The organism is Ligilactobacillus sp. WC1T17 (genome assembly GCA_900110005.1).
Taxonomy (GTDB): domain Bacteria; phylum Bacillota; class Bacilli; order Lactobacillales; family Lactobacillaceae; genus Ligilactobacillus; species Ligilactobacillus ruminis_A.
In genome coordinates this window covers 114,455-172,125 of sequence record FOCC01000002.1, presented here as the reverse complement: position 1 = coordinate 172,125, position 57,671 = coordinate 114,455, and the positions used below count along the sequence as shown (strand labels likewise).

The window sequence follows — 57,671 nt, the reverse complement described above, 5'->3', positions numbered from 1 at the left end:
TACGGGCGTTGCTGGGCCAGATAGTTTAGAAGGAAATCCGGCTGGAACCGTGTGGATTGGCTTAGCACAAAAAGACGGTTCGGTAAGTACTAAATTATGCCATTTTTATGGTGATAGAGCTGAAATTCGCACCAAAACGGTTTTAGAGGGGCTGAATTTATTAAACCAGGCCTTAAATAAAGGCAAACTTTAGTTCGCAAAATACTTGCTTTTTAGTTTGAAAGCAAGTATCATATATCTATGGAAAACAAATGTTCAGGTTATAAGGAGGACATCAAGTGAGCGACGATAGAAAAGCAGCGCTTGACAATGCGCTTAAAAAGATTGAAAAAAGTTTTGGCAAAGGCTCAATCATGCGAATGGGCGACAAGGCTGATACACGTATTTCTACAGTTCCAACAGGCTCTTTGGCTTTAGATGAAGCTTTAGGGGTTGGTGGTTATCCCCGTGGAAGAATTGTTGAAATTTACGGTCCTGAAAGTTCAGGTAAGACAACCGTTGCTTTACACGCTGTAGCTGAAGTGCAAAAGCGTGGTGGTACAGCTGCTTATATCGATGCTGAAAATGCGTTGGATCCAGCTTATGCACAAGCCTTAGGGGTTAATATTGATGAATTGCTGTTATCTCAACCGGATACAGGGGAACAAGGCTTGGAAATTTGTGATGCTTTAGTATCTTCAGGCGCAATTGATATTGTTGTTGTCGATTCAGTGGCTGCTTTGGTTCCGCGGGCAGAAATTGAAGGCGAAATGGGCGATACCCACGTTGGTTTGCAAGCACGTTTGATGTCACAAGCCTTGCGCAAATTATCGGGGACAATCAATAAAACGAAGACGATTGCTTTATTCATCAACCAAATTCGTGAAAAAGTTGGCGTTATGTTTGGCAACCCTGAAACAACTCCTGGTGGCCGGGCTCTTAAATTCTATTCTACGATTCGCTTAGAAGTTAGAAGAGCTGAACAGATTAAGGACGGGTCTAATATTATTGGTAACCGTGTCCGTATTAAAGTGGTTAAAAACAAGGTTGCGCCGCCATTTAAGACAGCCGAAGTTGATATCATGTACGGTGAAGGTGTTTCTAAGACCGGCGAATTAATTGATATGGCTGTTGATAAAGAAATTATCAATAAGAGCGGTTCTTGGTTCTCATATGGTGAAGAACGGATTGGCCAAGGCCGGGAAAATGCCAAGAAGTACATGAAAGAGCATCCTGATGTCATGGCTGCAGTGACGCAAAAAGTTCGCAAAGCTTACGGTATTGCTGATACTGAAGATGAACAGCTGGAATTGTTGGATGATAAGAAAAACAAGCAGCCAGCTAAAGAAAATGATAAAGCTGTTAAGAATGCAGCTAAATAATAAAAAGGCAGTAGCGCTACTGCCTTTTTATTATAAAGGCTAACTGTTTTACAATTCTTTATATAGAACTTTTTTAACTAGGCTAAGCTTATAATCATTGACATCTGATATCAAAAAACCTTAAAATATTAAGTGTGTGAAAAAACAATTAACATCTTAAAACACAATTTTATAAACGATATGGAGGATGCGAAATGAGTACAACATTTATAATTAGCGTTCTCGTAATCGCCATTGTAACATTAGTGCTTGGATTTTTCGTTGGTATTTTATACCGCAAAAATAGCTATGAAAAGACCTTAGATGCTGCTTCGCGGACAGCTGAAGGTATTTTGGCTACTGCTAAAAAAGAAGCAGCTGCCCAAAAGAAGGAGGCTATTCTTGAGGCTAAAGATGAAAGTCAACGATATCGTAGTGAAGTTGAAGATGAGTTGAAGGAACGACGCTCTGAAGTGCAAAAACAAGAAAATCGTTTGTTAGCGCGTGAAGAGAACATCGATCGTAAAGATACAGCTCTCGAAAAACGGGAACATACGATTGAACGTCGCGAAAAACAACTTGACTTTAATCAACAACAATTAGAAACTAAGCGCGCCAATATTTCTTCACTTGAAAAAAAGCAAGAAGAAAAGCTAGAAGAGATTGCTGCTTTGACACGGGAGCAGGCTAAAGCTTTAATTTTGAAAGAAACTAAAACAAGCTTAGATCGTGAATTGGCTGTAATGATTAAAAATAGCGAAGAGGAAGCTAAAGCCCAAGCGGACCGTACAGCTAAGGATTTGATTGCTCAGGCAATTCAGCGCAGTGCAGCTGATATGGTTTCCGAAACGACGGTTTCAGTTGTTAGCTTGCCTAATGATGAGATGAAAGGTCGAATTATCGGGCGAGAAGGTCGCAATATTCGGACGCTTGAAACGTTAACAGGGATTGATTTAATCATTGATGATACGCCTGAAGCAGTCGTTTTGAGTGGCTTTGATCCGGTACGGCGGGAGATTGCCAAGATGGCACTTGAAAAATTAATTCAAGATGGTCGGATTCATCCTGCCAGAATTGAAGAAATGGTCGAAAAGGCTACACGGGAGATGGATACCAAAATTAGAGAAAAAGGTGAAGAAACCATCTTTGATTTGGGCATTCATTCAATGCAGCCAGACATGATTAAGACCGTTGGACGACTTAATTATCGGACTAGCTATGGCCAAAATGTGCTGGAACATTCGATTGAAGTCGCTAAGATTGCAGGTGTACTTGCTGCTGAATTAGGTGAAGATGTTACATTAGCGAAACGCGCAGGACTATTGCATGATATTGGCAAGGCAGTGGATCATGAAGTTGATGGATCCCATGTTGAAATTGGGGTTGAATTGGCCAAAAAGTATCATGAAAATGAATTGGTTGTCAATACTATTGCATCACATCACGGCGATGTGGAAGCTAAGTCAGTAATTGCTGTCTTAGTAGCAGCTGCTGACGCTGTTTCAGCAGCTCGTCCAGGGGCTCGGAGCGAATCCTTGGAAAATTATATCCATCGTTTGGAAAAATTAGAAAATATTTCTAATGAATTCGAAGGTGTCAAGAAGAGCTATGCTATTCAGGCTGGTCGAGAAGTCAGAGTTATTGTACAACCCGAAAAAATTGATGACAATGGCGCTGCCGTTTTGGCACGGGATATTAAAAATAAAATTGAAACAGAACTGGAATATCCAGGACATATTAAAGTTACGGTTATTCGTGAAACACGGGCGATTGAATATGCCAAATAAGACAGTTAGCAGCCAAAAGGCTGCTAACTGTTTTTTTATGCCCTGGGAAATATAAAAAACGAAAAATGTTCAAATTAGGCTGGAAGGATTGGAAAGTATTTCTGCTTCAACTCAGGAAAATGCCGCTGGGACCCAGGAAGTTTCTGCTAACTCTGAAGAAGTTTTGGCAACGATGGATGAATTTGGTCAACATGTTGGCGATTTGCATGATATTGCTAATAATTTGAAGCATAATACTGACCGTTTTGAAGTCGAAGAATAATATCTGCTAGTTTAAAATAAAAGCTTGAGTTAAGCTATGCTGAAAAATAAGACCCCGTTATGTTGGCGGGGTCTTATTTTTTATATTTAATTTATATGCGTATGATATTTATTAAGGTATGATACGGTCTAGCACAGCAGCGCTATTTTGAGTATCCTTTAAAGAGCTTTGGCATCGCCGGTGGCTGCTTTGGCTTGTACAAAGGGTGAGGAGCAATGGTTGTTTTAAAGGCACCAAAATATCAAAGCGATGATAGCGGGTGTCCCTTGTAAGAAGAGGACGGAGATGTTTTTAGTGGATAGCCAGCCGTAAATAGCAGCGATGGTCACAAAGACTAAAAACATCGCAGTAGCCATAAATTGAGCAGAAGCAGGCAAGATGTATAAAGACATCATAAGTCCAGCCCCTAAAAAACCATTGTATAAACCTTGGTTGGCCATCGCCACGCGTGCTTGGGTTTGCTTAACATAGTTTATATCCATTTTAAAGGTTTGGGCCAGCTTTTCATTTGAACCAAACATTTCTAAACCCATGATGTAAAAGGCTTCTAGTGCTACAATAAATGCGAAAATTAAACCAATCTTATGCATGAAAATCGCCTCCTAAATATATCTTAGCAAGCTTAAAAAAATAAGTAAACAACAACGCACTGTTGTTGTTTACTTATTTGGAGCGTCTTACGATTGTATTTAATAGCAAAATCTAACTTGGTATGACCCAAGAAGAATTGGCAGAAGTCTTAGAAGTCTCACACCAAACCATTATTTCACTTGCAAAAGGCCAATTTATTGTGGTTGGAGCAGCGCCTACCGTCTTAAAGGTTGAAAAAAATGTGAGAGCTGCGGGCGTATCCCGTAAAAATATTCATGATGAACGGTTGACGATATAAGTTTTTATAAAATAAGCGCCCCTCTAAAAGAGGGGCGCTTTGACAAAAATAGACTATATAAATATTATACTTTAGCTTGTTACGGTTCGTTCATTGTCTTGACCAAGTTTCGATAGTATAGAGCATTGGTAGTTTGGATATAGGGATAAACCCAAATTAAGGCAATACCACAAGTCATGATAACTAATAAATACCAGCCAATAAAACTTAATTGTAAGCAAAAATATTCCCATTATGTCCATGCATTAGTCTTTGACTTTGAGTAATAACGTCTATAATTGAGATGGCTTGTCTTTTTTATTAAATCTTTCACGATAAATAGCGTTTGAGAATAAGTTAAACCCTTTATAATAGCAGAAACTAAGAACAACAAGGCACACAGTGTAAGGAGAATCCCCTTAACGATAGCAAGCAGCATAATTTTTACGATATATTTTAGCATAAGAATAGCATTTTTTTTGATAACTGGTAAAGATACCAAGTCCTTTGCTTGTTTGGATGGTTTCTTGTAAATTTTTGTGATATGTCAAATCTAGACAATTAAAAGTGACGATTTTAAGTGCCAAAGATAAGATAATGCCTGTAAGAATATTTACAATCAATAGCGAGCTTAAGAACATAAAAAATTGCAACTCTATCTTTGCGTCAATTAAAAATATCCAAGAATTATAATAGTCCCAAATATGAAAACAAAAAAGATAAAGAGCAACTGGAAAATATAAATTCACTGCTTTTGCTTTAAATGTGCTTTGATTAAGGATTTGGCTTGCTTTTCTTTTTAATTTTGAATTGGTCATATCACGGCCCTTTTTGTTAAATATATCAGCATAAACGAAATAAAGGTGATTAATATAATCTTTTAGCAATTGCTTGATAACAAGATAATTAAGTCATATTGCTGCAAATATTTACCAATATGATATACTTTTTTACTTGCTAGATAATCTATCTGCAAAGAAATTAGCCCAGTATGGTTCTTCTTTTTTGAAAATGGCAATTTGGTCTGGGGTAAATTTGTCCGGAAAATCTTGCCACAAGTTGAGAATGGTTTTCTGATCAAAACTAATCTCAAGCGGGCCTTTTTCCAGCAGAAGCAGGTCACCATCTGCGACTTATCCGCGTGTGACCCACCAAATTTTACTGTTGTTATACTTTTTTTCGAAAAATATTTTACTTGGCATATCCACTTTCTCCTCTATATTATTCTTTAATTTTTGATATTAATAACCCCATAAGCTAGCTATGTTCCAACTTATGGGGTTGCTTTTATTTAATCCAATTGACTAAAGGCTTGAGTGGGGTAAATTTTTGGGCAATAAAATAGCAACTTTCCGCCAAGAAAATACCAGCTAAAACGTCGATAATAACGTGTTGCTTGGTGGTTAGAGTTGAAAGGCAGATTAAGATAGCAATCATAAGCGAAACTATTTTCCACCAGCGCGGGATATGGTCTAATTTGCGAACACCAATAAAGCATAGCCAGCTGATCAGGCAATGGATTGAAGGCAGCAAGTTGTCCGCAGCATCGGTTTGATACAGCCAAAGCATAAGGTGCGAAAAAAAGTCGGTTCCTGTGATTTCAGGCCGGATATTAGTAGTTGGCAGGCATAAATAAAAAATGAGACAGACCGTTTTACCCAGAATGTCAGCGCTGGTAAATTGAGCAACTTTTGCTTTCGTAGTTTGACAACTTAAAATATAATTGACAATCCAAAAAAGATAACAGCCTAAATAAATAACTACCGTCCAAGGTACAAGCGGAATCATGTCATCAAAGCGACTCGTCAAATTATAATGGTAGAGCCCTGTCGAAAAGAAGCGACTGCCGAAGTAAACGGCCATATTCCAAACAACAACTGTAATTAAAGGTAAAATGGCATATTTAGGTAGCAATTTTTTAAGCGTTAAGGGCATCGGCAATCCAATCTCCTTGTCTTACTTTAACTTCGGTTTTAAAAGCGGGCTGATATTTAGCAGTTAATTTAACTTGATCTTTTTCCAGCAAAAGGACAATAGTTGAACCGTGTAACTCGAAGCGGCCCATTTCTTCTCCCTTGATAAAATGCCCTGTCTGATGGTTGTTTTTGATGCCACCAACGAGTAAAGCACCAATCTCGGTTTGAACAATCAGGCCAAAGTGTTTGGTTTCCAACAAGGTCCATAAGCGCCGGTTCTTGATGAAGACGGGTGCTTGTTCTAAGGCTAGAGGCTGCACACTATGCAAGACACCTTCTAAAAAATGGTCTTGGTGTTTAAAACAATCATCAACATAGCAGTAACGGTGGTAATCCGATGCTTCTAAGCGAAAAACGAGGCACAGACCATTTTTAAACTTTTGAGCTAAGGTGGTATCGTCTAAAAAGTCGCTGACACGGTAGCTTGAATTTTTGATTTTAAAGACAGACTGCTGATCGAGCTGATAAGCTGAAAGAAAACTGTCGCAAGGAGCAATAAAATGCTTGGGATTAGTATCAAAAGTTTGATATTGTGCTAACCTTTGGCGACTGAAAAATTCAGCATAAGAATGGTAATTAACATGGCCGTATTCTGTCATGTCAAGCTGGTTTTGCTTAATAAAAGCTGGGATGATTTTCTTAGAAGCTGGTGATTTAACGTAAAGTTCAGCAGCTTTTAAAGCTTTGGAGTGTAAAAGACCCTTTAAAAAGAGACGACCTGAAACAGTCGTATAAAGCCAGGAAACAAAATGATTTTGCGAATTAGGCATGTTTTTCATCCTTTTCTTTTTGGCGATGCAGCGAAAAGTTCAGCTTAGGCACTTTAATTGGTGCTACAAAAGCAATAGCCAAGATAGCTAAAAGAAGAGTTGCAATAATAATAGCTTGATACAAAGAAGTTATTAAACAGATAACGGGATAGACAAATGCACTGACTGTTACAGGCAAACCAGTATAATATTTGCGGTCAGTACTGGTTTGATCTTGGCGGACTTCTTCGTCAACATTAAACCAGCTTAAGCGAATAATAGCTGCTAAAACATATAAAGCACACACAGCTAAGGTAAGGTGGTTGTGTGGACCGCCTAAACGGTAAGTAATGGTTGCGGGTAAGACACCAAAGCAAACGACGTCAGATAAGGAGTCAAGTTGAATGCCAAAGCGTTTTTCATGGTGAGTACGTTTTTTAGTGCGTGCAATTTTGCCGTCAAAAGTATCACAGATGCCAGAAATTAATAAACATATGCAAGCTGCAAAAATATTGCCGTCAACAGCATAGCTAATGCCACCAAATGAAATTAGCATGCTTAAGTAAGTTAACATAACGGCGTAATTGTAATATCCGATAAACATAGTAACCCCCATAATAAAATAGTTTTAACTCCTTAATTTTACACCATTATGCGTATTTTTAAAGTAGATTTTTCTGAAATATCCTTAAAAAAGGCGGGACTTAGTGGTGTTAATCTTTTGAATAAGTTATTTTAACGCGGTATACTCAGGATGATTACGTAACCTAGGGAGTGATGATATGGGTGTGCAATTAAAGGAAATTTTAAAGTTGCCTTCTTTAAACGGTGCTGAAGTTGTTGCAGGGAAACGCGCACTAGAACGGGAAGTTTTGGCGCTGTCTTTTTTGGAAGCTGATAGCGTAAACGAAATAAAGCATAAATTATTTAGAGCGGATGAATATTTGTTTGGTGAGTTGGATATTACTTCTTTTTATAGTGTTAAAGATGATTTAGGCCGTCAAATTGAAATTATCAATAATATGCATGATTTAGGGGCAGTGGGGCTGATTGTCTATTATGTCGGGGTTTTTTTACCATATTTGGATGATCGGGTGTTGCAAGTTGCTGATGAAAAAGATTTTGCCATTATTCAAATGCCGCAAAAAAATACGCAAATACGCTTTAGCGAGGCAATATATGAAATTTCACAACTTTTGCTGGAACATCCCGATGCCAATTTTGCTACCGAAATTAAGCGAAAATTATCAGAAGTGCCACGTTGGTCGCAAACCATGGAAACAACGTTAAAGATGTTGGCGGATGTTACAAAAGCCAATGTTGCCATTGTCAGCGATGAAGGAGAAGTAGAATATGCTACGCGTTGGCCGCGTAATTCCAAGCTTGATTTTGCACAAATAACTAAGGGAAATGTGCAAGATGATCAAATTAATTATTTGAAAATTAAATTAGACAGTCAAGGTGAAGCAAGCAATTATTGGTTATGGCTCATTAAAGAGCGGGGTGTATTATCTAAAAGCCAACTTTTACAAGCTAAAAATGTGGTTGAAAGTTCTTTATTTGTCTGGGGTAAGAGCACTTTATATGCAACGAAATACTCTTTAATTTCGGGAATTTTAAATAATGAAGCTGATCGAATGTGGCGGTTAGCGCAGAACTTGGATGTTGATTTGGATAAATTATCAGTGATGTGGATTGTTTCAACCTATACTTTAGATCAGATTCAAGATATTATTACTCATCTAAATAATTATTTACATAAATTTTATCAAGAAGTGTTAGTTGATTATCTTGATAATTACATTGTTGTTCTGTGTGGAGATTGTCAGAGTAAAAAAACAGAGATGGACATTTGTCGCGATTTTTTGGAAAGCAGCTATAGCAAGCAAAATATTGATGCGATTATTTACAGTCCTAATACCAAATCAATCGATAATTTTGGCCGGAATTATCGTTTGGTGATGACGCATAAACTTGCCTTACGTAAAGTTTTTCCGACCACACGTTTCTTTTCAATGATTAAGTGCGAATATATTAATAATATTGAGATTGGTTGGGAGCGTAATAGTTCAGAAATTACTACATTAGAGAGTTCCATTAGTAAGTTGCGTGAAAATCAAGAATTAATGCATACTTTATGTGTTTATCTGCTTGATTCGCAAAGAGATATTCAAAAGGCCAGTGAATTATTGTTTGTTCACCGAAATACGGTTAAATATCGGCTTAAACAAATTAGCAAGTTGTTGGAATGTGATTTATCTGTTTACGACGAAAGTTTGGTTTATTATTTGGCCTGCATTATCTATCGTTTGAAGCAGTAAAACAAATGTTCACATATTATTCAATGATGGACTAAGGTAAATTAAACAATAGTTTTGTATAATAGAGGTAAATAAGGTAAAGAAGGGGTCGCCATGGAACAAATGGATGTTAAACAAGCCGTTGAATTGATTACAACGTTGATGAATTCAAATCAAAATGAGAAAGCATTAAATGAGGCCCTGAAAGTTTTTAAAGATTCAAAGCGCTTGAATAGTCAATTATTGATGTTGCTTTATCGTTTATATTTACAGCAGAATAATCCTAAAGAAGCAGCCTTTTATCTTTTATATTTGGCCTTTGAAAGTAGTAAACTTATTGACAGAATGCTGACCAAAGATGAAAATAGATTTTTTCAAAGAGCTGATGATTTTGCGGCTTCTTTGGGTTATGCAATGATTTTAAATGAAATGCGGCACGGTGAAAAATGGTTTGAAAGTATGACCGATGATACGCAACTGGATTATATCAAATTTGTCAATTTAAATACGGCTATCACGAAGAAAAGTTTAATGTCGCGTAAGATTTGTGCACCTGTTTTAGCAAAATTTGAAGGGCAGGCTTTTAGATCAAATGCTATTAGTCAAGGCAGTTCGTGGGTTTTTGAATTGTTTGGCTATATTAATAGTGGTCATGAAAACAAATATAAGTTGCGCTTTATGAATGATGTTTATAAGAAGAGCAGTATAGATGATTTTCATGCCAATATTACCCGGTTGAGCAAAATTTGTGAACGATATGATCTTTATCTGACAACATCTGATATCCACGCTGATGCCGATCGGTTTATTACATCATTTGATCGCAGTGTTTTTGATAGTCCATCAACAACGATTTATGCCTTGACGAAAAAAGTCGAAAATGCTTTGGATCGAGGAGTAGCTTACAGCCGCTATCAAGATGCCGTTAAATACAGTAATAAGATTTTAAAGCACAATGTTTTACCCCCAGTATATGCAATGCGGGCACAAGCCTATGAGGCGCGGGATGAATATCGCCTAGCGTTTAATGATTATTGTGCGGAAGTCTTTTTAAGAGCTTATAGATATGAACATCTTAAAACCGGCGATGATCGCAACCTCATCAAGGCTTACCAAAAAGCGGTATTGAATATGGCTTTAGCTTATGTGTTATTTTCAAATCATTATAAGTGGTCTAAGGAAAAGTTAGCGGTTTTTGCTTTTGCGGTTAAATTTTCTAAGGCTTCACTGGCTAGTCGAACATTACTGATGCAGGAATATTTAACGCAATTTCAATCACCAATGGCAGATGAATATGGCAAATTGCTTCAAGATGAATCCTTTAAGCGAGATATTTATCAATTAGGCCTAGGGATTATCGATGATTATTTGATACCATTATTATCACGGTCAAATTATGGTTGGTTGCCGGACAATTTTAAGAATGAAATTTTAGTTAACATGGTTGATAAAGAATACTTTTCAGCTTTGGATGCTTTAAAAAAGATGCCTGCATTTGATTTGAATGAAGTAAAAGGCTAGTTAATAAGGACTGGATTAACCAGTCCTTTTTGATAGGTGGTAGTAGATGAATAGTAAAGAATTGACATCTTTTAGGATTATTATTTTAGGATATTTTAGTTTGATTTTAATGGGGGGCTTTTTGCTCCACTTGCCCATCGCGCAAGTAAAAGGACAGGCTACGCCGTTTTTAGATGCTTTATTTACCGCGACGTCGGCTGGTTGTGTGACCGGTTTGATCGTGCATAATACGGCTACTTATTGGAGTATATTTGGCAAAGTTGTTATTTTAATTTTAATTCAAATTGGCGGGCTGGGTATTATCACGGTGACTTTAGCTTTTTCGCTCATGACGGGCAAAAAAATCGGCCTTTTGCAACGATCAATCATGCAAGAATCTATCTCAGCCTTTTATATGGGCGGAATTGTCCGGTTTACATCATTTATCTTAAAAACGGTTTTGGGTGTGGAGCTTTTAGGTGCAGTTTGCCTATTTCCAACTTTTTATCAGCAATTTGGCCTTGCTAAAGGTGCTTTATATGCTATTTTTCATTCAATTTCGGCCTTTTGCAATGCAGGCTTTGACTTGCTTGGAATTCAAAAACCATATGTTTCGCTGACAGCTTATCAGGATAACGTTCCTGTGAATTTAACTATTATGCTGTTGATTTTAATCGGGGGAATTGGTTTTCGGACTTGGCAGGATGTGCGAGATTATAAATGGCATTTCAATAAATATTGCTTGCAATCAAAACTTGTCTTGGCTGTTAGTGTGATTTTGCTGGTTTTGCCTTTTACTTATTTTTATATATGCGAATTTCAGACTTTACCGTTAAAAGAACGGATTTTAGCAGCTTTATTTACCACAATCAGTCCGCGAACGGCAGGCTTTAATACCGTTTCATTGAATCAGTTAAGTGATGATGGAATTATCGTTAATATTATTTTGATGCTGATTGGGGGCTCGACGGGTTCGACTGCAGGCGGCATCAAAATGAATACGGTGGCAGTTATCTTACTAGCAACCCATGCCGTTTTACATCATAAACAAGATATTACCGTTTTTGGCCGGCGAATTGCTTCAAAAGTCGTTGATAATGCCACTGCCATTTGCACTTTATATTTAGGCTTAGATGTAATTGGCGCTTTAATCATTTCGCATATTGAAAATATAAACTTTTTGACCAGTCTTTTTGAAACGACATCGGCGATTGCTACAGTAGGTTTAACATTGGGGATTACACCGCATTTAGGGGACATTTCGAAATGCATTTTAATTATTTTGATGTTTATTGGCCGGGTAGGCGGGATGAATCTGGCTTTTGCCACGGTGGTTAAAAAGAATAACTTATTTGAGCCTCGGTATCCAACTGAAGATATTAGTGTAGGTTAGAAAGGAAGAATTATGAAATCAGTTTTAATTGTAGGTGTAGGCCGTTTTGGTCGGCACATGGCTGAAAAATTAAATGAACTAGGACACCAGGTGATGGTGGTTGATAGTGATGAGCAAAGAGTTAAGCAGGCTTTGCCTTATGCTTCTAGAGGTTTAATTGGTGATACGACCAGCCCTGATTTTATGGGGAGTTTAGGGATTAATGATTATGATTTATGCGTGGTAGCAATTGGGGATGATTTTCAAAGTTCACTTGAAACCACCTTGCTGTTAAAAGAATTAGGTGCTAAAAAAGTTGTTGCCAGAGCAGCACGAGGTGTTCACGCTAAATTTTTACTGCGCAATGGTGCAGATGAAGTGGTTTATCCCGAAAAAGAATTGGCACAATGGTCAGCTATCAGATATAGTTCAGACCACATTTTTGATTACATTAAAATTGATGATGATAATTCTGTTTTTGAAATTGATATTCCACAAAAATGGTTGGGAAAGAGTTTGACCCAGCTTGATATTCGGCACAAGTATCAAATGAATGTAATTGGAATTCGCACTCAGGGGCATTTAACGTTGGACGTTGATCCCAATGTTAAATTACACGCTGATTTGCGGCTGTTAGTTACAGGAACTACGCAAACGCTAAAAAAAATATTTCACGAAAAATAAAAGCATCCATTTAGGATGCTTTTATTTTTAATTGCGGATTGAAGTGATAGTATTTTAACAGGTACAAAACTAAAGCACTTGCCAGCGTTAATAATAAGATAATGCCAAAATAGCCTATGTCGTACAGACTAGTTGGAGTTTTGGTGATTTTAAGATATTGCATGTGTTGTGTTTTTTTATCTTTGTAAGTTAAGTAGACAGTATAGCTATTAATTTTGGATACTGCTATTGATTGCTTTTGTTTTAACTGATACTTTTGAGTGTTTGATAAATTAAAAGGCTTGTTTGAAAAAATATATGTTATTACATGGTTTTTTTCGATAATTTCGCCATTTTTTTGACTATGGTAAGGAGTATTCATACGGGCAATTAAAGTATTACCGAGGTTATTTAACAACGTCAGCTGATGCTGGTAAAGAGCATTAATTGCAACAAGGCTCAATAGGGACTCAGATAATAAAATAAAACTGAGTACTAGGGCAAAGCATTTTTTTGACATAGATAATCCTTTCTGATGTGGTTGTATCTGTAAAAAACATTCTATATTTTTATAAAAAATAAGTCAAATTTAAATAAATGCATAAAAAAACAGCAAAAAAGTGATTTTTTTGCTGTTTTTTGTGAATTAATGGCGTTTTTGTTTGAGCAGGCGAACATCAGCAGCGGTTAAATTTCCCAATGTTTGCAATTTGTCTTCAATCAGGTCCAAAACTAAATTACGATCATTGATATTTTCAACAAAATCTAATTTATCGCCGTCAATAATCAGCATTTCAGATAAGTCATAATTTTTTTCAAATTCATCATAATAACGTAAAAGTCGCTGGTAATAGTCTACTAAAGAAGGATCACTTGAGATTTGTTCATATTCGCGGCCTCTTTTTTGAATCCGTTTAAGCATGGTGTCATATGAGACATGAATCATTACCATCAAGTCATTATTTTGTTGAGGCTGAGCATTGGTTAATTCAGATAGCATGTTTTGCAGCAATTCTTGATAAGTAGCATATTCTAATTGGGTGGCATTGCCCATTTCAGTATTCATCCGCATAAACATGGCATCTTCATAAATTGAACGGTCTAAAATATTATTTGGGGCCTGCATGGCTTTTTTCATCATCATGAAGCGTCGATTTAAAAAGAAAGTTTGTAAAAGATAAGCATAAGGATTAGTAGCATCTTTTAAGCCGGCTTTTCTTTTAGCTGCAGCCAATTCATTGCCTTTGTAAAACAAAGGTAAGACGGGGTTGTCATCGACGGGTTCATAAAAAGGCTGGCTTTTAAGCTCGTTAGATAAAATTTCGGTTAAGCTGGATTTTCCAGAACCAATGATACCAGCTAAAGTAATCATAAAAATCGCTCCCTTAAATTACGTACTTAACCATCTTACATGCTTTCAAAAAGCGGTGCAAGCAAAAAAATAAATTACGCCTTTTGACGGGGTAAAAGCTTTTAAAATTGCATAAATCCATTTTAATCACGAACATTTCTGGCGTTTTTAGGATAAAGGTACAGTTAATGTTCGATTTTTTTTGACATTAATCCTGCTTTTTGTTATGCTAAAAGCAAATGGAGGGTTAATGTATGAGTAACGAAATTAGTCTCGTAATGGGCAGTTCTTCTGATTGGGCAACTATGAAAGAAGCTGCATTAATTTTAGATGGATTTGACGTTAAGTATGATAAGGCAGTTATCTCAGCACACCGGATGCCGGAAGAGATGTATTCTTTTGCTAAAAAGGCTGTAAGCCGCGGCACTAAAGTAATTATTGCCGGTGCGGGTGGGGCAGCCCATTTGCCGGGCATGATTGCAGCTAATACTGTTTTACCAGTGATTGGGGTACCGGTTAAAACTCATACCTTAAACGGAGTGGATTCTTTGTTATCAATCGTCCAAATGCCGGCCGGAGTACCGGTGGCTACTACAGCCATTGGGGTTGCCGGTGCTAAAAACGCAGCTTTATTGGCTTTGGAAATTTTAGGCACAACTAAGCCTGAAATTCAGCAAAAGTTGACAGCTTATCGTCAAAAGATGCATGATCAAGCGGAAAAGAGTAGTGATCAACTTGTCTAAAATGATTGAACAGGGAAAAACGATAGGAATTATTGGCGGCGGTCAGTTAGGTCAGATGCTAGCTTTATCGGCTAAGCAGGCTGGTATGTACGTCAATATTTTGGATCCTAATCCGCATTGTTCTGCTGGACAAGTGGCTGATGAACTTATCGTGGCAGCTTATGATGATCAACAGGCCTTGGCAGTTTTAGCTAAAAAGAGCGATGTTTTGACTTATGAATTTGAAAATGTTGATTTGGATGCTTTAGAAGCGGTAGCGCAATTTACTTATCTACCGCAAGGAACGGAATTGTTGAAGATTACCAAAGACCGCATTTTAGAAAAAAGCTTTTTACAAAAGCATGGGTTAAAGACGGCTCCTTTTAGAGCGGTCAATAATAGCGATGATTTAACTAAAGGTTTAGAAGAGTTGGGATATCCCAGCATTTTAAAAACTTGTCAAGGCGGTTATGACGGCAAGGCACAATATAGCCTTAAAACAGTGACTGATATCAAGGAAGCCAAGGCCTTGTTAGAAGCTGGCCCTTGTATTTTGGAAGGCTTTGTGGCTTTTTCAATGGAATGTTCGGTCATGGTCGGACGTAATGCTGACGGAGAGGTGGCTGTTTTCCCAGTCAGTGAAAATATTCACCGCAACCATATTTTACATGAAAGCATTGTGCCGGCCCGCATCAGTTCAACCTTGCAAAAAAAAGCACAGGAAGTGGCAGAAAATGTGGCTCGGGCTCTTAATTTGTGCGGCATTTTAGGGGTGGAAATGTTCATTGGCAAAGACCAGGAAATTTACATTAACGAATTGGCCCCACGTCCGCATAATTCAGGCCATTATTCGATTGAAGCCTGCAATTTTTCACAATTTGCGGTGCATAATCGTGCCATTTTAAATTGGCCTTTGCCACAGATTGAATTGCTTAGCCCTGTGGTGATGGTTAATGTATTAGGCCAGCATGTTGATGGGGTTAAGCAATTGATTAAGCAAAAACCGCAGTGGCATTTTCATGATTATTGCAAAGACTTGGCCAAAGTTGATCGTAAAATGGGGCATGTGACCATTTTGACCCGTGATGTAGAAAAAACTTTAGCAGAAATTAAAACAACCAAAGTTTGGGATTAAAGGAGATTTTTTTAATGATTTCACGTTATACAAGACCAGAAATGGCAGCTATTTGGAACGATGAAAAAAAGTATGAATGCTGGTTGGCTGTTGAATTGGCAGCCGATGAAGCATGGTCCAAATTAGGACATATTCCTAGTGAAGACGTGGCTAAACTTAAGCAAAATGCTAAATTTGATGTGAACCGTATTCAAGAAATTGAAGCAGTAACCCACCACGATGTGATTGCTTTTACGCGCTGCTTATCTGAATCTTTAGGACCTGAAAAAAAGTGGGTACATTATGGCTTAACCAGTACTGATGTGGTTGATACAGCCTATGGTTACCAATTAAAACAAGTTAATGATATTTTGCGGCAAGATTTAAAAGATTTTACCCAAATTGTGGCTGATCAAGCTAAAAAGTACAAATACACAGTTATGATGGGCCGTACGCATGGTGTGCATGCTGAACCAACAACTTTCGGGCTTAAATTGGCTCGCTGGTATTCAGAAATGAAACGCAATATGGAACGTTTTGAACATGCAGCTAAGGGCGTTGAAGCTGGTAAAATTAGCGGTGCTGTGGGTACTTTTGCCAATATTGATCCTTTTGTGGAACAATATGTTTGTGACAAGTTGGGTATTCGTGCTCAAGAAATTTCCAGCCAAGTCTTGCCGCGTGATTTGCATGCTGAATATTTAGCATGTTTAGCTTTGATTGCTACCAGTCTTGAAGAATTTGCCACGGAAATTCGTGGTTTGCAAAAATCAGAATGCCGCGAAGTAGAAGAACATTTTGCTAAAGGCCAAAAAGGTTCTTCCGCGATGCCGCATAAGCGCAATCCTATCGGTTCAGAAAATATTTGCGGTTTAGCGCGGGTTTGCCGGGGACACATGGTTACCGCTTTTGAAGATGTAGCTTTGTGGCATGAACGGGATATTTCTCATTCCAGTGCCGAAAGAATTATTCTGCCGGATACAACAATTTTAATTGACTACATGCTGCACCGCTTTGGCAATATTTTAAAGAATTTGACTGTTTTCCCAGAAAATATGAAGAAGAATATGACGAGAACGTTCGGCTTGATTTATAGCGGCCGGGTTTTGCTTAAGTTGATTGATACCGGTATGAGTCGTGAAGAAGCTTATGATTTGGTGCAACCATACACCGCCAAGTCTTGGGATGAACAAGTTCAATTCAGACCGTTATTGGAAAATGATCCAATTATTTCCAAGCGCTTAAGCAAGGAAGATTTGGACGATGCTTTTGACTATCATTGGCATTTGCGGCATGTAGATGATATTTTCAAACGTGTTGGCTTAGATGAATAGCTCAAAAATAAGAGTCGGCTTGAGGCCGACTTTTATTTTAATAGTGATCTAGTATTTTGATTGCTTTTAAAGTAAAAAAAAGGTATGCTAGTCTTGTAATAATAAGCGGTTACATTTGTAAAAGGTGGGGGTAAGAAGATGGCATATTTATGTGTTGATATTGGTGGTGTTTCTTTAAAATACGGCATTTTGGACAGTAGCGGCAAAATTTTGCTGCTCAAGGTACTGCCGACGCCGAAGACGTTAGGAACATTTAAAGATGCTTTACGTAAGATTATTAATGATAACCGGCAGCGAATTAACGGTATTTCAATTAGTGCGCCGGCTATGGTTGATTATGAAAATTTGGCCTTTTATAACTGTGAAGGGTTGCCCTTTATTAACGGGATTTCTATGGAAGATATCTTGGGGCCTGAGAATAGCAAAATTATTGTTAAAGTTGAAAGTGAAGGGCGGGCAGCCACGACAGCCGAGGTTTGGGATGGCGCCTTAAAGGACGTTGACAGCGGTATTTTATTAACCTTGGGTAATAGTGTGACCGGTGGGTTAGCGATTGACGGCAACTATATTGCTGGTGCACACCAAAAAGCGGGACTCTTCTCCTTGATTAGAGATGAATTGAATGTTCCAGGCAGTCAAGGCTTGGTCAGATCAAATTGTTCAGCTATTAATATGATTAGAGCTATTAATGTAGTCGATAAACACGATGATGTTTATGATGGACCACATGCATTTGGTTTGATTGAAGCGGGTGATAAAGCTGCTCTTTCCATTTTTAATAATTTTTGCAAAAATATCGCTCAATTGATGTTTAATATGCAGCTGCTGGTTGATGTGCAGCGCTTTGCTATTGGAGGCGGTATTTCCTCTAATGAATTAGTAATTAAAACCATCAAAAATGCTTATACGGATATTGTGGCCGAATTTCCGCAAGCCCAACAGGTTTTGGTTTATCCCGAAATTGTTACAGCTAAGCACAGTCGGGAAACGATGATTAAGGGTGTTTTGTATTGTTACATGGAACAAGTAAATAACGAGAGATAAGAGAGATAAAAGACTGGGTGTCTTTTATCTCTTTTTTATTAATGTTCGTTTTTTAAACGTTTTAAATATTTATTTTAGCTATTTTTGCTTAGAAAATATAAAAAACGAAGATAATTTTTTCTTTTTCTAGTGAATGTTCGTGAAAAACACTTGACCTAAGAAACATTTATTGTTAACCTTAAGATGTTAATTACGAATGTTGGAAGCATTATTTGAAATTTAATTCGCTTTTTTATCAAAGGAGACTTTCGATTATCATGGAAAAATTGATTTATGAAGGCAAAGCTAAACAAATGTGGAGTACAGATGATCCTGAAGTGTTGCGGGTTGTATATATGGATCAGGCGACAGCTTTAAACGGCAAAAAGAAAGATCAAATCCGCGGCAAGGGTGAAGTTAATAATGAAATTTCATCTTTGATTTTTGAGTATTTGACTGCTAAAGGTCTTAAAACACATTTCATAAAAAAACTTTCAGCTACAGAAGAGTTAGTAAAAAAAGTTGAAATTGTGCCACTTGAAATGGTAACGCGAAACGTTTCCGCCGGCCACTTTGCTAGTCGTTTTGGCATCGAAGAAGGGCGCAAATTTACATCTCCGGTAGAAGAAACTTACTACAAGAGTGATGAATTGGATGATCCTTTCATCAACGAATCACAAAGTTTAGCTTTAAAGCTTGTTACTAAAGACGAATTAGATGTTATGTGGAAGCTTTCCCGGCAGGTAAATCAATTATTGACAGCTTTATTTAAAAAAATGGGCTTAGCCTTAATTGATTTCAAGTTGGAATTTGGCCGCTTGGCAGATGGACAAATTGTTTTAGCAGATGAATTTTCACCGGACAATTGCCGCTTGTGGGATTTGAAGACTAAGGCCCACATGGATAAAGATGTTTATCGACGCGATTTGGGCGAATTGACCCCTGTGTATGAAGAAGTACTGCGGCGTTTAAAGGAAGCATTGAAGGAGGAAGCATAATGGTTGATGTGCGTATTTTTGTAACTTATAAGGAATCAGTTTTTGATCCTCAAGGCGAGACAATTAAAAATGCCATTCATTCTTTAGGTCATGATGAAGTTGAAAACGTTAAAGTTGGTAAATTTTTTGAAGTTACCATTGATTCTGAAAAGAAGGATTTAGAAACAGCTGTCAAAGAAATTTCGGAAGAATTACTCGTGAACTTTAACCTGGAAACTTATCGCTTTGAAATTTTAGGGGGGGAGGCTTAATGAAAATTGCCGTTGTTGTCTTTCCTGGATCTAATTGTGATATTGACCTTTACGAAGCGTTGGCAACAGTTTGTCATGCCGATGTTGAATATGTTTCCCATAAACGCGACAATTTAGATGGTTTTGATGCTGTCATGTTGCCAGGCGGCTTTTCCTATGGCGATTATTTAAGGTGTGGTGCGATTGCACGTTTTACCAATATTATGCCGGCTATCGTTAAAATGGCCAACGAAGGCAAATTTGTCTTTGGCACTTGCAACGGTTTTCAAATTTTAACCGAAGCGGGGCTTTTGCCGGGTGCTTTAAAGCAAAATGATAGTTTGAAATTTGTCTGCAAAACAGTCGAATTAGAAGTGGTTAATAACAAAACACCGTTCACCAGTCAATATGGTTTGCATGAACATATTAAATTGCCAATTGCTCATGCTGACGGCAGCTATTATGCTGATGAAGCAACCCTCGAACAGTTGGAAGCTAATAACCAAGTGGTTTTCCGTTATGCTAAGGAAAATCCTAATGGTTCTTTGCATGATATTGCAGGTATTTGCAATGAACGCGGCAATGTTTTAGGCATGATGCCTCACCCTGAAAGAGCCGTTGAAGCCATTTTAGGCAATACCGATGGCTTACGTTTATTTAAATCATTACTGGAAAATGGAATTAAAACGGAGGTGACTAAGTAATGGCAGAAATGACACCTGAAGAAATTAAAGCACAAAAGCCATATCTTGATTGGAGTTTGACGGAACACGAATATGATTATATTTGTGACCATTTATTGCATCGCTTGCCAAATTATACAGAAACAGGACTTTTTTCAGTTATGTGGAGTGAACACTGCTCTTACAAGAAGTCAAAGCCTGTTTTAAAACTTTTCCCTAATAAAAATGACCGTGTCTTACAAGGACCTGGCGAAGGAGCGGGAATTATTGACATTGGTGATGGGCAAGCTGTTGTCTTCAAAGCTGAAAGTCATAATCACCCTTCAGCGGTTGAACCCTATGAAGGGGCAGCAACAGGTGTCGGGGGAATTTTGCGCGACATTTTTTCAATGGGAGCTCGCCCCATTGCATCTTTAGACTCTTTGCATTTTGGCGAAATTGACCGCCCACGGACTAAATATTTAATTAATGAGGTTGTTGCCGGCATTGGCGGTTACGGCAACTGTATGGGGATTCCAACAATTGCAGGAGAAATGACTTTTGATAACTGCTATACAGGTAATTGCTTGGTTAATGCGATGAGTGTTGGCTTGATGGAACAAAAGGACATGCAAAAAGGCCGTGCTTCTGGTGTTGGCAATGCAGTCATTTATGTTGGCGCTAAGACCGGCCGTGATGGCATTCATGGGGCAACATTTGCTTCGGCTGATTTTGCTGATGATAAGGCGACTCAAAGGTCTGCAGTCCAAGTCGGCAATCCTTTCATGGAAAAACTTTTGATGGAAGCCTGCTTGGAATTAACGCATGATCATCATGATTGGCTGGTGGGGATTCAAGACATGGGAGCTGCCGGTATTGTTTCTTCTTCATGTGAAATGGCTTCAAAAGCCGACTCAGGCATGGAACTTAACTTAGACATGGTACCGCAAAGGGAACCCGGCATGTCTGCTTATGAAATTATGTTGTCTGAATCACAAGAACGGATGCTTTTATGTGTCAAAAAAGGTCATGAAGATGATGTGATTAAGCTTTTTAAAGAATATGAACTTGAAGCAGTAGTGATTGGGCGTGTAACCGCAGGACATCAATATGTTTTATATCATCATGGTGAAAAAGTAACAGATATTCCTGTTTCCAGTTTGACAGATGATGTTTTAGAAGAACCAAGTGCCGAACAGATGCCGGCAAGAATTAAGACAGCTAAAGACGCTAATGTGCCTGAAATTAGCGATGTCAACCAGGCATTAAAGCAAATTTTGGCACAGCCGACAATTGCTTCTAAACAGATGTTTACCCAAACATATGACTCCCAAGTTAGGACCTCAACGGTAGTAGGCCCAGGCTCTGATGCGGGTGTTTTACGGGTCAGGGGCACTAAAAAAGGCTTAGCTATGACCACCGACGGTAATGGGCGTTTTGTTTATCTGGATCCTAAAATCGGCGGGAAGAGAGCTGTGGCTGAAGCATGCGCTAATATGATTTCATCAGGCGCTTTGCCATTAGGCATGACCGACTGTTTGAATTATGGCGATCCTAATGATCCTGAGATTTATTGGGAATTACACCAATCAGTTTCAGGGATGGCCCAAGCATGTGAGATTTTTGATACACCGGTTATTTCAGGTAATGTCAGCTTGTACAACGAAAATAACGGTGAAGCAATCTATGGTACACCGATGGTCGGCATGGTAGGGTTAATCAAGGATTTGAAGCATGTTATCCCTTCCTTTGTACAAAAGGCCGGATCTTTAGTCTATTTAGTCGGTTTGCCAACAGAAGATGATTATGCTGGCAGTGAAATTCAAAAGATGCTGACCAAGACAATCAGCGGCCGTTTACATGACTTTGATTTAGTTAAAACTAATCAAATGATGAAGACGTTGCTTAATGCTATGGAACAAGGCTTAGTTGAAAGTTCACATGATTTAAGCGAAGGCGGCTTGGGCGTAGCATTGGCCGAAACGTGCTTTAATACTAACCTTGGCTTAAAATTGGATCTTGACTTAACTAAAGCACAATTATTTAGTGAAACGCCGGGACGTTTTGTGGTTACCGTACCGAAGAATAAGCAGGCACAATTTGAAAAAATGCTGGCTCAAGATGCTGTGTTGATTGGTGAAGTGACTGCTGATGGCTGTTTGGAAGCAGATTTAACTGATGGACATTTACAAGTAGATGTTTTGGAAGCCCAAAAAATTTGGGAGGAGGCTATTCCATGTCTTATGAAATCAAAGGATTAAATGAGGAATGCGGTGTTTTTGGAATTTTTGGCGCTGAAGATGCCAGCAAAATTACTTATTTTGGTTTGTATGCCTTGCAGCATCGTGGGCAGGAAGGCGCTGGGATTGTTTCATCGGATGGACAAAAATTACACCAATATCGCAATCGAGGTTTATTAGCTGAGGTTTTCTCTAATCCAGCTGATTTGGACCGCTTAGTTGGCGATTCCGCCATTGGACATGTACGTTACGGAACCAGTGGCAATAATTCGCTTGCAAATGTTCAGCCTTTCTTATTTCGCTTTTTTGATGGAGATGTGGGTTTGGCTCATAATGGCAATTTGACCAATGCCGTTACTTTAAGGCGGCAATTAGAAGCTCAGGGTGCAGTTTTTCAATCAACTTCGGATACGGAAATGCTGATTCATTTAATCCGGCAAAAGCGCGGAATGGGCTTTGTGGATGCTTTAAAAGTTAGCCTAAATGAGACCAAGGGTGGCTTTGCCTTTTTACTTTTAAGAAAAGATGCACTGTATGCCGCTTTAGATCCAAATGGGTTTCGGCCTTTAGTGGTAGGGCAGATGGATTCAGGTGCTTATGTAGTTTGCTCTGAAACCTGTGCTTTAGATGCTGTAGGAGCTAAATTTGTCCGTGATGTGCAGCCGGGTGAACTCATCATTATCGATAAGGATGGGATGAAAATTGACCATTATACCACAGATACGCAGTTGGCTATCTGCTCAATGGAATACATTTATTTTGCCCGTCCTGATTCCATTATTCATGGGGTAACGGTTCACAGTGCTCGAAAGAAAATGGGTGCTTTACTGGCAAAAGAGCAGCCGGCACCTAAAAATGCCGATATGGTTATCGGGGTGCCTAATTCATCCCTTTCGGCAGCTTCAGGTTATGCTGAAGCCGCCGGCCTGCCTTACGAAATGGGTCTGGTTAAGAATCAATATATCGCAAGAACCTTTATTCAGCCTACCCAAAAACTGCGCGAACAAGGTGTTAAAATGAAACTTTCTGCTGTACGCGGGGTGGTTGAAGGCAAAAGCGTGGTTATTGTCGATGATTCGATTGTGCGGGGAACTACCTCGGTTCAATTAGTCAAAATGCTGAAAGAAGCAGGTGCCAAAGAAGTGCACATGCGGATTTCTTCACCGCCATTTCGCTACCCACACTTCTATGGTATTGATATTTCAGACCGGTCTCAATTGATGGCGGCCCGCCATACGGTTAAAGAAATGGCTGAAATTATCGGCGTTGACAGTTTAGGCTTTTTGAGTGTACCAGGCTTGATTAAAGCAATTGATGTACCAGATGCTGGAGATGCACCTAATGGCGGATTAACCGTAGCTTATTTTACCGGTGAATATCCGACACCATTATATGATTATGAAGAAAGCTATAAGGAATCTTTCAAGCAATTTCCTGATAGAAAGGACGAAGATTAATGGGCCGTTATCAAGATGCCGGCGTTGATGTTACTGCCGGTTACGAATTAGTACGAAAAATTAAAGATGATGTAGCTTCTACCGAGCGCTTGGGCGTTTTGGGCGGAATTGGCAGTTTTGGCGGCATGTTTGATTTGACTGCTTTACAAGTAAAAAATCCCGTGTTAGTTTCCGGTACCGATGGTGTTGGCACGAAGCTTTTGATAGCTCAAAAGGCTAAAAAAGCCGATACGGTCGGTATTGATTGTGTGGCTATGTGTGTTAATGATATCTTGGCTCAGGGGGCTGAACCGCTTTTCTTCTTAGACTATATAGCTACCGGTCATAATGATCCTGAAGAAATGGCAGCCATTGTCAGCGGGGTTGCAGAAGGCTGCCGGCAAGCCGGAGCGGCTTTGATTGGTGGCGAAACAGCTGAAATGCCTGATATGTATGCAACGGATGAATATGACTTGGCTGGTTTTGCCACGGGAATAGTTGATAAAGCAAAGATGCTTACCCAAGCATCTCCTAAGGAAGGCGATATTTTGTTAGCTCTGCCGTCTAGTGGTCTTCATTCCAATGGTTTTTCTTTAGTGAGACAGATTTTATTTAAAGATCATCAGGTAGCTTTGACAGATAAACCCGCTGTTTTAGCCGGACAGACGGTGCAAGAAGCTATCCTAGAACCGACGAGGATTTATGTGAAGCCGGTTTTACCTTTAATTAAAGCCGGCTTGGTTAGAGGTGTCAGCCATATTACAGGTGGTGGATTGATTGAAAATCTGCCCCGGATGTTTAGCGATGACCTTCAAGCAGAAGTTAAATTAGGCAGCTGGGATATCTTACCTATTTTTAAGTATTTAGAGAAGTTAGGTTCTTTAAGTCAAGCTGATATGCTGGGAACTTTCAACCTTGGGGTAGGTTTGGTCTTGGCCGTTAAGCCAGATGATGTAGCTGAAGTTAAAAGTAGGTTAACTAAGCAGGGCGAAAAAGTTTTTGAAATTGGGACTTTAAAGAAACGCCCTGCAGCAGGTGAAAAAATTATTTTTAAGTAGGTGAATCAAATGAAAGTGGCCATTTTAGCATCGGGGAACGGCACTAATTTTCAAGTGCTGGCTGAGAAATTTCAAGCAGGTGAAATTCCAGGCGAATTAAGTCTGCTTTTTTGTGATCATCCAGAAGCTTATGTCGTTAAACGAGCTGAAAAATTAGGTGTTGAGCATACAAGCTTTACGGTTAAAGAATGCGGCGGCAAACAGGCTTATGAACAACGGTTACTTGAGCTTTTAAAAGCCAAACAGATTGATTTTTTGATTTTAGCAGGATATATGCGGATTATCGGTCCTGAAATTGTACGGGCTTTTCCAAATGCGATTGTCAACTTGCATCCGGCTTATTTGCCGGAATACCAAGGCTTGCATGCCATTGAAAGGGCCTTTGAAGACCATCTTAAAAATGGCCGGACAGAAACTGGGGTTACTGTGCATTATGTTGATTTTGGGCTTGATTCCGGCCCGATTATCGCACAGCGGCATGTACCTATCTTTGATGAAGATACCGCTGCCAGTTTAGAAGAACGGATTCATCGCTGCGAACACCTTTTATTTCCCCAGACACTTAAAAGGGTGTTAGAAAGTAAAGTCGCAAATGAGAAAGGAAGTTTTTAAACCATGAAACGTGCACTTGTAAGTGTTTCTGATAAAACGGATTTAGTACCTTTTGTTCAAGGATTAGTTGCTAATGATTTTGAAATTGTTTCAACAGGCGGAACCAAAAAAGTTTTGGAGCAAGCTGGGATTAAGACTATTTCAGTTGAAGATGTGACGGGTTTTCCTGAAATTTTAGATGGCCGGGTAAAAACGTTAAATCCATATATTCATGGCGGCTTATTAGCACGGCGCGACTTAAAGAGTCATATGGAGACGTTAAAAGAGCAACATATTACACCAATTGATTTAGTATGTGTCAACCTCTATCCTTTTAAAGAAACAATTCAAAAGCCAGATTGTACTTTAGCACAAGCAATTGAAAATATTGATATTGGCGGCCCAAGCATGATACGGTCAGCTGCTAAAAATTATCATGATGTAACGATTGTGGTTGATAAAGACGACTATGCAACTGTTTTGACTGAATTAAAAGAACATAAGACGACCACTTTAGCTACTAGAGCACAATTGGCGGCTAAAGCCTTCCGGCATACTGCAGCATATGATGCTTTAATTGCCCAATACTTATCTAATCAAGTCGATGTTGTAGCACCAAAGCAATTAACTTTAACTTATGAATTAGAAGACGAAATGCGCTATGGTGAAAATTCACACCAAAAGGCTTGGTTCTATCAAGATGCTTTGCCTAAGACTTATGCTATTACGAGTGCTAAACAGTTACATGGTAAAAAACTTTCTTACAATAACATTAAGGATGCTGATGCAGCCATTCGCATTGCTCGCGAATTTGAAGAACCGGCAGTGGTCGCATTGAAGCACATGAATCCTTGCGGTATTGGTCGTGGTAAAGATTTATTTACAGCGTGGACAAGGGCTTATGAAGCTGATTCGATTTCTATTTTTGGCGGTATTATCGTTTTGAACCGTAAAGTTGATTTGAAGACAGCAGAAAAAATGCATGAATTATTCTTGGAAATTATTATTGCACCAGCCTTTGACGATGATGCCTACGATATTTTGGCAAAGAAGAAAAATATTCGCTTGTTGACCCTTGATTTCGCCAAAAAGGATGAACCAACCCGTTTTGAAACAGTTTCAGTCATGGGTGGCTTGCTGATGCAAGAACAAGATACTTTAAAAGAAGATGCTAAGGATTGGACTGTGGTGACAGAAGCTAAACCAACGGCAGCTCAGTTAGAAGCTTTGATGTTTGCCTGGAAGGCAGTTAAACATACCAAATCAAATGCCATTGTGGTAGCCAATGCCACGGAAACCTTAGGGATTGGGGCTGGCCAGCCTAACCGGATTGATTCAACGAAGATTGCTATTAAGCATGCTAAAGACAAGATTGATGATAGCACGGTTTTAGCTTCAGATGCTTTCTTCCCAATGGATGATTGCGTTGAATATGCGGCTCAACATGGTATTAAGGCGATTGTACAGCCGGGCGGATCTATCCGTGATCAAGATTCAATTGACATGGCAAATAAATATGGTATTACCATGGTTACAACTGGTATTCGTCATTTTAGACACTAAAAAGGTGAGATTATGCAAGATCAATTAAAACTGCTCGTTATCGGTTCTGGCGGCCGTGAACATGCGATTGCCAAACAATTGGCGCAAAGCCCGCATGTGAGCCATGTTTTTGTAGCGCCAGGCAACCCTTTAATGAATAATTCACGTGATATTTCAACGGTTGAAATCAGTGAAAACGATTTTGACGCTTTAAAGGGTTTTGTGTTTGATCAAGGTATTGCTTGGACTTTTGTAGGCCCAGAAGATGCTTTGTGTGCCGGTATTGTCGATTCATTTTTAGCTGATGGCTTAAAAATTTTTGGCCCTGATAAAAAAGCAGCTCAGCTTGAAGGTTCCAAAGATTTTGCCATGCAATTTATGGATCGCTACCACATTCCAACCGCTAAATATAAGACTTATCAAAGTGCTGCCGAGGCGATTTTAGGCTTAAAAGATTTCGCTGAACCTGTGGTTATTAAGGCTGACGGCTTAGCCGGTGGCAAGGGGGTTGTAATTGCTCCTGATAAGAAAACGGCTGAAAATGAAATTCAATTAATGTTTCGCAAGGGGCAAAAGCAGGTTGTGCTGGAAGAATTTTTAGCTGGAGATGAATATTCGATGTTTGTGGTGCTGGGGCAAAATGAATACCGCATTTTGCCGATGGCCCAAGACCATAAGCGGGCTTTTGATGGTGATCAAGGGCTCAATACCGGTGGCATGGGGGCTTACAGCCCAGTACCGCAATTATCCCAAGCTGATTATGAGCGGATGGTTAAGGAAGTTGTTGAACCGACCGTTAAGGGAATTTGGCAAGCACAATTCAATTATTGTGGTTTGATTTATATTGGCATGATTTTAACGGAACAGGGTCCTAAAGTTATCGAATATAACGTTCGGTTAGGCGATCCTGAAACACAGGTGGTTTTGCCGAGAATTGCCAGTGACTTTGCGGAATTAATCGATGCGGCCGTTAACCATCAGCAATTGCCGCAAGTCGTTTTTTCATCCAAAGCGGTTTTGGGCGTCGTTGTTGCGTCGGCTGGATACCCGAAAGCACCAAAAACAGGTCAAAAATTGCCTGAATTAAAAGACGAAGATGATGTTTGGATTGATTATGCAAATGTCTTGGGTGAACCACAAGCCATTACAGGCAATGGTGGACGCTTAGTTACCGTAGTCGCGCAAGCTGATGATTTAAAAGAGGCCCAAGCTAAGGCCTATCAAACCTTAGAAAAATATAAATTTGAAGATTGTTTTTATCGACATGATATCGGCTATAAGGCAACGCGAAAAACATTTGAATAACAAGAAAAGTCGGGTTAAACCGGCTTTTTTGCTTCTTTTATTAAAAGATGTTTTAGCGTATAATTAGAATTAGTGATTTTATATGAAAGAAGAGGGATAAGTATGGCTGAATTATTACGTTTTTATAATGATTTCCATCCAGCACACTATGATTTAAATTTAGATATTAACCGTGAACACAAAACGATTAAAGGTTCGGTGTTAATTAGCGGTGAAGCACTAAACGAAACCATCTCTATTCATCAAAAATATTTGCAAATTAAACAAGTAACCGTCAAGGATCATGAAGTACCTTTTGTCGTCGACGATGAAAATGATGCCCTTAAAATTACTTTAGGTTTTGTCGGCGATGTTCAAGTCAAGATTGTATATGAAACTAAGCTTACTGATACGATGATGGGAATTTACCCTTCATATTATGAAGTAGCCGGCCAAAAAAAGCAGCTGATTGGTACACAATTTGAAACCAATGCCGCCCGTCAGGCTTTTCCTTGTGTGGATGAACCTGAAGCTAAGGCTACTTTTACTTTAGCTTTGAAGTATGATGAACATGAAGGTGAAACCACTTTAGCCAATACGCCGGAAGTTAAGGTTGAAAATGGTGTACACTACTTTGAAGAAACAGTCAAAATGTCAACTTATTTGGTAGCCTTTGCCTTTGGCGAATTACAAGGCAAAAAGACGAAAACAAACAGTGGCGTTGAAATAGGTGTTTTCGCAACCAAAGCACACCAGCCTAAAGAACTTGATTTTGCTTTGGATATTGCCAAGCGGTCAATTGAATTTTATGAAGAATATTATCAAACACCATATCCGCTCAAGCATTCTTGGCAACTAGCTTTGCCTGATTTTTCCGCTGGGGCGATGGAAAACTGGGGCTTGGTAACATATCGTGAAGCTTATCTATTGGTTGATTCTGAAAATACAGCTTTAGATCAAAAGAAATTAGTTGCAACGGTTATTACACATGAATTAGCCCATCAATGGTTTGGTGATTTGGTAACGATGAAGTGGTGGGATGATTTATGGCTTAATGAAAGTTTTGCCAATATGATGGAATATGTGGCCGTTGACGCTTTGGAACCAAGCTGGAATATTTGGGAAACCTTCCAAACCTCAGAAGCTGTGGCTGCTTTGACACGTGATGCTACTGATGGGGTGCAATCAGTGCACGTTGAAGTTAAAAATCCAGCCGAAATTGATACCTTGTTTGACGGAGCTATTGTTTATGCCAAAGGATCGCGATTGTTAGTCATGGTGCGTTCCTTGATTGGGGACGAAGCTTTGCGATCAGGTTTAAAAGCTTACTTTGCTAAGCATCAATATGGCAATGCCTCTGGGGATGACTTGTGGCAGGCTTTGGGTCAAGCTTGCGGGCTTGATATTGGGGCTGTTATGCATTCATGGCTGGAACAGCCAGGTTATCCGGTAGTCAAAGTGGAGTTAAAAGATGATGCTTTGCATTTAAGCCAAAAGCAATTCTTTATTGGCCAAGGTCAAGATCAGGGCCGTTTGTGGCAAATTCCTTTAAATAGCAATTTTAAAGATGTTCCAACGTTGATGAAAGATCAAACCTTGGTTATTGAAGATTATACTAAATTACGTCAACAACAAGGACAAGCCTTCCGTTTAAACCTTGAAAATAACGCTCATTTTATCGTCGAATATGATCAAGTATTATTAGACGATATTTTAGCTGAGCAAGCAGCACTTGATAATATTTCTAAGCTGCAGTTAATGCAGGATTTGCGATTCTTAGCCCAAGGCCAAGTAACAACTTATGCCCAATTAATTCCACTGTTGGCTTTATTTAAGGATAACCATTCTGAAATGGTTAACAGCTACTTATATACAGTGGTCAATGATTTAAAGCAATTTGTGGCCGCTGATTCCGCAGAAGAAACAGCTTTGAAGCAGTTTACCGCTAAACTGAGTTCGGCTAACTTTGAACGCTTAGGTTTATTAGCTAAGGCTGCTGAAAGCGATGATGATCAATTAACGCGGCCATATATTTTAAATGCGGCTTTGTATGCTGAAAATGAAGCAGCTAAAGCTCAGGCCCATGACTTGTTCCAAAAGTATGAAGCTGATTTATTAGCACTGCCGGCAGGGATTAGACCTTATATTTTGAAAAATGAAGTGGTTAACTATGGTGATAAAGCCTTGTTTGAACGGTTGTTAAATGCTTACCGCAAGGCCGTTGATCCTAGTTATAAAAAAGATTTGTCTTATGCTTTGACTAAGACGCAAGATCCTGAACTTTTAGCTTCACTGGTAGCTTCCTTTGAAGATGCCGATACCATTAAACCGCAAGATTTACGGGGCTGGTTTGGCGCAGTATTAGCTAATGACTTTGGTCAAGAATTAGCTTGGAAGTGGATTAGGGATGATTGGTCATGGTTAAAAGCCACAGTTGGTGGTGATATGGAATTTCCTACTTATATTACTGTCATTGCTCGCATTTTCAAAACGCAGGAACGTTTGGATGAATTTAAAGCCTTCTTTGCAGATAAGCTTGATCAGCCCGCCTTGACACGTGAAATCAAGATGGATACGGAAGTTATTCAAAGCCGGGTTAACTTGATCAGCCGACAAAAAGAAGCGGTTGTTAAAGCAATTACAGCTGCTTTATAAATAGCCAAAAGAGCTGTCTTTCAAGACGGCTTTTTTATTAGAAATAACGTTTGAAATTTGTACCAACAAGTGCTACTCTGAATGAGAAAGGATGGTTATCATGACTGATTTTGCATATAAAATTTTTGCTGAGGTGGTCAAACAAAAAACGTTTGTCGCGGCAGCTAACACCTTAAATGTCACGCCGTCTGCTATCAGCCACTCAATTTCAGGTTTAGAAGCAGAGCTTGGCTTTGCCTTATTTTTACGCAACCGCACGGGAGTAACCTTGACGCCGGATGGCAAAAAAATCTTGCCGATTATTCAAGAGATTTTGAATGCTGAGGCTAAACTAACAGAAGCAGCAGCCAAGATTAAGGGGTTAAACCAAGGTACTATCCGAATTGGAGCTTTCAGCAGTGTCTGCATCAATTGGCTGCCGGATATTATTAATAACTTTAAACAAAAATATCCTGACATTGAAATTTCAGTTAGACAGGGACCGTTTAATGAAGTCGCTGAAGCAGTAAGGCTTGGGACACTTGATTTGGCTTTTTCAGCTTTGCCGATTAAAGAAAAATTGACCGTTTTACCGTTGTATCGCGACCGGATTTATTGTGTAGCTCCTGAAGGTTTTATTCCGCAAAATGGTCGGACGGTTATTGCCCAAGATGTCAAAGATAAACCTTTTATTTTGCAAGAGATTGATTATGATCGTGATACGAAAAAAGCCCTCGATGCATTTCATGTGTCGGTTAATTCAATTCAATACAGTATCGATGATGCTTCAATCATTGCGATGGTTGAATCTGGCTTAGGCTTCGGTATTTTGCCGGAATTGGCCTTAAAAAAGCTTTCAGGTCATGTTGTGTGCTATCCTTTTGAAGGTGATTTTTACCGGCATATTTGTCTGGCAACACATGCCAAAGATCAAAGAACACCCTCAACTGAAGCTTTTATGGCTGAAATTAAAGCTTATCTCTTGAAACGGTATGGGAAGGATGGATTGATGTTGGATGAAAAGTTTAACTGAAGGGAAACCGCTCAAATTAATTTTATTGTTTGCCATTCCTTTGCTAGTCGGCAACTTGTTTCAGCAACTTTATAGTCTGTCTGATACTATTATTGTAGGCCAAACACTGGGGGTTAATGCCTTGGCTGCCGTTGGGTCAACGGGGGGTATCCAATTTTTAATTATAGGCTTTGCTCAAGGGTTAACGGCAGGCTTATCGATTTTAACGGCTCAATATTTTGGCGCTAAAGATTATCATAAAGTTCGCTTGTCTTTTGCGGTAAGTATTGTGATTACCCTGGTGGTAACGTTGCTCTTAACTGCTTTTAGCTTAAAATTTGTCGGCAATATCTTAGATTTGATGCAAACGCCTAAAGCAATTGAGGCTGATGCTAAGACCTTTATTTCCATTATTTTTGGTGGATTATGCATTTCGATGGCTTATAATTTAATGGCTAATATTATTCGGGCTTTAGGTGATAGTAAAACGCCGCTTTATTTTTTGATTATTGCAACGATTGTCAATGTTATTTTAGAGCTGCTTTTCATTGTTGTTTTTAAATGGGGCATTGCCGGAGCCGGTTTTGCTACTATTTTGGCACAAAGTTTATCGGTAGTTTTATGCATTATTTATATTGTCAAAAAATTACCGCTTTTGCAGGTTAAATTAGCTGATTTTAAGCAGATTACCAAAAAAGCGGTTGGCAGTCACCTATATGTCGGCTTACCCATGGCTTTTCAAGCTTCAATAATTGCTGTCGGTTCAGTTTTATTGCAGTCGGCATTAAATAGTTTGGGGACGGTTGCAGTAGCTTCATCGACAGCAGGCAGTAAGATTGATCAGCTGGCGTCTTTACCCCTGATGTCTTTTGGGGTTGCCATGGCTACTTTTACGGCTCAAAATTATGGAGCCCGCAAGTATGAGCGTATTTTATTGGGTGTGAAACAGATTTTAATGGTTTCAATGGCCTTTGCTTTGATAGCAGCGATTTTAATCATTACTTGCGGACGACAATTAGTTACTTTATTTATCGGTCACCAGTCGCTGGCTGTTTTGAATTTATCGCAGACTTATTTTAGGATTACTTGTTCAGGTTATTGGATTTTAGGGATTTTATTTATTATTCGGTATACTTTGCAGGGATTAGGACAAAGTATTGTACCGACCCTAGCTGGAGTGGCGGAACTAGTCATGCGAAGTACAGCAGCTTTGATCTTAGCTAAAATGTTCGGTTATGCAGGGGCGTGTTTTGCTAACCCAATGGCTTGGGCTGGATCATGTTTTGTATTAATCCCGTCGTATGTGAAAGCGCATAAGATGTTAAAACAAAGGGCACAGGCGTCATTAAAAAAAGATAAATAAAAAATTTAAAAAAGGACTTGCTTTTTTAAAAATAGTTTGTTAACATACATACCATTGTAATAGACAAGTAGGTGAAATGATGGAAACAAATTTTCAAATTGGTGATCATGTGACATGTGATAAATTCGCCTCAATGAAATATGACTTTGAAGGCAAAATTGAAAAAATTTACGAAAATTCAGCCGTTGTTGAAATCGTTAAACATCATGACGAGGATAAAGAGGCTGTAGGTGATTTGCATAACCGCACAGTGGTTAGCTTAAAACACATGAAAAAAATTACTGCATAAAAAATGATGACAATTCGACAAAAGTATGTTAAAATTACTTTTGTTATGCGGGTGTAGTTTAGTGGTAAAATCCCAGCTTCCCAAGCTGATGTCGCGAGTTCGATTCTCGTCACCCGCTTTTGACCCTACGGATAGCGGTCTTTCCGATTATAAAAGAAGAGTAGCTAATACAAAGCTTTAAGCGAGTCTAGGTTGATGGAAGCTAGATAGTGGCGGTTAGTGAAGCGCACTTTTTAGGATACATTTTAATATTGAGTGGATTTATATTCAATTAGAGTGGTACCGCGGGCAATCTCGTCTCTTGTTTTTTACAAGAGGCGTTTTTTTTATCCGTTTTTTAAAATTTTAGGAGGATGTTAAGATGAGAGATTACAAACAGATGGTTGCTAATGCTATCAGCCAAGCCGTTGATGGCCAATTAAGTGTAGAAGATGCTTTAGCCAAGATTGAAACCCCTAAAACTTTGAACCTTGGTGATTATGCCTTTCCTGCTTTTGTTTTAGCCCGCGTTTTGAAAAAAGCACCACAATTAATTGCACAAGAATTAGTTGAAAAAATTGACCACACCGGCTTTGAAAAGATTGAAGCTGTCGGTCCATATGTCAACTTCTTTTTAGATAAAAAAGCTTTTTCAGCTGACATTTTAGCTGATGTTGTTGCCCAAGGCGGACATTTTGGTGACAAGGCTAGTGAAGGCGGCAATGTGCCAATTGATATGTCATCACCTAACATTGCTAAGCCAATGTCAATGGGACACTTGCGTTCAACAGTTATTGGTAATTCAATTGCGAAGTTATTAGAAAAGACGGGTTATACTCCCGTTAAAATCAACCACTTGGGTGATTGGGGTACACAATTTGGTAAGTTGATGTGCGCTTACAAGATGTGGGGATCTGAAGAAGAAGTTAAAAAAGATCCTATCGATTCTTTACTTCGTTACTATGTTCGTTTCCATGAAGAAGACGTGGAACACCCTGAATTGGATGAAGAAGCACGTCAATGGTTCAAACGCTTAGAAGATGGTGATGAAGAAGCTACAGCGCTTTGGAAATGGTTCCGTGAAGAATCACTCAAAGTCTTTATGCGGGTTTATGATCGCTTAGATATCACCTTTGATTCTTACAATGGTGAAGCTTTCTACAACGATAAGATGGATGAAATCGTTGATATTTTGGAAGAAAAAGGCCTGCTTCATGAAAGCAAGGGTGCACAAATTGTTGACTTATCCAAGTACAACTTGAACCCAGCCTTGATCAAGAAAACTGATGGTGCAACCCTTTATATCACTCGTGATTTGGCTGCTGCTCTTTACCGTAAGCGGACTTATAACTTTGTTCAATCACTTTACGTGGTCGGCAATGAACAAAAGAACCACTTTAATCAATTAAAGGCTGTTTTAAAGGAAATGGGCTTTGAGTGGTCAGATGATATCCACCACATTCCATTTGGTTTGATTACTAAGGACGGCAAGAAGCTTTCAACTCGTTCCGGCCGGATTGTCTTATTAGAAGAAGTGTTGGATGATGCCGTAAAATTGGCTAAGGAACAAATCGAAGCTAAGAATCCATCTTTGGCTAACAAAGATGAAGTTGCCGAAGCTGTTGGTGTTGGTGCCGTTGTCTTCCATGATTTGAAGAATGAACGGTTGAACAACTTTGACTTTAGTTTGGAAGAAGTTGTACGTTTTGAAGGTGAAACGGGTCCATACGTTCAATATTCACATGCACGTGCCATGAGTATCTTGCGTAAAGCGGGTAAGACGAGTTTTGATGCCAAAGCAAGCTATACATTGGACGATCCTGAAGCTTGGGAAACATTGCGGATGTTATCTGACTTCCCTGCTACAGTAGAACGTGCTGTTAAGGAATATGAACCATCTGTAATGGCTAAGTATGCTATTCATTTGGCTAAGGCCTTCAACCGTTATTATGCTCATTCAAGAATTTTGGAAGATAATGAAAATCTTGAAGCACGGTTAGCATTGGTATACAGTGTTGCTGAAGTTTTGAAGGAATCTTTGCGTTTGCTTGGTGTTAAAGCACCTGATGAAATGTAATTTTGAAAAAAAGCTAGGACTAACTGGTCCTAGCTTTTTTTTGCTAAAAATTTCACAAATTTAAATTCATGTTATATAATATAAGATGTTATTAATGCTATGATAGCGCGGATGTAAGCGATATCTGAAAAAGAAAGAAGGATATCTATGAAACTTTTAGGAATTGTAGGGACTAATGCTGAAAAGTCAACGAATCGCACTTTACTGCAATATATGAAGCGGCATTTTGCGCCTAAAGCAGAGATTGAAATCTTTGAAATTGATCAAATTCCTTTGTTTGATAAGCCGGATACAAAAGAAGCTCCGCAAAAAATTGCCTCTTTAGCAGCCAAAATTCATGCCAGCGACGGGGTTATTATTGCTACACCGGAATATGATCATGCTGTACCGGCAGCTTTGCTCAATGTTTTAGAATGGTTAACTTATTGTGAAAATGGGCTTGATGACAAGCCTGTGCTGGTTGTAGGGGCTTCCTATGGCTGCATGGGAACGTTAAGAGCGCAAAATCATTTGCGTCAGGTATTGGATGCACCAGAGATGAAAGCTCATTTTATGATTGGACAAGGCTTTTTATTAGGCCAATCCTTGGCAGCTTTCGATGATCAAGGCAATTTAACCCGTGTAGATGATCAAAAAGCTTTAGATGAATATTTTGCAAACTTTGCAGCAGCATATGAATTAAGTTAGGGTGGTGTAAGCATGAAATTATTTGGAATTATCGGCACCAATGCCAAAAAATCTGATACAAGAACATTACTTGAATTTATGCAAAAACATTATCAAGATCAAGCTGAAATCGAATTAGTTGAGATTAATACTTTGCCTCTATTCAATGAATCAAAAGAACTTAGTCAATCAGATGTTATCAAAAAGATGGCGGAAAAATTATCTCAGGCAGATGGTTTTATTATTTCAACTTCAGAACACAACCAAACTATTACGGCTGCTTTGAAGAGCTTTTTGGAATGGATGTCTTATGATTATCATCCTTTCCAAGACAAACCTTTGATGATTGTGGGGACCTCTACGAGATATACTGGTTCAGCCACAGCGCAAATTCATTTAAGAGAAATTTTAGAAGCCCCAGGTGTCGATGCTTTCACTTTGCCGGGAAATGAATTTTTATTAGGAAATAGTGAAGCAGCTTTTGATGAAGCAGGACAACTTAAAGATGAAAAAACAGTTGTGGTGTTGGACGGCTTCTTTAAGAACTTTATGCGTTTTGCCAAGGCAATAACTTTTTATAACATGCCTGAAGAAATTCACTACCAGGAAGGGTCATATGATGTAGTTGCACAGGGACACAACGGCAAGGTTCCAATGAAAGTAACCTTCTCAAATGATCGAATTGAAGCTATTGAAGTTGATTGTTCCGGAGAGACAGAGGGCATTGCTGATGTGGTCTTTGACCGATTACCTGATGAGATTGTGGCTGGCCAAACGTTAAATGTTGATGCTATTTCGGGCGCTTCAGTAACTAGTCGCGGCATTTTAGATGGGGTAGCGCAAGCGGTACAAATGGCCGGTGGCGATCCGGATATTTTGAAGCGGCGTCCTAAGCCAAGCGCTAAAATGCTGACCCAAGAAGAATTGACGACTGATGTAGCTGTTGTCGGCGGTGGCGGAGCAGGTTTGGCTGCGGCTGCTACGGCTATTCAGCAGGGTAAAAAAGTTATCTTGCTGGAAAAATTCCCCGCTTTAGGCGGCAATACTGTACGTGCCGGTGGTCCGATGAATGCGGCTGATCCTGACTGGCAAAAAACTTTTAAAGCTTTGCCTGGTGAAGATAAGACCTTGCGCAAGCTGCTTGAAACTGATGAAGCTACGATTGATCCTGAATATTTAGCTGATTTTAAAGAATTGAAAAAACAACTGCAAAAATATCTTGATTCAGGTGCTGACTATTTGTTTGATTCAAACCTGCTCCATGAGATTCAAACTTACTTAGGCGGAAAACGGGTTGATCTTCAAGGTAACGAAATTCACGGCCAATATGATTTGGTTAAGAAATTAATCGACAATTGCCTTGATTCAGTTAAATGGCTGGAAGATATCGGCGTAGAATTTGACAAGAGTCAAGTGACAATGCCGGTTGGTGCTTTATGGCGTCGGGGACATAAACCAATTGAAGGCTTAGGTTTTGCCTTCATCAAAGCATTGAAGAAATGGGTCTTGGAACATGGCGGCATGATTTTAACCGAAACACCGGTTGTCAAACTACGGACCAAAGATGGCGCTGTTTGCGGCTTAGTGGGTCGCGCTAAAGATGGTCATGAAGTTATTGTTCATACCCGTGGAGGGGTTGTGTTGGCTTCAGGCGGTTTTGGTGCCAATACCAAGATGGTACAAAAGTACAACACCTACTGGAAAGAAATTGCTGATGATATTGCTACTTCAAATTCACCGGCGATTACCGGCGATGGGATTAAACTTGGGGTCAGTGTTGGTGCTGACTTAGTTGGCATGGGCTTTACCCAAATGATGCCTGTATCAGATCCAAAGACTGGGGCTTTATTCACAGGTATCCAATGTCCACCGGCAAATTATGTCATGGTTAACCAACAAGGGAAGCGCTTTGTCGATGAATATGCTGGACGGGATGTTTTGTCCAAAGCAGCCTTTGATAATGGCGGGTTATTCTATTTAATCGCCGATGATGCCATTAAAGATACTGCTTATAATACTTCTGATGAACAACTTGATGCTCAAGTTGCGGCCGGAACCTTATTTAGAGCTGATACTTTGGAAGATTTGGCTAAACAAATTAATATTGATCCACAGACTTTGGTTGATACAGTTGCTAAATACAACCAATATGTTGATCAAGGTCAAGATCCTGAATTTGGCAAGGAAGTCTTTGATTTGAAGGTTGTTAAGCCACCATTCTATGCAACACCGCGGCGTCCAGCTATCCACCATACCATGGGTGGACTTAAGATTGATACCGAAGCGCATGTTTTGGATAAGAATGGCCACACCATTAAAGGGTTATATGCTGCTGGCGAAGTTGCTGGCGGAATTCATGCCGGCAACCGTTTAGGGGGAAATTCTTTGGCGGACATCTTTACTTATGGGCGTTTTGCCGGAATCAATGCAGCTAAAGACGCTGATTAAGCTTAAAAGGAACGTTTGGGCGTTCCTTTTTTTATGGCCTAAATTATGGTGTTGAGACGTCTTTTTGGTATAATAATACTGAATTAAGCAAGGAAGTGAATATTTTTGAAAAAAGAATTGCGACAAGCTAAGATTACCGAACTGATTATGCAACAAGTTATTTCAAATCAAGAAGAATTAATTCAAGCCCTAAGAAAAGAAGGCATTGCGGCTACACAAGCGACTATTTCCCGAGATATCCGGGAACTGCATATTGTCAAGAATGCTGATAGTAACGGCAACTTGCGTTATACTATTTTTCAAAAGCCGATTCAAACGGGGGAGAGTCGCTTTTATAAGGCCATTGACGATTTAGTGTTAGATATTTCCCAGGTTGAATTTATGAATGTCTTACATACTCCTTCACGCAACGCCAATGCCTTAGGCGTGATTATTGACAATTTAACATTGCCGGATGTGTTAGCTACTTTAGCCGGGTATGATACGTTAGTGATTATTAGCCCCAATAAAGAACAAGCTCATCATTTTAACCAAATCGTCAATGAGCGGCTAAAAGCCCGTCAAGCGGATGAATAATCATTTTTGGCTTTCGCTAAAATCTGTGATAAGATGGTTTAGTCTAATAAAATTAAAAAGAGGATTTTAATGAATTCATTTTTTAGTAAATTTAAAACGTCTGCTAGAGAGGCATTGAAGGCTTTTTTTGAGCTGCTGAAGAAATTTGCCTACAGGTTTCAGCTGCTAAGATGGTTGGTAGTTATCGGGTTAAGTCTTTTTTTGGCTATCAGTATTTACTTGGTTTACGTTGCTAAAACGGCCAATGTTAAACAGCTGCAAAGCGCCTTGCAGACGCCTACCATGATTTATGACAAGGATGATGATAAAGCAGGCTACCTCTATTCTCAAAAAGGAACCTGGGTTTCACTTGATAAAATTTCTGCAAATGTTTCGGATGCAGTTTTGTCAACGGAAGACCGTAATTTTTATCATGAATATGGCTTCTCAATCAAAGGGATAGCCCGAGCTTTCTTGCTCAATTTAAAAAATCACCTGCTGGGAAGTAATGCCATTGCCGGCGGTGGTAGTACGCTGACACAACAGCTAGTCAAAAATGCTTTTTTATCACAGGAACAAACCCTTTCACGCAAGGCCAAAGAAATATTTATTTCAATGCAGGTTGAAAATGTGTATACCAAAAAACAAATTCTTGCCATGTATTTAAATAATGCTTATTTTGGCAATGGTGTATGGGGGATTGAAGATGCAGCCGAAAAATATTTTGCTTGTCATGCGTCGCAGTTGACAGTTCCGCAAGCGGCCACGTTGGCGGGGATGCTGACCAGTCCGAATGCTTATAACCCCATTGATCATCCGCAGGCTTCACGGTTAAGGCGCAATGTGGTACTGAGCTTGATGAAAGACAATGGCAAATTAACTACTACACAAATGCAAAACTATCAGGCTCAAGCGATGGTAACTAAAGACAATTATCAATATACATCAGGTTATCGTTACCCTTATTTTTTTGATGCTGTTATCAGTGAAGCGATTAATAAATATGGTTTGACAGAATCAGAAATCATGAATAATGGTTATAAGATTTATACGACTTTAGATCAAGTCCATCAAAGTAAATTACAGTTGGCTTTTGCTAATGACGATTTATTCCCTGCTGATTCCGCCAGCGGTGCTAAAGCACAGGGGGCTTCCATTGCAATTGATCCTAATAACGGCGGGGTGACAGCTTTGGTGGGTGGCCGCAGTGGCAGCCATGTTTTTAGAGGCTATAACCGGGCAACACAGTTAATCCGTTCGCCTGGATCAACGATTAAGCCGTTAGCCGTTTATGTACCGGCCCTGCTGCATGGTTATCATTATGATTCCATGGTAGAAGATAAGTATCAATCTTATGGCACTGATAATTATACTCCGCAAAATGCGGTGGCTAGTTACCAAGGCAAAATCATGCTGTATCAAGCCTTGGCTGAAAGTAAGAATACATCAGCTGTTTGGCTATTAAATAAACTTGGAGTGGATACCGGCTATAAATGGGCGGAAAAATTTGGGCTAACCTTGTCAAAATCAGATAAAAATTTAAGTTTGGCTTTGGGTGGCTTGGTCAAGGGGGTTTCCCCGTATACGATGGCTCAAGCTTATAGTACTTTTGCCAATGATGGAGTTCAGTATCAAGCTCACTTTATCAGAAAAATTGTTGATTCTTCAGGCCGGGTTGTGGTGGATAATGAAGATGTTAGTTCTAAGCGGATTATCTCAAGCAAGGTAGCTAGTGAAATGACCAGCATGATGATTGATGTCTATAAAGATGGAACTGGGGTTTATGCTAAACCTGATGGTTATACGATTGCGGGCAAAACGGGTTCGACGCAAGGAAATGGGGTTAACCCAATGGCAGCTGATACCGACCATTGGTATATTGGTTATACTAAAGATATTGTGCTAGCCACTTGGGTTGGTTTTGATTCCAATAAGAATACAATTGAAAATGCCGGTGTTAGAGGTGGATCGCTACTTTTTAAGACTGAAATGGAAGATATTTTGCCTAACACGAAACAGACTAAATTTACTGTTAAAGCTGCTTCAGTCAGAGCTTATAATAAATTAGACTCATCTTCTTCCAGTGTTTGGCGTGCTTTGCAAAAAGCCGGAGAAAGTGTTAATAGTTCCGGTATTAAGAATAAAGTTGATACCTGGATTAATGAAGGTAAGAGTAAATTACAAGAATTTTTTGGACAATAAATAGGAGGAATAAAAGTGATTAATATTTATGATACTGCAAATCAAATGGAACAGGATTTGCGCAAAACCGATGAATATCAAGCTTTAAAGGCAGCTTACCAAGACCTTAAGGCTGATGAAAAAGCTTATGCTTGCTTTAATAAATTGCATGAATACCAAGGAAAACTGCAACAAAAGCAAATGCAGGGTGAAACCATTACCGAAGCAGACTTTAAAACTTTGCAAGATTTAAGTCAAGAAGCGAACCAATATCCCAGCTTAATGGCTTTAATGGAAAAAGAACAGGCTATTAATAGTTTGTTAGATGAGTTAAGCAAGATTATTTTCTCACCTTTGCAAGATATTTATCATGAAGCCTAGGTGATTTTATGGCAAAACAACTTTTTGATTATGAAGTAGGCGAACAGGTTGATTTATTTGCGCTTATTAAAAGCGCTGATGTCAGGACAGCCAAAAACGGAAATCACTTTATTGCACTCAAGTTTGCTGATAAATCAGGAACAATCAGTGCAAAATTTTGGGATGCTTCTGATAAAGAAATCAAGCTTTTTCAACCGGGCAAGGTGGTTTATTTAAACGGCAAGCGGGAAACTTATCAAAATAATCCCCAAATTAAAATCAGTCATTTAAGATTGGCTAAAGATGATGAACCAAATAATCCTAGCTTATATCTGCAAGATGCGCCGGAAGACCAAAGCCAGATGCAAGTAGAATTGCAAACTTTCATTTCCCAAATTAAAAATAAGACATGGCATGATGTGGTTTTAGCCCTGGTAACTAAGTATCAAGAAGCTTTCTTTACGTATCCGGCGGCCAAATCAAATCACCATGCCTATGCTGGCGGTTTAATTTATCATACACTGACAATTTTGAAATTAGCTCAAGGTGTGGCTAAGGTTTATCCTGTTAATACTTCCTTGCTGTATGCTGGCGCTATTTTGCACGATATGGGCAAATTAAAAGAATTATCCGGCGCTGTGGCGACAACTTATACGATGGAAGGCAACTTGTTAGGACACATTGTTTTAATCGATGAAGAAGTAGTTTTAACCATGCAAAAACTAGGAATTGATTTAGATAGTGAAGATGCTGTTTTATTACGGCACATGATTATTTCCCACCATGGTTTGCTGGAATATGGTTCACCGCAGACGCCTAAACTTTTAGAAGCTGATATTTTACACCAGCTGGACAATTTAGATGCCTCAGTACAAATGATTAGAGCAGCGGTGGGGCATACCCAAGAAGGACAATTTACGGAAAAATTGTTTGCTTTAGATGGCCGCATGTTTTATCATCCGCAAGATTAGCTTGTTTTATAATTTAAAATTATCTATAATAAAAGAAAGACTCGTGGCGGGAATCCGCTAACGGGTCTTTTATATTTAGGAGGTACTTATGAAAGAAAATAAAGTATATATGGCTCTATTTACGTCAGCTTTGTCGACTTTTATCGGGGTTTTAAATGAAACCTCGCTAAATGTGGCTTATCCCAAATTGGCCAGTTATTTTAAAGTCAGTTTAGATACAGTTCAATGGGTTACGACCGGTTATTTATTGACGGTGACGATTATGATGGGAGCTACAGCTTATTTGCTGAAACAATTTAATGCCAGATGGCTAAGTCTGGTTTCTAATATAGCTTTTATCAGTGGAGCGTTGATTTGCAGTTTTTCTGTTAATTTCAAAATGCTGCTTTTGGGGCGGATTATTCAAGGCATAGCAACAGGATTAGCTACACCGGTTATGTTCCACATCATTTTCACGCAGGTTCCCAACAAATTAAAGGGCTTAATGGCCGGTGTTGGTGGGATGGTCATTTCATTTGCGCCAGCTTTGGGACCTACTTATGGTGGGATTGTCGTTGATCAGACCAATTCTTGGCGGTTTATCTTTAATTATTTGATTATTTTAGGTATTATTGCTTTAATTTTAGGACAGATTTTCATTAATACTAAAGCATTTGGTAATGATAAACCTTTTTCTTACGGGGCTTTTGTGACCTTGGGCTTAAGCGTGGCATCCTTGGTTTATGCTAGTTCGGTGATGGCTAAGGGTAGCATGCTGACATTAATGGCCTTTATTATTTTAGGCCTGGTTTTAGGAGCTCTATTTGTGAAATTAAATAATAGCGGCCAAAGCCGGCTATTTGACTTAGGTGTTTTTAAACACAAGACCGTAGCTTTAGCCACACTTACTTATTTTTGCCTACAGTTTATCAATATTGGGATTGCTGTGGTCATCCCGCTTTATATGCAATATGTTTTAAAGACAAGCTCGACTACAGCAGGATCTGTTTTGTTTCCAGGTGCTTTAATTGGGGCTTTGCTGTCACCTTTAGCCGGGACAATTGCTGACAGTGTGGGGGCCAGCAAGCCGGTTATTACAGGCGGAATATTTTTATTGCTGAGTTCACTGTGCTTTTTGCTTTTGCAAAAGCAAATGACCGTAATACTGATTACTGTCATATATATTTTCTTGCGGTCGGGCTTTAATTTAGCTTTTTCTAACACCATTAATAATGCGACGAGCCAAGTTGAAATCCATAATATTGCTGATATTAATTCCATTTTTAATGTGACACAGCAATTTGCAGGATCCTTGGGTGTTTCAATTTTAACCGGGATTATGGCAATGCACCAAGCGCATGGTCAAGCAGGTTTTGTGCAAAATTCCTATGAGGGCGGACAGGCTGATTTTATACTGGTTGCAATTTTAGCAGGGATTGCTCTGGTAGCTATGATTACGAATTATTCCTTGCAGAAAAAAGCTTAATAAAAAGCCGTTCACTGGTTAAAGTGAACGGCTTTTTTTAAAACATTTTGCGCTTTTTGAAAAACCATAATAAAAGGCCCATTAAAATCAGCATAATGAATGAGATTAAAAGCCAGGATAATTTTTGATGCATAAAAGGTAAAGCCACGTTCATCCCATAAAAGCCCGTGATGATAGTTGGAATGGTCAAAATAAGCGACCAAACAGTCATGAAATTCATGATGTCATTTAAATTGTTATTTAAAATATTATTGGAAGTCATCGAAATTTTTTCGGTTACTTCACTTGAGATATTTACCATCCGGTTGGCTTGGCGCAATTCAATGAAAACATCATCCAGTTTTTCGCGGCTTTGGCTTGATAAAGTGAAGTGTTCTTTATGGTGAGATAAACTTTCCAGCATAATTAAATTGGTTTGCAAGCTGCTGGAAAGGTAGACAAAACTTTTTTCGATTTTGGCTAATTGCAAAAGATCGCGATTTTTAATACTTTCATTCAGACGGGCATCAAGATTATTGCGTTCGATATTCAAGGTTGTCAGCGCGCTGTTAAAATAAGATGCTGCATGCAATAAAAAATTTACCACAAAATCATAGGCATCTGTAATCTGGTTGAGTTCTTTTTGACTAAAGTTTTCTAAGGCGTAATTAGTATCATCACTGTGGAAGGTGAAGACGGTAGTTCCTTGTACCAGTAAAATGACTGGCTGCGTGGTGAAATGTTTTTGTTTATCCTTGGGCCAAACAGGCAAGTCATAAACGACAAGGCTGCTATTGGTTGCAGCATCATAATCATAGTGGGGGCGTTCGTGGATGTCGGAGAGGTATTCAATGAGAGCAGGGGTAAAATGCAGGAATTGGCGCAGCTGCTTAAGATCATTGTCTGTCAGCTGATTAATGTCAAACCAGCTATAATTAGTAGGCGACTTTTTGTTTATCTTTTTGCGTGTAATCATTTTACTCTCCCCCTAGTCTGTAGCATTTATTTTATTGTAGCATAAAAAGTCTCAGGATTAACGGAGGCTTTTTGGTTAAAAGGTAAATTTATCAGTTTGTTCCTTTAATTTTTCAGCCACATCCTGCATTTTTTAGACGTGTTGGGTAAATTCATTCATGGAAGCCAAAACTTCCTCTGAGTTCGCTGGAACTTCTTGTGTGCCGGCTGCATTTTCTTCAGTTGCTGCGGAAATATTTTCCAAATCACTCAAGACGACATCTTAGACTGACTAAATGTTGCCGCTTGCTGTTTGGATATCGGCAATACCGTTGGTTATAAAGCGGTAGTACGGTTGTAAACTTTTTCAGTCGAGCTGATAGCTTCACTGATTAATTGCGATTGCTTATGTCCGCCGTCAAGGGAGGCTTGGGTCTTTTGTACCATATCATTGGATTGTGCAGTAATTTTTTCAATAATCGCTGCAATTTCTTTGGTAGAATCAGCACTTTGGACCGCTAACTTTCGAATTTCAGAAGCTACAACGGAAAATCCTTTGCCGGCATCGCCAGCACTGGCAGCTTCAATAGAAGCATTTAAAGCTAACAGGTTGGCTTGACGTGAAATTTCATTGATAACATTGATGATTTTATTGATATCTTGGACATCATTATGCATCTTTTCAACGCTTTCTTTTAAATCTTTCATATCAGCCAATTCAGTTTCCCAGTTAGTATTGACATTGTTCATAGTCGTCATATTTTGCTGGTTGACCGTAGCTGCTGGCTTGGTTTCTTCATTCATGGAGGAAACATTTTGATGCAATTGATTAATGATTTGCGATAATTCCTTAAGCTTATCAACACCGCCTTGGGTTGCAAAGAACTTCTTAAGACTTTATTAAGCTATTTGTTAAGGTGTTTTTTAATAATAGTCGGATAATTAAGGAATATTTTTTAAAATGACATGAATGCGTAAGAAACATATGAAAGATTTGATAATAAAAAAATACTAAAAAAGGAAATTTTGGTATTATTTATGGATAATATTACTAAGAAAGTTGTATAAAAGCGAATAAAGTCTATATGAAAACGGTTTATAGACTGGGCTGATTTGGCGAGCATTTATTTTTAATTTTTATTCGCATATTAGTTATAATAAAGAATGAGTATTTGCACGCCGAAAGCGAGGAATTAACATGACTTATGATTTTGAAAGTATTATTGACCGTAGACACTCAACATCAGTTAAATGGGACGTTAAAGATGGCGAACTGCCAATGTGGGTTGCTGATATGGACTTTAAAACAGCCCCTGAAATTATAGCTGCGATGCAAGCCAAAGTGGATTTGGGCGTTTTTGGCTATGAGGAACCTAGAGCAGATTATTTTGAAGCCATTATTGCTTGGTATCAAAAGTATCATCAAGTAAATCTCAAGGCTGAATGGATGCTGTTTGCAACTGGGGTTGTTCCTGCACTTTCTTCGGCTGTGCGGCGGCTGACATCAATTGGTGATAATGTTTTAGTGCAGGCGCCAGTCTATAATATTTTTTATAATTCTATTGTTAATAGCGGGCGCCATGTTGTTTCAAGCGACCTTGTTTTTGACCAGGAAAAGTTGATGTATCACGTTGATTGGACGGATTTAGAAGCTAAATTAGCGGATCCTTTAACTAATATGATGATTTTATGCAATCCGCACAACCCCTTAGGCCGTATTTGGACCAAGGATGAATTAGAAAAATTGGCACAACTATGCCAAAAATACCAAGTGAAGTTAGTTAGTGACGAAATTCATGGTGAAATAACTTATCCTGGTTTTACCTATAATTCATTACTCAGTTTGGATCCTAAGTTTTTGACAACAGCCGAAGTTTTGATTTCACCAAGCAAAGCCTTCAACGTGGCTGCTTTGCATGCAGCGACTGTCATTGTGCCGGATGCCAATCTAAGAGCACAGGTATCTCGCGGCTTAAATAGTGAAGAATTAGCGGAGCCTAATTTGTTGGCTTTGCCGGCCTCGATTGCAGCCTATACTAAAGGCCATCCTTGGCTAAAAGCCTTGCAGCAGCAATTAGCTAAAAATAAGGCGGATGTGGCCGCTTATTTGGCTAAAAAGATCCCTGAAGTTAAATTGCTCGATTCTCAAGCAACTTACCTGCTGTGGATCTACACCGGTGATTTGACCCATGATTCTAAAAAACTGGCTGCCTTTATCCGGCAAGAAACAGGTCTTTATTTATCAAATGGCACTGTTTATGGCGGCAATGGCCAAGATTTTTTACGGATGAATATTGCTTGTCCAAATGCGCTCATCCAAGATGGGTTAAAACGATTGGAACGTGGTATTAAACAATTTAAACAAGATGCGCAAGCTTAGCTTACAGCTAAAAATATACGCGGCTATTATAAGGACAATAATTTTGGGGAGGAAAAAGTAATGAAGCAAAAATTACGTGTTGGTGTACTTGGAGCGACAGGCATGGTAGGGCAAAGATATGTTTCCTTATTAGCTAATCATCCTTTTTTTGAGGTTACATGCGTGGCAGCCAGTCCTAAAAGTGCGGGGCAAAGTTATCGCGAAGCGGTTGCTAACCGGTGGCGAATGGAGGCTAGGCTGGATGAAGCCATTGGCCAGCTGCCAGTTTTAGATGCCAGTGATGTTGAAGCTGTGGCAAAAGAAGTTGATTTTGTTTTTTCGGCAGTTAATATGGCTAAAGAAGACGTTCAAAAACTCGAATTAGCCTATGCTAAGCACGATATTCCGGTGATTTCAAATAATAGTGCCCACCGTTGGACAAATGATGTGCCCATGATTATTCCTGAAATTAATCCACAGCATGCTAAAATAATTGACTGTCAAAGGAAGCATTTGCATGTCAAAAAAGGTTTTATTGCCGTTAAGCCTAATTGTTCCATTCAAAGTTATACTCCGGCGTTAGCTGCTTGGCAGCAATTTGAACCAACCCAGGTTGTAGCGACGACCTACCAGGCTATCTCCGGTGCAGGTAAAACTTTTAAGGAATGGCCTGAGATGCAAGGAAACATTATTCCTTATATTGCCGGTGAAGAGGAAAAATCAGAAACAGAACCCTTAAAAATTTTGGGCTATCTCGATGAAAAAGAGCAAAGTATTAAGCCGGCGACTAGTCCTTTGATTACGACGCAATGTTTGCGGGTGCCGGTGTTATACGGACATACTGCCGCTTGCTTTATTAACTTTAAGCAAAAGCCAACCAAAGAAGCATTGGTTGAAGCTTTAATTAATTATCAAGGACCCGTTGATTTAACTGATTTACCGAGTGCGCCAAAGCATTTTATTCAATATTTAACTGAAGATGATCGTCCCCAAGTAAGGCTTGATGTTGCTTATGAAAAAGGGATGGGTGTTTCAATTGGACGGTTAAGACCGGATAAATTATTTGATTGGAAATTTATCGGCCTGTCACACAATACGGCCCGTGGAGCTGCTGGTGGTGCCATTGAATGCGCTGAACTGCTGGTTAAATTGGGTTATTTAACTAAATAATTCACAAAGCACTGAATATTAAGGTGCTTTGGGAAGGAGGAAATAAATGCTTTTATCGACGACTATTTTATTATTAACAGCCTGCATCAGCAGCATTATTTCAAATTATTTAGCTAAAATTTCGATTAATTATATTAGTCTGCTTTTAGGTGTTGGCCTAGCTTTAATACCTTTTTTTAATAGCAAAATTGAAAGTTTTGAAACCGAGTTGTTTATGATTGGTATTGTGGCGCCGTTACTTTACCTGGAAGGTCAGACAACACGGCTGCGTAATGTGAGGGACAATCTGAAGGCTATTATTTTGGTGGCTATTGTTTTAGTAGTTATAACAGCAGTTATAACAGGTTTTATCACCAGTATGGTGCTAAAAGTAACGCTGCCATTAGCCTTTTTGCTGGCTGCGTGTGCGACGCCGACGGATGCCACAGCCGGCGAATCAGTGCGTGAAGGTTTGATTATGCCTTTTAAGGTGGATAAAGCCTTGAAAATGGAATCTTTATTTAACGATGCTACGGGTTTAGTACTTATGGATACGATGCTTTTGTGGTTTGTTCAAGGGAAAATTAATTATAGCAAGTCCTTGCAAGAGTTAGTCTTTGCTTTAGTCGGCGGGATTGTTTTTGGAATGTTTTCAGCAGTGGTAGTCATTAGTTTTCGGCAAGGTTTAGCGCGTAATGTGCGGTATAGCAGTGCGGCAGCACAAAATATTTTATTTTTAATTACGCCTTTCATCATTTATGGAATTGCCGAGAAAATTCATGTTTCAGGGATTATTGCGGTCGTGTGTGTTGGTTTATTGCAAAATAGCGAAAGCATCAGAAGCAGGTTTGTTAATCCCAGCCAATTTCATGATGGTTTAAGGCTGATGGATATGATTCAGGAAATTTTAAATAATATGGTTTTTGTTATTTTAGGGGTAACGCTGGTTAGGATTTTTAATCCGCATACGGCACCTTTCTTAATGAAGGGCTCATACCTGTGGCTGGCTGGCGGCTGTTTGATGTATCTGTTGACCTGCATGTGCCGGTATCTGTTCTTTAGAATAGAGCGCAATTCAGCTAAAGACAGTTTGGCTTTTGCTTTAGGCGGTGTTCACGGGGCGGTTACTTTGGCTTTAGTCTTTTCAATTTCAGAAAAAAGTATCGGCAGCTATAATTTTTCCCTGCTAGTGCTGGCTGAAACAGTGTACGTTTTACTCAGTATGCTCGTGCCTACGGTCGTCTTTCCTTTTATCCTTGAACGGGGATTAAACCAAAAAGAAATCAAGCAAAAGATGCTGTTTTTGCGCAATGAAATGAATAAAAGAGGGGTTAAAGAGGTTGAACAGATGTATTTGCCGCCTCAAGTCAAATACCGGGTGTTATATGATTTGCGTGATCAAAATAATACCAACGATTTAAAATCTTTTTGGCGGGTTCTATTAGTTTCAGCCCGTTATCCGGATATTACACCGGAACAAAAAGAATTGCATATGCGCGCTTTGCTGCATGTATTTGAAGTTGAAAAAGAGTTTTTAGATGAAATGTCTCAAGTTGAACATATGCAAAGTTATGTTTATCAGCTTTATGATGACTTACTTTTGTCAGAGTCTATCTTAATTAAGATGACCAGTAAAATGGAAGATTAGCTTGTTTGTTATAGCAAAGAAGTATATCATAAAAAAGAAGATATTTTTTGGAAGGTGAGATAATTTGGCACGTAAAATAGGAATTATTGGTATGGGTAATGTTGGGGCAGCTGCCGCCCATTATATTGTTGCTTGCGGCTTTGCTGATGAATTGGTTTTGATTGACAACAATGAAGCAAAATCAAAAGCTGATGCTTTGGATTTTGAAGATGCAATGGCTAACCTGCCTTATGCCACCAAAATCAAGGTTAATGATTACGCAGAGTTAAAGGATGCCGAAGTAGTTATTTCAACTGTCGGCAATATTGCTTTGCAAGACCGTCCTAATAAAGATCGGTTTGCGGAACTGCCTTTCACTAGCAAGAGTACAGTAGCTGTTGCTACCAGCATTAAGGAATCAGGCTTTAAAGGCAAATTGATTGTGGTAACCAATCCGGTGGATGTGATTACTTCTATTTATCAAGAAGTTACGGGTTTACCTAAAGCACAAGTTATCGGGACAGGGACTTTGCTTGATTCAGCTCGGATGAGAAGGGCGGTTGCGCAAAAGCTGAACATTGATCCGCGTTCAGTGTCGGGCTACAACTTGGGCGAACATGGTAATTCGCAATTTACAGCTTGGTCGACGGTTCGGGCTTTGGGACGTCCAATTACGGAAATTGCTAAGGAAAAGAACTTAGACTTAGAAGCCTTAAATGAAGAAGCTAGAATGGGTGGCTTTGCAGTTTTTGCCGGTAAGAAATATACCAGCTATGGGATTGCTACAGCAGCCGTTCGCTTAGCCAATACGATTATGTCAGATGCGATGACCGAATTGCCGGTTTCACATTACAGTGAAGAATATGGTTGCTACTTGTCTTATCCTGCTATTGTTGGCCGACAAGGAATTGCTCAAACCGTTAAACTTGATTTAACTGCTGAAGAACAAGCTAAATTACAAGCTTCAGCACAAGCAATCAAAGAAAAATTTGCTCAATTCAGTAAATAACATAAATAAAAGGCGCAAACACCAATTAAAGTGTTTGCGCCTTTTTAATTAAGCTTCGACTTCGTTAGTAAAAGTGCCGGCTTCAACATCGCGGATAAAATCAGCTAAGTGTTTGTAGTAAACGTCAGGGTTATCAACCATGTGGTGGTGTCCACCATCTGGCGTGGTTACTAAACGTGAATTTGGCAATAATTTATTCATAGTATGAGCTGAAGGCAAAGGCATGGATTCGTGTTCGCCAAAAGTCAACAGGGTAGGCACGGTGATATCTTTGAGTTTATCTCTAAAATGCCAAGAATCAAGCTTGCCTTTGATAACAAATTCATTATCACCTTGGAAAGTATTGTAAACTTTGGTGCCGCCAAGATCTTTCAAATGATACAGCTTGGAAGGCTGCTTGCGGTCAATAAAGTTTTCGTTCATAATCTGGACGTATTCTTGGTATTTAGGGTTGGCATAATCATTGTTAGCTTCACAAGTAAGCATGAAATCAACGGCTTCTTTAGGAAGGGTTTCTTCGCGCAAACGATTGATGTTAGCTACGTATTCATCGATTTCATCTACCATCGAAGAAATGATAGCGCCCTTTAAATGTTGCCCATATTTGTGGGCATACATTTGCACTAAAGCGCCGCCCCAGCTTTGACCAATCAAATAGAAGTTTTCAAGGCCAAGTTTTTGCCGCACTTCTTCGACTTCATCTAAGAAGTAATCATAGGTTAAGTACTTAGCAGCAATTTCAGGATCGTCGTAATTAGGCTGATCAGAATAAAGAGAGCCTAATTGATCATACATGTGGACTTGAACATCCAAGCCTTGCTTTTTCAGCTGTTCAGCGGTGTCTTCCCAATATTCATGGTTGCCGCCAGGGCCGCCATGGAGGCAAAGTAAATGAATAGTACCTTGTCCTTGGGTATTGGTCCATAAGTGATAGCCATTATCGAGTGTAATAATTGTCGTGCCTTGTTTCATTACTATAATTCCTTTCATATCAACGTTTTGACGCGTTTTATTTTTGTCGTGATTACATTTTGATTACATGCACTAAAAATCTAAGTAATCTTTCAACTTTTGAACGATCATTCAATTTTGGAGAGCCGTATTTGCCAAAGTATATATTAAAGGCTTTTTCGCCTCTTTTAACGTATCTTACCACAATCAAAAATTGTGGCTTACAGACGCTGAAGAGGTGAAAAAGCCATGAAAGATATAATCACAATTATTATTTTAGTTCTTTTATTTGAAATTTTCAAGGACTAGCCTTATTGTGAAGGACCGTATTTGTCCAACAGGCTTTTGCACGCTATAAATGGTTATCTTGCCGATTTTTCGCATAGGTACGACTATATTTCAAATAGGACCCTCCAAAGTTGGATGGCCATCGACACAGGCCAGTGAAATTATTATGTCGCAAGTCGGCAGCGGTAATTGGTCGGACACTGTATGGAAAAATACAGACGAATTAAAGGCAAGGCTTGATATTGCTTTACAAAAGTGCATGATTGAGGGCAAGACAGCACAACAAATCGCAAGAGAATTAAGACCGTTAGTTAGCAAAGAATTCAAAAATGCCAAGTATGCCAGCGAGCGCCTAGCTCGTACTGAAAGCGCAAGGGTACAAGCAAACGCAACGCTTGCAAATCTCAAAAGATATGGTTATGATTATTGCAAATGGATAGCCGAACCTAGTGCATGCAAGATAAGATATGCGCTAGTATTGCAGATAGCGATGATGGCTGGGGCCGCGGAGTGTACAAGGTAGCCGATGTGCCGGACTTGCCGGTTCATCCCAATTGTAGGTGTGCAATAAGCGCTTACTGGCTTGACAAGCCAACCATATCGAATTTTATCAGTGATGTTAAGCCAACTACATTTGAAACGAGTATCGATGAAGTAGCTGAATTATTCCGCAAGATTGATATTCATACAGCTTCTAAAGATGATATAATCAAACTGGGACAAGTGTTTAACCAAAAATACAGTATTTCAGATAAAATTGGCGACAAGGATGCAATCACAAAAGCCGTTAGCGTATACCGTCAAACCGGTGGAACTGTTAGTGAAGATAAGTGGGTTGAGCGGTCGGTAAAGGCGGTTAAGAGTGCATTGAATGAAGCTTTCAACCATTATCCGACAGATTGGGTTAATTACCTTAACAATACAAGTGAAGTTATATTTGCTGGAAAAAATCAAAGAGGTTTTTATATTCGGGCTTTGCTCGATGCTAGTGGGAAACATTACAAGATTCCTAGTTGGGTAAAAACTCAGGCAGAATTAGCTGCCTATATTGAAGAAAACAATAATGGCAAGTACAACACGATTTATTCGTCTGGCAGGCCAACGACAGCTTGGCATGAAATTGGGCACTTCGTGGAAGACCATAACGCTGATGTCGTGAGAATTGAAAAAGAATTTGTCGAAGCAAGAACAAAAGGGGAAAAAGAAACTAGGTTGCGGGATATTTATCGTGATAACCGTTACGGAATTAATGAGTTAACGAAAAAAGATAATTTTATATCGCCATACATTGGCAAAACGTACCCAAATGCAACAGAAGTTCTTTCCGTGGGTTTGGAATCTATTTTTGAACCTGGAAACGGTAAACTCAAATATATTGACGAAAGCGGAAAACGCCATTATGCAAAAATCACGGATGACCAAGAATATTTAAACTTGATTTTAGGGCTACTTTTGAAAGGGTGAATTAGTATGTATTCACAAGAAATGCTTGAAAAGTTCAATAAAGCGGTCGAATCTTATGAAAATAAATTCGGCAAGGGCGCATTTGACCATGTCGTACCATTGGGTGACCCATTAACTGACGAAGATGAAGACATTGCGGAAGAAATAGAAACTATCAATCGAGCAATCATAATGGGCAAAAGATTACCGGAACTAGACCCAGATTCCGATTTAAAACCGATATATTGAGCAAATACGACCCTCCAAAATTGGAGAGTCGTTAAACTCAAATGCAACAGAAGTTCTTTCCGTGGGATTGGAGTCGGTTTTTGAGCCGCAGAATGGTCACGTTAAATTTATTGATAAAGATGGGACATGTCATTATGCAAAAATTACGGATGACCCCGAATACATGGATTTAATTTTAGGCTTACTATTGAAAGGATGATGTTTATGACTTGGGAACCCGTAATGCCTTCAAAAGAGACTTTCAAAGCTTTTGGTAGGGCTATAAAAGATTATGATTTAAAATTCGGAGAAGGGACTTTTGGTAAAACGGTACCTTTAACTGACCCTTTACATCCTGATGAGGAAGAAATGCAAAGAGCAATTCAAAAGATTAGGCAAGCAATTAAGACAGGAAAAAAACTTCCTGAATTAGACCCTGATTCCGCTTTAAAGCCGATATATTGAGGCAGTTCCATGGCAAATAATGATTATTTCACGATTGCGTATAAGGTGCTCAGTTATCTGAAATACTGTTATGAAAATGACTTAGGCCCTGATACAGACATCTTGCAAGAAACGGTGTTCAATATTCTCGTAAACAGCTAATCAGAAGCTTGATGATGCTGACAGACGATGGATACATTAAAGGGTTAACAGTTAATCAGACAAAAAGCGGTACGGTAGTCGGCGGAATCAATCAGCTTGCGGTTACCAGTTCCGGTTTACAGTACCTGGCTGAAAATTCCATGATGAAGAAAGCATACAAGATTTTCAAAGAGTTCAGAGATTGGACTCCGATAATTTAATACAGAGTAAAAAGACGGTTTAACAGCCGTCTTTTTTTAGGCCTTTTTCTTGCTTTGCAGGCGTTAAAGAACAATCATGTATAATTTAGCCTCCCAAGGCTTAAAATGCGTGAGAAAGGAGTTTTCGCATGAATAACGAAAACGTAGAACAAACAGAAGCCGTTGAAAACACTCAAGACCAAAGCCAAGAAGTAGAAGATAGCCAAATCCAAGCAGAAGCCGGCAAAAACGAGGACAAGGCCACCCGCGCGGTTGAAAAACTTCAAAAGCGTCTCGGCAAAGTCACTAGTGACAAGAAGACGCTAGAAGAACAGTTAGCATTATGTAATCTTCGGCTAAGAGGCAGTTCAAAATAAAAAAGCGTCCTAAAGACGCTTTTTTATTAATTTAAGCTGGAAGCACGCAAAATGAGCTGCGTTGCCAAGGTGGTCATTTCAGGGATGGTGCGTTTAGCTTTTAAATTAGTTAAGACCATCTTAGTTGCTGTAGCTCCCATCTCCTCGGTAAAAACTTTGACCGAGGACAAAGCAGGGTAGGCATAACGTGCTAGTGAGGTGTCATTAAAAGAAATTAGGCTGACCTGTTCCGGAACAGAAATGTCATACTCTGCCAAAGCTTTTAAAGCGCCTAAAGCAATCGCGTCATTGGCAGCAAAAAAAGCCTGAGGAAGACGGCCCTTTAAAGTTTTAATCGCTTGTTGCATCATGTTATAGCCGGATTCAGGCAAAAATTGACCGGTAAAAACATATTCAGGATGGTAAAGATTCAAAGAAGTCAATTTGTTTTTAAAATCAGCTAAGCGTGGATCTAAGAGCTTGGTTTTCGCATCAGAGGTTTCTTCTACGCCGGCTAAAAGGCCAATTTTTTGCTGCCCATGGGCTAAGAAATGGTCAATGACCTGATCGACAGCGCCTTCGAAATCAGCTACGACACAGCTATAGCCGAATCTTAAGGTATTGCTGTCCACAAAGATAATATTGTTGTTAGTTTTAGCAATCATTTCAATTTGGTCAGGAGAAAATTTACCTACAGCAATCACGCCGTCAGCATCAGTGGCTTTAGTCAGCGGTTCGTCTTGATAAATTAGGTTTACATTGCAACCGAGGGCATGAGCTTTTTTTTCAATGCCAATGCGGATGGCGTAGTAATACAAATCGTTGATTTCTTCTTGTTCGGTGTACCATTGAATAATGGCGATGGTTTTAGTATCCGTTTTTTGTGGGCTGGCTTTTTTGGGTTTTGCCTTATATTTAACGTAATTTAATTCTTCAGCAACTTTAAAGATGCGGTTGCGAGTTTCTGTGCTGACAGACATAGTTTCATCATAATTTAAAACCCGTGAAACCGTTGCGGGAGAAACGTTAGCTTTAGCAGCAATGTCTTTGATAGTGGCCATAATGAAGATCCTTTCGTGTGCTTGTCACTTACATTATAGCAGAGTTCAGTAAAGAAAAGCAAAATTTACTAAAATAACCCCAGAAAAAATCTAGGGTTATTTTTGGTCATCCTTTTGCATCTTGGTAGCGATGATTGAAGCTAAAAAGCCGATAATGTATAAAATGAAAATCGTAAACCAAAGATATTGCCGAATCGATTTGGTGATAACATAAAAAAAGGCCAGTGTTTCACCAGAGAGTCTTTGTTCTAAAAAAAAGGTGCTGTATAAGGTTAAAAAGATAGCTAGAAATAAGGTTAAGATGGTGTTGATAAGGTTAAAATTGCTGACAAAAAACAAGATATGAATCGAATTTGTTTGTCTAGCAAAACTCACAAAAAGCAGCAGTAGAAAAATAATCAAAATTAAATCGACTATATAGATGGCTTTTTTCCAAAAGCGGGAAATTTGCAAAAACATCGTTAAGTGATTTAACCGGTTAGTAGCTTTATTGTGGCGGTATAAGTTAATTTGAAAAACTTCTAACTTATCATTTAGGGCTTCTTTTTGCTTAGTTGTCAAAGAAAGCTTCTTAGCTTGTAAACTTTTTAAGCTGGCCTGATATAAGGCACTGCTGTTTAATAAAACAGCTTTAGCTTCAAAAAGATTATCAATTGTAGTTAAAGATAGTTCTTTAGTTTGTCGTTCGTCAATTAATAGATAATCGACCTGCTTTTTAGACAAGCCAGCGTCTTGGGCAGCGATGGCAATTCGCTCATTATAATAGTGCTGCTCTTTAATAATTGAATCTTGTGTGGTGATATAATTTTTTAAGTTATTCTTATTAAAAAGAATAAAAGTAAATGCGGTCGCCAGAATTAAGCAAAAACCAACGGCTATCATTAAGCCTTGGATAATTGCTGATCGTGACGTAATATTTTTGTTTTTAAACATCAATCTCTATCCCTAAAATGTGCTGTTAAAAAACAGTCTACTAGTACTATTTTAATAAAATATAAATATATTGTGATTAATTTATAAAATTAACCAGAATAGCGAAAGTTTTTAGCTGTTGTGCCAAATAATGTCAATTTTTTGCTG

The 57,671-nt window shown here is 39.0% G+C and carries 56 protein-coding genes, 1 tRNA gene and 2 pseudogenes (2 of these 59 running past the window's edge); 45 read left to right on the top strand and 14 right to left on the bottom strand.

The window, feature by feature from the left end; translation table 11 throughout:
• The 4 genes and pseudogenes from BMX26_RS02015 to BMX26_RS02000 all read left to right on the top strand — a co-directional run.
• Positions 1-193, top strand: partial view of a competence/damage-inducible protein A gene (locus BMX26_RS02015; RefSeq protein ID WP_075529802.1) — the end only. It extends 1,055 nt beyond the left edge of the window; only the last 193 of its 1,248 coding nucleotides appear in the window; its start codon lies off the left edge, out of view; it ends in the stop codon at positions 191-193.
• An 85-nt stretch (positions 194-278) separates the two neighbouring features.
• Positions 279-1,361 (top strand): recombinase RecA, encoded by a 1,083-nt coding sequence (gene recA, locus BMX26_RS02010; RefSeq protein ID WP_075529801.1) that lies wholly within the window; start codon positions 279-281, stop codon positions 1,359-1,361.
• Between the two features lie 194 nt (positions 1,362-1,555).
• The gene (gene rny / locus BMX26_RS02005; protein WP_075529800.1) at positions 1,556-3,127 is read left to right on the top strand and encodes a ribonuclease Y; all 1,572 of its coding nucleotides are present in this window, start codon (positions 1,556-1,558) and stop codon (positions 3,125-3,127) included.
• 79 nt (positions 3,128-3,206) lie between these two features.
• A pseudogene (locus tag BMX26_RS02000) lies at positions 3,207-3,389 on the top strand (hypothetical protein); the annotation flags it as partial.
• Between the two features lie 224 nt (positions 3,390-3,613).
• On the opposite strand, the gene BMX26_RS01995 reads toward BMX26_RS02000, so the two are convergent.
• A complete protein-coding gene (locus BMX26_RS01995) occupies positions 3,614-3,979 on the bottom strand; it encodes a DUF1304 domain-containing protein (protein WP_075529799.1) in 366 nt (121 codons plus the stop codon).
• A gap of 122 nt (positions 3,980-4,101) precedes the next feature.
• Between BMX26_RS01995 and BMX26_RS09575 the strand changes: the two genes are divergently transcribed.
• A complete protein-coding gene (locus BMX26_RS09575; protein WP_180366044.1) occupies positions 4,102-4,278 on the top strand; it encodes a hypothetical protein in 177 nt (58 codons plus the stop codon).
• 79 nt (positions 4,279-4,357) lie between these two features.
• On the opposite strand, the pseudogene BMX26_RS01990 reads toward BMX26_RS09575, so the two are convergent.
• From BMX26_RS01990 to BMX26_RS01970, 5 genes and pseudogenes are all read right to left on the bottom strand, one after another.
• Positions 4,358-4,498: pseudogene (locus BMX26_RS01990) on the bottom strand (DUF975 family protein); the annotation flags it as partial.
• 178 nt (positions 4,499-4,676) lie between these two features.
• The gene (locus BMX26_RS01985; RefSeq protein WP_075529798.1) at positions 4,677-5,075 is read right to left on the bottom strand and encodes a hypothetical protein; all 399 of its coding nucleotides are present in this window, start codon (positions 5,073-5,075) and stop codon (positions 4,677-4,679) included.
• Between the two features lie 469 nt (positions 5,076-5,544).
• Complete coding sequence (locus tag BMX26_RS01980) at positions 5,545-6,192, bottom strand: phosphatase PAP2 family protein (RefSeq protein WP_075529797.1); 648 nt, start codon at positions 6,190-6,192, stop codon at positions 5,545-5,547.
• Complete coding sequence (locus BMX26_RS01975; RefSeq protein ID WP_225355179.1) at positions 6,176-7,003, bottom strand: phosphatidylserine decarboxylase; 828 nt, start codon at positions 7,001-7,003, stop codon at positions 6,176-6,178. The genes BMX26_RS01980 and BMX26_RS01975 overlap by 17 nt, the downstream gene beginning before the upstream one ends.
• Entirely contained in the window at positions 6,996-7,586 is a 591-nt protein-coding gene (locus BMX26_RS01970; protein WP_075529795.1) for a CDP-alcohol phosphatidyltransferase family protein, read from the bottom strand. The genes BMX26_RS01975 and BMX26_RS01970 overlap by 8 nt, the downstream gene beginning before the upstream one ends.
• Before the next feature lie 178 nt (positions 7,587-7,764).
• Between BMX26_RS01970 and BMX26_RS01965 the strand changes: the two genes are divergently transcribed.
• The 4 genes from BMX26_RS01965 (at position 7,765) to BMX26_RS01950 (ending at position 12,838) form a co-directional block, all read left to right on the top strand.
• Positions 7,765-9,303 (top strand): PucR family transcriptional regulator, encoded by a 1,539-nt coding sequence (locus BMX26_RS01965; protein WP_075529794.1) that lies wholly within the window; start codon positions 7,765-7,767, stop codon positions 9,301-9,303.
• Positions 9,304-9,396: 93 nt separating this feature from the next.
• The gene (locus tag BMX26_RS01960; RefSeq protein ID WP_075529793.1) at positions 9,397-10,803 is read left to right on the top strand and encodes a hypothetical protein; all 1,407 of its coding nucleotides are present in this window, start codon (positions 9,397-9,399) and stop codon (positions 10,801-10,803) included.
• 46 nt (positions 10,804-10,849) lie between these two features.
• The gene (locus BMX26_RS01955; RefSeq protein WP_075529792.1) at positions 10,850-12,175 is read left to right on the top strand and encodes a TrkH family potassium uptake protein; all 1,326 of its coding nucleotides are present in this window, start codon (positions 10,850-10,852) and stop codon (positions 12,173-12,175) included.
• A gap of 12 nt (positions 12,176-12,187) precedes the next feature.
• Positions 12,188-12,838 carry a potassium channel family protein gene (locus BMX26_RS01950; protein WP_075529791.1) on the top strand — a complete coding sequence of 217 codons (651 nt, stop codon included), beginning with the start codon at positions 12,188-12,190 and terminating at the stop codon, positions 12,836-12,838.
• Between the two features lie 10 nt (positions 12,839-12,848).
• Here BMX26_RS01950 and BMX26_RS01945 read toward each other — a convergent pair whose 3' ends face one another.
• Both BMX26_RS01945 and BMX26_RS01940 read right to left on the bottom strand, forming a co-directional pair.
• Positions 12,849-13,337 carry a hypothetical protein gene (locus BMX26_RS01945; RefSeq protein WP_075529790.1) on the bottom strand — a complete coding sequence of 163 codons (489 nt, stop codon included), beginning with the start codon at positions 13,335-13,337 and terminating at the stop codon, positions 12,849-12,851.
• A gap of 126 nt (positions 13,338-13,463) precedes the next feature.
• Positions 13,464-14,189, bottom strand: coding sequence for a deoxynucleoside kinase (locus BMX26_RS01940; protein ID WP_075529789.1), 726 nt, complete (start codon positions 14,187-14,189; stop codon positions 13,464-13,466).
• A gap of 233 nt (positions 14,190-14,422) precedes the next feature.
• Between BMX26_RS01940 and purE the strand changes: the two genes are divergently transcribed.
• The 26 genes from purE (at position 14,423) to BMX26_RS01810 (ending at position 44,402) form a co-directional block, all read left to right on the top strand.
• On the top strand, positions 14,423-14,911 hold the full coding sequence (purE, locus tag BMX26_RS01935) for a 5-(carboxyamino)imidazole ribonucleotide mutase (protein ID WP_075529788.1): 489 nt from the start codon (positions 14,423-14,425) through the stop codon (positions 14,909-14,911).
• Positions 14,874-16,025 carry a 5-(carboxyamino)imidazole ribonucleotide synthase gene (gene purK, locus BMX26_RS01930; protein ID WP_075529787.1) on the top strand — a complete coding sequence of 384 codons (1,152 nt, stop codon included), beginning with the start codon at positions 14,874-14,876 and terminating at the stop codon, positions 16,023-16,025. Before purE ends, purK begins: the two co-directional genes overlap by 38 nt.
• Before the next feature lie 14 nt (positions 16,026-16,039).
• Positions 16,040-17,338, top strand: a complete 1,299-nt coding sequence (gene purB / locus BMX26_RS01925) for an adenylosuccinate lyase (RefSeq protein WP_075529786.1) — start codon at positions 16,040-16,042, stop codon at positions 17,336-17,338.
• Between the two features lie 138 nt (positions 17,339-17,476).
• The gene (locus BMX26_RS01920; protein WP_075529785.1) at positions 17,477-18,382 is read left to right on the top strand and encodes an ROK family protein; all 906 of its coding nucleotides are present in this window, start codon (positions 17,477-17,479) and stop codon (positions 18,380-18,382) included.
• A 257-nt stretch (positions 18,383-18,639) separates the two neighbouring features.
• Positions 18,640-19,359, top strand: coding sequence for a phosphoribosylaminoimidazolesuccinocarboxamide synthase (gene purC, locus BMX26_RS01915; protein ID WP_075529784.1), 720 nt, complete (start codon positions 18,640-18,642; stop codon positions 19,357-19,359).
• Positions 19,359-19,610 carry a phosphoribosylformylglycinamidine synthase subunit PurS gene (gene purS, locus BMX26_RS01910; RefSeq protein ID WP_075529783.1) on the top strand — a complete coding sequence of 84 codons (252 nt, stop codon included), beginning with the start codon at positions 19,359-19,361 and terminating at the stop codon, positions 19,608-19,610. Before purC ends, purS begins: the two co-directional genes overlap by 1 nt.
• A complete protein-coding gene (gene purQ, locus BMX26_RS01905; protein WP_075529782.1) occupies positions 19,610-20,293 on the top strand; it encodes a phosphoribosylformylglycinamidine synthase subunit PurQ in 684 nt (227 codons plus the stop codon). Before purS ends, purQ begins: the two co-directional genes overlap by 1 nt.
• Entirely contained in the window at positions 20,293-22,512 is a 2,220-nt protein-coding gene (purL, locus tag BMX26_RS01900; protein ID WP_075529781.1) for a phosphoribosylformylglycinamidine synthase subunit PurL, read from the top strand. Before purQ ends, purL begins: the two co-directional genes overlap by 1 nt.
• The gene (gene purF, locus BMX26_RS01895) at positions 22,488-23,948 is read left to right on the top strand and encodes an amidophosphoribosyltransferase (RefSeq protein WP_075529780.1); all 1,461 of its coding nucleotides are present in this window, start codon (positions 22,488-22,490) and stop codon (positions 23,946-23,948) included. Before purL ends, purF begins: the two co-directional genes overlap by 25 nt.
• The gene (purM, locus tag BMX26_RS01890; RefSeq protein ID WP_075529779.1) at positions 23,948-24,985 is read left to right on the top strand and encodes a phosphoribosylformylglycinamidine cyclo-ligase; all 1,038 of its coding nucleotides are present in this window, start codon (positions 23,948-23,950) and stop codon (positions 24,983-24,985) included. Before purF ends, purM begins: the two co-directional genes overlap by 1 nt.
• Before the next feature lie 9 nt (positions 24,986-24,994).
• Complete coding sequence (purN, locus tag BMX26_RS01885; protein WP_075529778.1) at positions 24,995-25,597, top strand: phosphoribosylglycinamide formyltransferase; 603 nt, start codon at positions 24,995-24,997, stop codon at positions 25,595-25,597.
• A gap of 3 nt (positions 25,598-25,600) precedes the next feature.
• Complete coding sequence (purH, locus tag BMX26_RS01880; RefSeq protein WP_075529777.1) at positions 25,601-27,139, top strand: bifunctional phosphoribosylaminoimidazolecarboxamide formyltransferase/IMP cyclohydrolase; 1,539 nt, start codon at positions 25,601-25,603, stop codon at positions 27,137-27,139.
• Positions 27,140-27,151: 12 nt separating this feature from the next.
• A complete protein-coding gene (gene purD, locus BMX26_RS01875; RefSeq protein WP_075529776.1) occupies positions 27,152-28,423 on the top strand; it encodes a phosphoribosylamine--glycine ligase in 1,272 nt (423 codons plus the stop codon).
• A 102-nt stretch (positions 28,424-28,525) separates the two neighbouring features.
• A complete protein-coding gene (locus BMX26_RS01870) occupies positions 28,526-31,057 on the top strand; it encodes a M1 family metallopeptidase (RefSeq protein ID WP_075529775.1) in 2,532 nt (843 codons plus the stop codon).
• 100 nt (positions 31,058-31,157) lie between these two features.
• The gene (locus BMX26_RS01865; protein WP_075529774.1) at positions 31,158-32,069 is read left to right on the top strand and encodes a LysR family transcriptional regulator; all 912 of its coding nucleotides are present in this window, start codon (positions 31,158-31,160) and stop codon (positions 32,067-32,069) included.
• Positions 32,053-33,411 carry an MATE family efflux transporter gene (locus BMX26_RS01860; RefSeq protein WP_075529773.1) on the top strand — a complete coding sequence of 453 codons (1,359 nt, stop codon included), beginning with the start codon at positions 32,053-32,055 and terminating at the stop codon, positions 33,409-33,411. The genes BMX26_RS01865 and BMX26_RS01860 overlap by 17 nt, the downstream gene beginning before the upstream one ends.
• Before the next feature lie 79 nt (positions 33,412-33,490).
• Entirely contained in the window at positions 33,491-33,700 is a 210-nt protein-coding gene (locus tag BMX26_RS01855; protein WP_075529772.1) for a DUF2187 domain-containing protein, read from the top strand.
• Positions 33,701-33,747: 47 nt separating this feature from the next.
• Positions 33,748-33,818, top strand: a tRNA-Gly gene (locus BMX26_RS01850).
• Positions 33,819-34,061: 243 nt separating this feature from the next.
• Entirely contained in the window at positions 34,062-35,756 is a 1,695-nt protein-coding gene (argS, locus tag BMX26_RS01845; protein ID WP_075529771.1) for an arginine--tRNA ligase, read from the top strand.
• A 147-nt stretch (positions 35,757-35,903) separates the two neighbouring features.
• Positions 35,904-36,443, top strand: coding sequence for an NADPH-dependent FMN reductase (locus BMX26_RS01840; protein ID WP_075529770.1), 540 nt, complete (start codon positions 35,904-35,906; stop codon positions 36,441-36,443).
• A 12-nt stretch (positions 36,444-36,455) separates the two neighbouring features.
• A complete protein-coding gene (locus tag BMX26_RS01835; RefSeq protein ID WP_075529769.1) occupies positions 36,456-38,870 on the top strand; it encodes a flavocytochrome c in 2,415 nt (804 codons plus the stop codon).
• A 105-nt stretch (positions 38,871-38,975) separates the two neighbouring features.
• Complete coding sequence (locus tag BMX26_RS01830; protein WP_075529768.1) at positions 38,976-39,446, top strand: arginine repressor; 471 nt, start codon at positions 38,976-38,978, stop codon at positions 39,444-39,446.
• A gap of 69 nt (positions 39,447-39,515) precedes the next feature.
• On the top strand, positions 39,516-41,627 hold the full coding sequence (locus tag BMX26_RS01825; protein WP_075529767.1) for a PBP1A family penicillin-binding protein: 2,112 nt from the start codon (positions 39,516-39,518) through the stop codon (positions 41,625-41,627).
• 15 nt (positions 41,628-41,642) lie between these two features.
• Positions 41,643-41,987: a YlbF family regulator gene (locus tag BMX26_RS01820; protein WP_075529766.1), complete on the top strand. Its 345-nt coding sequence runs from the start codon at positions 41,643-41,645 to the stop codon at positions 41,985-41,987.
• A gap of 8 nt (positions 41,988-41,995) precedes the next feature.
• A complete protein-coding gene (locus BMX26_RS01815; RefSeq protein WP_075529765.1) occupies positions 41,996-42,937 on the top strand; it encodes a 3'-5' exoribonuclease YhaM family protein in 942 nt (313 codons plus the stop codon).
• 88 nt (positions 42,938-43,025) lie between these two features.
• Complete coding sequence (locus BMX26_RS01810) at positions 43,026-44,402, top strand: MFS transporter (RefSeq protein ID WP_075529764.1); 1,377 nt, start codon at positions 43,026-43,028, stop codon at positions 44,400-44,402.
• A gap of 37 nt (positions 44,403-44,439) precedes the next feature.
• Here BMX26_RS01810 and BMX26_RS01805 read toward each other — a convergent pair whose 3' ends face one another.
• Positions 44,440-45,357, bottom strand: coding sequence for a magnesium transporter CorA family protein (locus tag BMX26_RS01805; protein ID WP_075529763.1), 918 nt, complete (start codon positions 45,355-45,357; stop codon positions 44,440-44,442).
• A gap of 314 nt (positions 45,358-45,671) precedes the next feature.
• Complete coding sequence (locus tag BMX26_RS09705) at positions 45,672-46,139, bottom strand: methyl-accepting chemotaxis protein (protein WP_075529762.1); 468 nt, start codon at positions 46,137-46,139, stop codon at positions 45,672-45,674.
• 394 nt (positions 46,140-46,533) lie between these two features.
• On the opposite strand from BMX26_RS09705, the gene BMX26_RS01795 reads away from it, so the two are divergent.
• From BMX26_RS01795 to BMX26_RS01780, 4 genes are all read left to right on the top strand, one after another.
• The gene (locus tag BMX26_RS01795) at positions 46,534-47,715 is read left to right on the top strand and encodes a MalY/PatB family protein (RefSeq protein WP_075529761.1); all 1,182 of its coding nucleotides are present in this window, start codon (positions 46,534-46,536) and stop codon (positions 47,713-47,715) included.
• Positions 47,716-47,775: 60 nt separating this feature from the next.
• Positions 47,776-48,864 carry an aspartate-semialdehyde dehydrogenase gene (gene asd, locus BMX26_RS01790; RefSeq protein ID WP_075529760.1) on the top strand — a complete coding sequence of 363 codons (1,089 nt, stop codon included), beginning with the start codon at positions 47,776-47,778 and terminating at the stop codon, positions 48,862-48,864.
• A gap of 46 nt (positions 48,865-48,910) precedes the next feature.
• Positions 48,911-50,491 carry a cation:proton antiporter gene (locus BMX26_RS01785; protein ID WP_075529759.1) on the top strand — a complete coding sequence of 527 codons (1,581 nt, stop codon included), beginning with the start codon at positions 48,911-48,913 and terminating at the stop codon, positions 50,489-50,491.
• Between the two features lie 64 nt (positions 50,492-50,555).
• Positions 50,556-51,479, top strand: a complete 924-nt coding sequence (locus tag BMX26_RS01780; RefSeq protein ID WP_075529758.1) for an L-lactate dehydrogenase — start codon at positions 50,556-50,558, stop codon at positions 51,477-51,479.
• Positions 51,480-51,527: 48 nt separating this feature from the next.
• On the opposite strand, the gene BMX26_RS01775 is transcribed toward BMX26_RS01780, so the two are convergent.
• Positions 51,528-52,451, bottom strand: coding sequence for a proline-specific peptidase family protein (locus BMX26_RS01775; protein ID WP_075529757.1), 924 nt, complete (start codon positions 52,449-52,451; stop codon positions 51,528-51,530).
• Positions 52,452-53,171: 720 nt separating this feature from the next.
• Here BMX26_RS01775 and BMX26_RS01770 point away from each other — a divergent pair.
• The 6 genes from BMX26_RS01770 (at position 53,172) to BMX26_RS01750 (ending at position 55,551) form a co-directional block, all read left to right on the top strand.
• Complete coding sequence (locus tag BMX26_RS01770) at positions 53,172-54,182, top strand: hypothetical protein (protein ID WP_225355178.1); 1,011 nt, start codon at positions 53,172-53,174, stop codon at positions 54,180-54,182.
• Between the two features lie 6 nt (positions 54,183-54,188).
• The gene (locus BMX26_RS01765) at positions 54,189-54,410 is read left to right on the top strand and encodes a hypothetical protein (protein ID WP_075529756.1); all 222 of its coding nucleotides are present in this window, start codon (positions 54,189-54,191) and stop codon (positions 54,408-54,410) included.
• 204 nt (positions 54,411-54,614) lie between these two features.
• Complete coding sequence (locus BMX26_RS01760; protein WP_082272438.1) at positions 54,615-54,854, top strand: hypothetical protein; 240 nt, start codon at positions 54,615-54,617, stop codon at positions 54,852-54,854.
• A 9-nt stretch (positions 54,855-54,863) separates the two neighbouring features.
• Positions 54,864-54,995, top strand: a complete 132-nt coding sequence (locus BMX26_RS09700; RefSeq protein ID WP_225355177.1) for a YjcQ family protein — start codon at positions 54,864-54,866, stop codon at positions 54,993-54,995.
• Positions 54,996-55,006: 11 nt separating this feature from the next.
• Entirely contained in the window at positions 55,007-55,195 is a 189-nt protein-coding gene (locus BMX26_RS09695; RefSeq protein ID WP_412771387.1) for a YjcQ family protein, read from the top strand.
• Between the two features lie 128 nt (positions 55,196-55,323).
• Positions 55,324-55,551, top strand: a complete 228-nt coding sequence (locus BMX26_RS01750) for a hypothetical protein (RefSeq protein ID WP_075529755.1) — start codon at positions 55,324-55,326, stop codon at positions 55,549-55,551.
• A 26-nt stretch (positions 55,552-55,577) separates the two neighbouring features.
• On the opposite strand, the gene BMX26_RS01745 is transcribed toward BMX26_RS01750, so the two are convergent.
• The 3 genes from BMX26_RS01745 to BMX26_RS01735 all read right to left on the bottom strand — a co-directional run.
• Positions 55,578-56,591: a LacI family DNA-binding transcriptional regulator gene (locus BMX26_RS01745; protein WP_075529754.1), complete on the bottom strand. Its 1,014-nt coding sequence runs from the start codon at positions 56,589-56,591 to the stop codon at positions 55,578-55,580.
• Between the two features lie 96 nt (positions 56,592-56,687).
• Positions 56,688-57,524 carry a hypothetical protein gene (locus BMX26_RS01740; RefSeq protein ID WP_075529753.1) on the bottom strand — a complete coding sequence of 279 codons (837 nt, stop codon included), beginning with the start codon at positions 57,522-57,524 and terminating at the stop codon, positions 56,688-56,690.
• A 133-nt stretch (positions 57,525-57,657) separates the two neighbouring features.
• A protein-coding gene (locus tag BMX26_RS01735; RefSeq protein WP_075529752.1) for a Cof-type HAD-IIB family hydrolase crosses the window boundary here: on the bottom strand, positions 57,658-57,671 show its final stretch. Its footprint extends 811 nt past the window's final position; only the last 14 of its 825 coding nucleotides appear in the window; its start codon lies off the right edge, out of view — the gene reads right to left on this strand; its stop codon occupies positions 57,658-57,660.

What these genes read in the sequence shown, in the direction of transcription:
- rny (WP_075529800.1), top strand. Translation starts at nt 1,556, where the DNA reads ATGAGTACAACATTTATAATTAGCGTTCTCGTAATCGCCATTGTAACA.
- BMX26_RS01995 (WP_075529799.1), bottom strand. Translation starts at nt 3,979, where the DNA reads ATGCATAAGATTGGTTTAATTTTCGCATTTATTGTAGCACTAGAAGCC.
- BMX26_RS09575 (WP_180366044.1), top strand. Translation starts at nt 4,102, where the DNA reads ATGACCCAAGAAGAATTGGCAGAAGTCTTAGAAGTCTCACACCAAACC.
- BMX26_RS01985 (WP_075529798.1), bottom strand. Translation starts at nt 5,075, where the DNA reads ATGACCAATTCAAAATTAAAAAGAAAAGCAAGCCAAATCCTTAATCAA.
- BMX26_RS01980 (WP_075529797.1), bottom strand. Translation starts at nt 6,192, where the DNA reads ATGCCCTTAACGCTTAAAAAATTGCTACCTAAATATGCCATTTTACCT.
- BMX26_RS01975 (WP_225355179.1), bottom strand. Translation starts at nt 7,003, where the DNA reads ATGCCTAATTCGCAAAATCATTTTGTTTCCTGGCTTTATACGACTGTT.
- BMX26_RS01970 (WP_075529795.1), bottom strand. Translation starts at nt 7,586, where the DNA reads ATGTTTATCGGATATTACAATTACGCCGTTATGTTAACTTACTTAAGC.
- BMX26_RS01965 (WP_075529794.1), top strand. Translation starts at nt 7,765, where the DNA reads ATGGGTGTGCAATTAAAGGAAATTTTAAAGTTGCCTTCTTTAAACGGT.
- BMX26_RS01960 (WP_075529793.1), top strand. Translation starts at nt 9,397, where the DNA reads ATGGAACAAATGGATGTTAAACAAGCCGTTGAATTGATTACAACGTTG.
- BMX26_RS01955 (WP_075529792.1), top strand. Translation starts at nt 10,850, where the DNA reads ATGAATAGTAAAGAATTGACATCTTTTAGGATTATTATTTTAGGATAT.
- BMX26_RS01950 (WP_075529791.1), top strand. Translation starts at nt 12,188, where the DNA reads ATGAAATCAGTTTTAATTGTAGGTGTAGGCCGTTTTGGTCGGCACATG.
- BMX26_RS01945 (WP_075529790.1), bottom strand. Translation starts at nt 13,337, where the DNA reads ATGTCAAAAAAATGCTTTGCCCTAGTACTCAGTTTTATTTTATTATCT.
- BMX26_RS01940 (WP_075529789.1), bottom strand. Translation starts at nt 14,189, where the DNA reads ATGATTACTTTAGCTGGTATCATTGGTTCTGGAAAATCCAGCTTAACC.
- purE (WP_075529788.1), top strand. Translation starts at nt 14,423, where the DNA reads ATGAGTAACGAAATTAGTCTCGTAATGGGCAGTTCTTCTGATTGGGCA.
- purK (WP_075529787.1), top strand. Translation starts at nt 14,874, where the DNA reads ATGATCAAGCGGAAAAGAGTAGTGATCAACTTGTCTAAAATGATTGAA.
- purB (WP_075529786.1), top strand. Translation starts at nt 16,040, where the DNA reads ATGATTTCACGTTATACAAGACCAGAAATGGCAGCTATTTGGAACGAT.
- BMX26_RS01920 (WP_075529785.1), top strand. Translation starts at nt 17,477, where the DNA reads ATGGCATATTTATGTGTTGATATTGGTGGTGTTTCTTTAAAATACGGC.
- purC (WP_075529784.1), top strand. Translation starts at nt 18,640, where the DNA reads ATGGAAAAATTGATTTATGAAGGCAAAGCTAAACAAATGTGGAGTACA.
- purS (WP_075529783.1), top strand. Translation starts at nt 19,359, where the DNA reads ATGGTTGATGTGCGTATTTTTGTAACTTATAAGGAATCAGTTTTTGAT.
- purQ (WP_075529782.1), top strand. Translation starts at nt 19,610, where the DNA reads ATGAAAATTGCCGTTGTTGTCTTTCCTGGATCTAATTGTGATATTGAC.
- purL (WP_075529781.1), top strand. Translation starts at nt 20,293, where the DNA reads ATGGCAGAAATGACACCTGAAGAAATTAAAGCACAAAAGCCATATCTT.
- purF (WP_075529780.1), top strand. Translation starts at nt 22,488, where the DNA reads ATGTCTTATGAAATCAAAGGATTAAATGAGGAATGCGGTGTTTTTGGA.
- purM (WP_075529779.1), top strand. Translation starts at nt 23,948, where the DNA reads ATGGGCCGTTATCAAGATGCCGGCGTTGATGTTACTGCCGGTTACGAA.
- purN (WP_075529778.1), top strand. Translation starts at nt 24,995, where the DNA reads ATGAAAGTGGCCATTTTAGCATCGGGGAACGGCACTAATTTTCAAGTG.
- purH (WP_075529777.1), top strand. Translation starts at nt 25,601, where the DNA reads ATGAAACGTGCACTTGTAAGTGTTTCTGATAAAACGGATTTAGTACCT.
- purD (WP_075529776.1), top strand. Translation starts at nt 27,152, where the DNA reads ATGCAAGATCAATTAAAACTGCTCGTTATCGGTTCTGGCGGCCGTGAA.
- BMX26_RS01870 (WP_075529775.1), top strand. Translation starts at nt 28,526, where the DNA reads ATGGCTGAATTATTACGTTTTTATAATGATTTCCATCCAGCACACTAT.
- BMX26_RS01865 (WP_075529774.1), top strand. Translation starts at nt 31,158, where the DNA reads ATGACTGATTTTGCATATAAAATTTTTGCTGAGGTGGTCAAACAAAAA.
- BMX26_RS01860 (WP_075529773.1), top strand. Translation starts at nt 32,053, where the DNA reads ATGAAAAGTTTAACTGAAGGGAAACCGCTCAAATTAATTTTATTGTTT.
- BMX26_RS01855 (WP_075529772.1), top strand. Translation starts at nt 33,491, where the DNA reads ATGGAAACAAATTTTCAAATTGGTGATCATGTGACATGTGATAAATTC.
- argS (WP_075529771.1), top strand. Translation starts at nt 34,062, where the DNA reads ATGAGAGATTACAAACAGATGGTTGCTAATGCTATCAGCCAAGCCGTT.
- BMX26_RS01840 (WP_075529770.1), top strand. Translation starts at nt 35,904, where the DNA reads ATGAAACTTTTAGGAATTGTAGGGACTAATGCTGAAAAGTCAACGAAT.
- BMX26_RS01835 (WP_075529769.1), top strand. Translation starts at nt 36,456, where the DNA reads ATGAAATTATTTGGAATTATCGGCACCAATGCCAAAAAATCTGATACA.
- BMX26_RS01825 (WP_075529767.1), top strand. Translation starts at nt 39,516, where the DNA reads ATGAATTCATTTTTTAGTAAATTTAAAACGTCTGCTAGAGAGGCATTG.
- BMX26_RS01815 (WP_075529765.1), top strand. Translation starts at nt 41,996, where the DNA reads ATGGCAAAACAACTTTTTGATTATGAAGTAGGCGAACAGGTTGATTTA.
- BMX26_RS01810 (WP_075529764.1), top strand. Translation starts at nt 43,026, where the DNA reads ATGAAAGAAAATAAAGTATATATGGCTCTATTTACGTCAGCTTTGTCG.
- BMX26_RS01805 (WP_075529763.1), bottom strand. Translation starts at nt 45,357, where the DNA reads ATGATTACACGCAAAAAGATAAACAAAAAGTCGCCTACTAATTATAGC.
- BMX26_RS09705 (WP_075529762.1), bottom strand. Translation starts at nt 46,139, where the DNA reads ATGAATGAAGAAACCAAGCCAGCAGCTACGGTCAACCAGCAAAATATG.
- BMX26_RS01795 (WP_075529761.1), top strand. Translation starts at nt 46,534, where the DNA reads ATGACTTATGATTTTGAAAGTATTATTGACCGTAGACACTCAACATCA.
- asd (WP_075529760.1), top strand. Translation starts at nt 47,776, where the DNA reads ATGAAGCAAAAATTACGTGTTGGTGTACTTGGAGCGACAGGCATGGTA.
- BMX26_RS01785 (WP_075529759.1), top strand. Translation starts at nt 48,911, where the DNA reads ATGCTTTTATCGACGACTATTTTATTATTAACAGCCTGCATCAGCAGC.
- BMX26_RS01775 (WP_075529757.1), bottom strand. Translation starts at nt 52,451, where the DNA reads ATGAAACAAGGCACGACAATTATTACACTCGATAATGGCTATCACTTA.
- BMX26_RS01770 (WP_225355178.1), top strand. Translation starts at nt 53,172, where the DNA reads ATGCAAGATAAGATATGCGCTAGTATTGCAGATAGCGATGATGGCTGG.
- BMX26_RS01765 (WP_075529756.1), top strand. Translation starts at nt 54,189, where the DNA reads ATGTATTCACAAGAAATGCTTGAAAAGTTCAATAAAGCGGTCGAATCT.
- BMX26_RS01760 (WP_082272438.1), top strand. Translation starts at nt 54,615, where the DNA reads ATGACTTGGGAACCCGTAATGCCTTCAAAAGAGACTTTCAAAGCTTTT.
- BMX26_RS09700 (WP_225355177.1), top strand. Translation starts at nt 54,864, where the DNA reads ATGGCAAATAATGATTATTTCACGATTGCGTATAAGGTGCTCAGTTAT.
- BMX26_RS09695 (WP_412771387.1), top strand. Translation starts at nt 55,007, where the DNA reads ATGATGCTGACAGACGATGGATACATTAAAGGGTTAACAGTTAATCAG.
- BMX26_RS01750 (WP_075529755.1), top strand. Translation starts at nt 55,324, where the DNA reads ATGAATAACGAAAACGTAGAACAAACAGAAGCCGTTGAAAACACTCAA.
- BMX26_RS01745 (WP_075529754.1), bottom strand. Translation starts at nt 56,591, where the DNA reads ATGGCCACTATCAAAGACATTGCTGCTAAAGCTAACGTTTCTCCCGCA.
- BMX26_RS01740 (WP_075529753.1), bottom strand. Translation starts at nt 57,524, where the DNA reads ATGTTTAAAAACAAAAATATTACGTCACGATCAGCAATTATCCAAGGC.